Source organism: Paenibacillus sp. FSL H7-0918, from assembly GCF_038007025.1.
In the GTDB taxonomy this organism is placed as follows: domain Bacteria; phylum Bacillota; class Bacilli; order Paenibacillales; family Paenibacillaceae; genus Paenibacillus_AQ; species Paenibacillus_AQ odorifer.
Window position 1 is genome coordinate 2763314 of sequence record NZ_JBBOWJ010000001.1, and the last position, 57671, is coordinate 2820984.

General features: G+C 47.0%; 49 protein-coding genes (1 of these 49 cut by a window edge). 16 read left to right on the plus strand and 33 right to left on the minus strand.

Features of this window, described 5'->3' with window-relative positions:
• The first annotated feature begins 85 nt into the window (after window positions 1-85).
• Entirely contained in the window at window positions 86-1597 is a 1512-nt protein-coding gene (locus tag MHI15_RS12475) for an aminotransferase class V-fold PLP-dependent enzyme (protein ID WP_280753196.1), read from the plus strand.
• A gap of 12 nt (window positions 1598-1609) precedes the next feature.
• On the opposite strand, the gene MHI15_RS12480 is transcribed toward MHI15_RS12475, so the two are convergent.
• Window positions 1610-2521, minus strand: coding sequence for an aldo/keto reductase (locus MHI15_RS12480; protein WP_076179216.1), 912 nt, complete (start codon window positions 2519-2521; stop codon window positions 1610-1612).
• Window positions 2522-2580: 59 nt separating this feature from the next.
• The gene (locus MHI15_RS12485) at window positions 2581-3198 is read right to left on the minus strand and encodes a TVP38/TMEM64 family protein (protein WP_036682051.1); all 618 of its coding nucleotides are present in this window, start codon (window positions 3196-3198) and stop codon (window positions 2581-2583) included.
• Between the two features lie 181 nt (window positions 3199-3379).
• Between MHI15_RS12485 and MHI15_RS12490 the strand changes: the two genes are divergently transcribed.
• Window positions 3380-3898, plus strand: coding sequence for a GNAT family N-acetyltransferase (locus MHI15_RS12490; protein WP_341164461.1), 519 nt, complete (start codon window positions 3380-3382; stop codon window positions 3896-3898).
• Between the two features lie 268 nt (window positions 3899-4166).
• Here MHI15_RS12490 and MHI15_RS12495 read toward each other — a convergent pair whose 3' ends face one another.
• The 4 genes from MHI15_RS12495 to MHI15_RS12510 are packed head-to-tail and all read right to left on the minus strand — an operon-like array spanning window position 4167 to window position 8573.
• Window positions 4167-4418, minus strand: a complete 252-nt coding sequence (locus MHI15_RS12495) for a hypothetical protein (RefSeq protein WP_076179218.1) — start codon at window positions 4416-4418, stop codon at window positions 4167-4169.
• Window positions 4418-5845, minus strand: a complete 1428-nt coding sequence (gene hydA / locus MHI15_RS12500) for a dihydropyrimidinase (protein ID WP_076181985.1) — start codon at window positions 5843-5845, stop codon at window positions 4418-4420. The genes MHI15_RS12495 and hydA overlap by 1 nt, the downstream gene beginning before the upstream one ends.
• Before the next feature lie 2 nt (window positions 5846-5847).
• Window positions 5848-7137, minus strand: a complete 1290-nt coding sequence (preA, locus tag MHI15_RS12505; protein WP_076099706.1) for an NAD-dependent dihydropyrimidine dehydrogenase subunit PreA — start codon at window positions 7135-7137, stop codon at window positions 5848-5850.
• 44 nt (window positions 7138-7181) lie between these two features.
• On the minus strand, window positions 7182-8573 hold the full coding sequence (locus MHI15_RS12510; protein ID WP_341164462.1) for an NAD(P)-dependent oxidoreductase: 1392 nt from the start codon (window positions 8571-8573) through the stop codon (window positions 7182-7184).
• A 318-nt stretch (window positions 8574-8891) separates the two neighbouring features.
• Here MHI15_RS12510 and MHI15_RS12515 point away from each other — a divergent pair, with 318 nt between their 5' ends.
• A complete protein-coding gene (locus tag MHI15_RS12515; protein ID WP_076181983.1) occupies window positions 8892-10580 on the plus strand; it encodes a PucR family transcriptional regulator in 1689 nt (562 codons plus the stop codon).
• Here MHI15_RS12515 and MHI15_RS12520 read toward each other — a convergent pair.
• The 6 genes from MHI15_RS12520 to MHI15_RS12545 form a co-directional block, all read right to left on the minus strand.
• Complete coding sequence (locus tag MHI15_RS12520; protein ID WP_339188834.1) at window positions 10555-11913, minus strand: aspartate aminotransferase family protein; 1359 nt, start codon at window positions 11911-11913, stop codon at window positions 10555-10557. The two genes, MHI15_RS12515 and MHI15_RS12520, sit on opposite strands and share 26 nt — an antisense overlap.
• A gap of 31 nt (window positions 11914-11944) precedes the next feature.
• Window positions 11945-13408 carry a CoA-acylating methylmalonate-semialdehyde dehydrogenase gene (locus MHI15_RS12525; protein WP_341164463.1) on the minus strand — a complete coding sequence of 488 codons (1464 nt, stop codon included), beginning with the start codon at window positions 13406-13408 and terminating at the stop codon, window positions 11945-11947.
• 104 nt (window positions 13409-13512) lie between these two features.
• On the minus strand, window positions 13513-14613 hold the full coding sequence (locus MHI15_RS12530) for an ABC transporter substrate-binding protein (protein ID WP_076124036.1): 1101 nt from the start codon (window positions 14611-14613) through the stop codon (window positions 13513-13515).
• Window positions 14614-14749: 136 nt separating this feature from the next.
• Window positions 14750-15667 carry an ABC transporter permease gene (locus MHI15_RS12535; RefSeq protein ID WP_081391780.1) on the minus strand — a complete coding sequence of 306 codons (918 nt, stop codon included), beginning with the start codon at window positions 15665-15667 and terminating at the stop codon, window positions 14750-14752.
• Window positions 15667-16479, minus strand: a complete 813-nt coding sequence (locus MHI15_RS12540; RefSeq protein WP_051491222.1) for an ABC transporter permease — start codon at window positions 16477-16479, stop codon at window positions 15667-15669. Before MHI15_RS12540 ends, MHI15_RS12535 begins: the two co-directional genes overlap by 1 nt.
• Window positions 16480-16481: 2 nt before the next feature.
• Window positions 16482-17264, minus strand: coding sequence for an ABC transporter ATP-binding protein (locus MHI15_RS12545; RefSeq protein ID WP_036682061.1), 783 nt, complete (start codon window positions 17262-17264; stop codon window positions 16482-16484).
• Between the two features lie 281 nt (window positions 17265-17545).
• On the opposite strand from MHI15_RS12545, the gene MHI15_RS12550 reads away from it, so the two are divergent.
• Together MHI15_RS12550 and MHI15_RS12555 are read left to right on the plus strand one after the other, a co-directional pair.
• Window positions 17546-19138 (plus strand): histidine kinase N-terminal 7TM domain-containing diguanylate cyclase, encoded by a 1593-nt coding sequence (locus MHI15_RS12550; protein WP_076124039.1) that lies wholly within the window; start codon window positions 17546-17548, stop codon window positions 19136-19138.
• A gap of 141 nt (window positions 19139-19279) precedes the next feature.
• Entirely contained in the window at window positions 19280-20752 is a 1473-nt protein-coding gene (locus MHI15_RS12555) for an alpha-amylase (protein ID WP_076307550.1), read from the plus strand.
• 48 nt (window positions 20753-20800) lie between these two features.
• Here MHI15_RS12555 and mprF read toward each other — a convergent pair whose 3' ends face one another.
• From mprF to MHI15_RS12595, 8 genes are all read right to left on the minus strand, one after another.
• Window positions 20801-23467 (minus strand): bifunctional lysylphosphatidylglycerol flippase/synthetase MprF, encoded by a 2667-nt coding sequence (gene mprF / locus MHI15_RS12560; protein ID WP_340394721.1) that lies wholly within the window; start codon window positions 23465-23467, stop codon window positions 20801-20803.
• A 367-nt stretch (window positions 23468-23834) separates the two neighbouring features.
• A complete protein-coding gene (locus MHI15_RS12565) occupies window positions 23835-24185 on the minus strand; it encodes a FlxA-like family protein (RefSeq protein WP_076099710.1) in 351 nt (116 codons plus the stop codon).
• A gap of 115 nt (window positions 24186-24300) precedes the next feature.
• On the minus strand, window positions 24301-25533 hold the full coding sequence (locus MHI15_RS12570) for a multidrug effflux MFS transporter (protein WP_370511249.1): 1233 nt from the start codon (window positions 25531-25533) through the stop codon (window positions 24301-24303).
• 154 nt (window positions 25534-25687) lie between these two features.
• Window positions 25688-26308 carry an alpha/beta hydrolase gene (locus MHI15_RS12575; protein WP_076278282.1) on the minus strand — a complete coding sequence of 207 codons (621 nt, stop codon included), beginning with the start codon at window positions 26306-26308 and terminating at the stop codon, window positions 25688-25690.
• Window positions 26305-27255: a ring-cleaving dioxygenase gene (locus tag MHI15_RS12580; RefSeq protein ID WP_076305812.1), complete on the minus strand. Its 951-nt coding sequence runs from the start codon at window positions 27253-27255 to the stop codon at window positions 26305-26307. Before MHI15_RS12580 ends, MHI15_RS12575 begins: the two co-directional genes overlap by 4 nt.
• 17 nt (window positions 27256-27272) lie before the next feature.
• Complete coding sequence (locus MHI15_RS12585) at window positions 27273-27674, minus strand: DoxX family protein (RefSeq protein ID WP_036682076.1); 402 nt, start codon at window positions 27672-27674, stop codon at window positions 27273-27275.
• A gap of 115 nt (window positions 27675-27789) precedes the next feature.
• Entirely contained in the window at window positions 27790-28638 is an 849-nt protein-coding gene (ypfJ, locus tag MHI15_RS12590; RefSeq protein WP_076124048.1) for a KPN_02809 family neutral zinc metallopeptidase, read from the minus strand.
• 196 nt (window positions 28639-28834) lie between these two features.
• Window positions 28835-29305: a MarR family winged helix-turn-helix transcriptional regulator gene (locus MHI15_RS12595; RefSeq protein ID WP_076124049.1), complete on the minus strand. Its 471-nt coding sequence runs from the start codon at window positions 29303-29305 to the stop codon at window positions 28835-28837.
• A gap of 281 nt (window positions 29306-29586) precedes the next feature.
• Between MHI15_RS12595 and MHI15_RS12600 the strand changes: the two genes are divergently transcribed.
• The 3 genes from MHI15_RS12600 to MHI15_RS12610 all read left to right on the plus strand — a co-directional run bounded on the left by MHI15_RS12600 (window position 29587) and on the right by MHI15_RS12610 (window position 32112).
• Window positions 29587-30282, plus strand: a complete 696-nt coding sequence (locus tag MHI15_RS12600; protein WP_081383981.1) for a futalosine hydrolase — start codon at window positions 29587-29589, stop codon at window positions 30280-30282.
• On the plus strand, window positions 30282-31133 hold the full coding sequence (locus MHI15_RS12605; RefSeq protein ID WP_076124051.1) for a 1,4-dihydroxy-6-naphthoate synthase: 852 nt from the start codon (window positions 30282-30284) through the stop codon (window positions 31131-31133). The genes MHI15_RS12600 and MHI15_RS12605 overlap by 1 nt, the downstream gene beginning before the upstream one ends.
• Window positions 31134-31290: 157 nt before the next feature.
• On the plus strand, window positions 31291-32112 hold the full coding sequence (locus tag MHI15_RS12610; protein WP_076124053.1) for a class I SAM-dependent methyltransferase: 822 nt from the start codon (window positions 31291-31293) through the stop codon (window positions 32110-32112).
• A 66-nt stretch (window positions 32113-32178) separates the two neighbouring features.
• Here the strand turns inward: MHI15_RS12610 and MHI15_RS12615 are convergent, their stop codons facing one another.
• The 7 genes from MHI15_RS12615 to MHI15_RS12645 all read right to left on the minus strand — a co-directional run bounded on the left by MHI15_RS12615 (window position 32179) and on the right by MHI15_RS12645 (window position 39395).
• The gene (locus MHI15_RS12615) at window positions 32179-33159 is read right to left on the minus strand and encodes an alpha/beta hydrolase (RefSeq protein WP_076191702.1); all 981 of its coding nucleotides are present in this window, start codon (window positions 33157-33159) and stop codon (window positions 32179-32181) included.
• 225 nt (window positions 33160-33384) lie between these two features.
• Window positions 33385-34752, minus strand: a complete 1368-nt coding sequence (locus MHI15_RS12620; protein ID WP_076278281.1) for a sensor histidine kinase — start codon at window positions 34750-34752, stop codon at window positions 33385-33387.
• Window positions 34749-35423, minus strand: a complete 675-nt coding sequence (locus MHI15_RS12625) for a response regulator transcription factor (protein WP_341164464.1) — start codon at window positions 35421-35423, stop codon at window positions 34749-34751. The genes MHI15_RS12620 and MHI15_RS12625 overlap by 4 nt, the downstream gene beginning before the upstream one ends.
• 167 nt (window positions 35424-35590) lie before the next feature.
• Entirely contained in the window at window positions 35591-36664 is a 1074-nt protein-coding gene (locus MHI15_RS12630) for an ABC transporter substrate-binding protein (RefSeq protein ID WP_038573734.1), read from the minus strand.
• Complete coding sequence (locus MHI15_RS12635; protein WP_076099717.1) at window positions 36661-37494, minus strand: ABC transporter permease; 834 nt, start codon at window positions 37492-37494, stop codon at window positions 36661-36663. The genes MHI15_RS12630 and MHI15_RS12635 overlap by 4 nt, the downstream gene beginning before the upstream one ends.
• Window positions 37484-38296: an ABC transporter permease gene (locus MHI15_RS12640; protein ID WP_036682096.1), complete on the minus strand. Its 813-nt coding sequence runs from the start codon at window positions 38294-38296 to the stop codon at window positions 37484-37486. The genes MHI15_RS12635 and MHI15_RS12640 overlap by 11 nt, the downstream gene beginning before the upstream one ends.
• Window positions 38286-39395 carry an ABC transporter ATP-binding protein gene (locus MHI15_RS12645; RefSeq protein ID WP_036682445.1) on the minus strand — a complete coding sequence of 370 codons (1110 nt, stop codon included), beginning with the start codon at window positions 39393-39395 and terminating at the stop codon, window positions 38286-38288. Before MHI15_RS12645 ends, MHI15_RS12640 begins: the two co-directional genes overlap by 11 nt.
• 309 nt (window positions 39396-39704) lie before the next feature.
• On the opposite strand from MHI15_RS12645, the gene MHI15_RS12650 reads away from it, so the two are divergent.
• On the plus strand, window positions 39705-40805 hold the full coding sequence (locus MHI15_RS12650; RefSeq protein WP_052097383.1) for an FUSC family protein: 1101 nt from the start codon (window positions 39705-39707) through the stop codon (window positions 40803-40805).
• Between the two features lie 86 nt (window positions 40806-40891).
• Here the strand turns inward: MHI15_RS12650 and MHI15_RS12655 are convergent, their stop codons facing one another.
• Window positions 40892-41782, minus strand: coding sequence for a DMT family transporter (locus MHI15_RS12655; RefSeq protein ID WP_036682097.1), 891 nt, complete (start codon window positions 41780-41782; stop codon window positions 40892-40894).
• A gap of 61 nt (window positions 41783-41843) precedes the next feature.
• Here MHI15_RS12655 and MHI15_RS12660 point away from each other — a divergent pair, with 61 nt between their 5' ends.
• Genes MHI15_RS12660 through MHI15_RS12670 form a run of 3 tightly spaced genes read left to right on the plus strand, consistent with a single transcriptional unit; the run spans window position 41844 to window position 45195 of the window.
• The gene (locus tag MHI15_RS12660) at window positions 41844-42752 is read left to right on the plus strand and encodes a LysR family transcriptional regulator (protein WP_305953676.1); all 909 of its coding nucleotides are present in this window, start codon (window positions 41844-41846) and stop codon (window positions 42750-42752) included.
• Between the two features lie 36 nt (window positions 42753-42788).
• Window positions 42789-43763 (plus strand): aldo/keto reductase, encoded by a 975-nt coding sequence (locus tag MHI15_RS12665; RefSeq protein ID WP_076191692.1) that lies wholly within the window; start codon window positions 42789-42791, stop codon window positions 43761-43763.
• Between the two features lie 40 nt (window positions 43764-43803).
• Window positions 43804-45195 (plus strand): aldehyde dehydrogenase, encoded by a 1392-nt coding sequence (locus MHI15_RS12670; protein WP_076191690.1) that lies wholly within the window; start codon window positions 43804-43806, stop codon window positions 45193-45195.
• Window positions 45196-45246: 51 nt separating this feature from the next.
• Here the strand turns inward: MHI15_RS12670 and pgmB are convergent, their stop codons facing one another.
• From pgmB to MHI15_RS12695, 5 genes are all read right to left on the minus strand, one after another.
• Window positions 45247-48252: a beta-phosphoglucomutase gene (gene pgmB / locus MHI15_RS12675; RefSeq protein WP_081390533.1), complete on the minus strand. Its 3006-nt coding sequence runs from the start codon at window positions 48250-48252 to the stop codon at window positions 45247-45249.
• A gap of 46 nt (window positions 48253-48298) precedes the next feature.
• Complete coding sequence (locus tag MHI15_RS12680; RefSeq protein WP_076124061.1) at window positions 48299-49390, minus strand: carbohydrate ABC transporter permease; 1092 nt, start codon at window positions 49388-49390, stop codon at window positions 48299-48301.
• Window positions 49390-50508 carry a carbohydrate ABC transporter permease gene (locus tag MHI15_RS12685; protein ID WP_254847721.1) on the minus strand — a complete coding sequence of 373 codons (1119 nt, stop codon included), beginning with the start codon at window positions 50506-50508 and terminating at the stop codon, window positions 49390-49392. The genes MHI15_RS12680 and MHI15_RS12685 overlap by 1 nt, the downstream gene beginning before the upstream one ends.
• Before the next feature lie 143 nt (window positions 50509-50651).
• Window positions 50652-52073, minus strand: coding sequence for an ABC transporter substrate-binding protein (locus MHI15_RS12690; protein ID WP_038574978.1), 1422 nt, complete (start codon window positions 52071-52073; stop codon window positions 50652-50654).
• Between the two features lie 335 nt (window positions 52074-52408).
• The gene (locus MHI15_RS12695; RefSeq protein WP_036682112.1) at window positions 52409-53413 is read right to left on the minus strand and encodes a LacI family DNA-binding transcriptional regulator; all 1005 of its coding nucleotides are present in this window, start codon (window positions 53411-53413) and stop codon (window positions 52409-52411) included.
• A 258-nt stretch (window positions 53414-53671) separates the two neighbouring features.
• Between MHI15_RS12695 and MHI15_RS12700 the strand changes: the two genes are divergently transcribed.
• From MHI15_RS12700 to pepT, 4 genes are all read left to right on the plus strand, one after another.
• Entirely contained in the window at window positions 53672-54685 is a 1014-nt protein-coding gene (locus MHI15_RS12700) for an LLM class flavin-dependent oxidoreductase (RefSeq protein ID WP_081383185.1), read from the plus strand.
• Between the two features lie 477 nt (window positions 54686-55162).
• On the plus strand, window positions 55163-56173 hold the full coding sequence (locus tag MHI15_RS12705) for a hypothetical protein (RefSeq protein ID WP_076282159.1): 1011 nt from the start codon (window positions 55163-55165) through the stop codon (window positions 56171-56173).
• Window positions 56174-56209: 36 nt separating this feature from the next.
• Entirely contained in the window at window positions 56210-56863 is a 654-nt protein-coding gene (locus tag MHI15_RS12710; RefSeq protein WP_341164465.1) for a sortase, read from the plus strand.
• Window positions 56864-56958: 95 nt separating this feature from the next.
• Window positions 56959-57671: the 5' portion of a peptidase T gene (gene pepT / locus MHI15_RS12715; protein WP_076220750.1), read on the plus strand. It continues 520 nt past the right edge of the window; 713 of the gene's 1233 nt are visible here — the first part of the coding sequence; its start codon is at window positions 56959-56961; its stop codon lies off the right edge, out of view.

Genomic DNA, 57671 nt, shown 5'->3' on the forward strand with positions numbered 1-57671 from the left:
ATACTGTTGCCATAGAAACTACTGGCACGCCGAAAATACACCCATTAACTTAACACTGACGGCGTACGGGCTGGAGGGAATATCCGTGCTAAACATCATCCACGCCTCTTCTGCAGAGACGCCCGCTTCATTACAAGACCATTTTGATACTTTTCGTGGTCACACCATCGGCATTCGGCATCAAATCAACACCCCTTATGGCAGACAGCCGCTTCTGTATGCCGATTGGACCGCAAGCGGGCGCTTATATGAACCGATCGAACGCAAGTTGCAGGAAGCCTTCGGTCCCTACGTCAGCAATCCACATACAGATTCCAACACCACCGGACTAATCATGACGCAGGCTTATAATGAAGCTCGCCAAATCATTAAGAACCATGTAAATGCTGGCCCTCAGGATGTACTGCTCTTCTGCGGCAATGGAACAACAGGAGCCGTGAACAAGCTGCAGCGTATCATGGGATTAAGGCTCCCGGAATGGCTACAGGAACATAATAACCGTGCACTGGAAGACCGCCCCGTTATCTTCACCAGCCATATGGAGCATCATTCCAATATTCTTCCTTGGCAGGAGGGACTTGGTGACGTCGTTACCATTCCCGCCGGAAAGGACGGAAATATTGACCCTCAACAGCTTGAAGACCAGCTGCGACTGTACCCCAATCGCCGTTTCAAGATTGGTTCATTTACAGCTTGTTCTAATGTGACTGGAATTCAGACGCCTTACGCAAAGCTAGCGGCTACTATGCATCGTCATGGGGGCGTATGCTTTGTGGATTTTGCCGCCAGTGCTCCCTACGAGCCTATCAATATGCACCCACCTTCCCCACTGGAGAAGCTTGATGCGATCTTTTTTTCTCCGCATAAATTTCTGGGTGGGCCGGGCACAAATGGCGTTCTAATCTTTGATGAAGCGCTGAGCAATGGACGTATTCCTGACGAACCGGGTGGAGGTACAGTAGCCTGGGTCAACCCTTGGGGAGGACGCCGCTACACTAATGCGATTGAGATGCGGGAAGACGGGGGAACACCGGGGTTTTTACAGGCTTTTCGCACGGCACTTTGCGTGAAGCTGAAGGAGCAGATGAATGGAACCGGTCAATATATGGTGATTAGAGAACATGAGCTGTGTCAGGAATTAATGGCAGGACTCCGCAGCATCCCGGAATGCGCGCTGCTGGCCGGAGATCATACAGAACGTCATGGAATCGTCTCTTTTACACTTCGTGATATCCATTACAACCTCGCTGTTCAGCTGTTGAATGACCGTTTCGGCATACAAGCTCGAGGCGGCTGCTCTTGTGCAGGTCCATACGGACATTACCTGCTTGGATTAGGGTGGACGCAATCCGCTCAGATTGCCGGAGCGATCATGAGCGGCGACCAATCCTTCAGACCAGGGTGGATTCGCATCTCCCTACATCCCATTATGACTAATCAGGAAGTAGAGAGAATTGTATCCGCTGTAAGGAGTATTGCGACCCATGTCCAGCAATGGAAGCAGGACTACCTTTACGATACTTCCACGAACAGCTGGAATCATATCTACGCGCAGCATTCACCCGAGATGAAGCTCCAAGAACTCTTCACCATGTAACAATCTAACTTATCACACGTTGCCCTTCACCATGTCCAAATCGGCAGCACTGGCATTGGAGATGACTTGTTCTACATTTTTGCAGCCCGGAATTACACTGGTTACTGCGGAATGCTGGAGACACCAAGCCAAAGCCCACTGCGCCATATCCAGACCTGACGGCACTTCATTAGCAGCAATTTCTGCTACTGCGCGCAGCTGCTTTTGTCTTACATCCTCTTTATGGTTAGCTCGCACATCACCCTGAGCAAAAACCGCATCTGGCTTATACTTGCCGCTCAAATAACCACTGGCTAACGGAACGCGAGCTAACACACCTAATTGATGCTCGATGCACAGCGGAAGAATCTCTTCTTCAGGTTGACGATCCAGCCGATTATATACTACTTGTATGGCCTCTGCTTGCACATCCGCTGCCGCAGAGGTCTGGTGCACCCCCGAGCCCGATGCACTGATCGACACGCCCAAATGACGGATTTTGCCGGCTTGCTTCTGTCTGTCGAGCATACTCCACAGCTTATCATTATCGAATTGCTCATCCGTTCCGGAATGGAATTGATAGAGGTCAATATACTCTGTTTGGAGTGCGCGGAGGGAGTCGTCCAGCTGCTTAAGCACATCCTCAGCACGCCATAGCTGTTCCCGCTGCAAATGCCCCTGAAAATGATGGCCAAATTTCGTAGCTACAACCCAGTCCTCGCGTTTGCGGCGCGCCAGATAATCCCCGATGAACTTCTCCGACAAGTGATCTCCGTAACATTCTGCCGTATCAATCAGATTAATACCCAGCTCTCCAGCCTTATCCAGCATGGCATCGACTTCAACCTGAGTGAAATCCTTGCCCCACTCTCCGCCAAACTGCCAAGTCCCTAGGCCAATCACCGAGACATTCATTCCTGTACTGCCAAGCTTACGATATTTCATCATCATTTCCTCCTTTATTCTATTTAGATTTAGGGATTCAAGTTAATTCTGACTCTATGCTAAGCTATCTTGTTCCCATCCTGTGCTGTTCTAGCAAAACGCGCTTCGATGGCTTTGACTCCCCATAACGACAGCCCGATAAACAACAGAACATAGATAATCTCCCACGGCTGGCGAATGAAACGTTCCAGATCGTTGCCAATGTATGAAACTGCGAATACCATAATCGCTTTGCCTACCGTGAGCGCAAGAAGATACGAACGGAACCTCATCCCGGCAAGCCCCGCTGCCATATTAATCACAACAAAAGGTCCTACCGGAAATATACTAAGCAGAAAAACATAGCTAAATCCGCTTTGCCGCACCCACGTCATGCTTTTGGCTACTTTGGGCCGCGCTGCCCACTTTCGTAAATAACGATGGGAGGCTACTTTGCGGATAATCCAAAAGGTAGTCACACAGCCTGCAACCAGACCGATCCAAGAATACAAAAAACCTAACCATAAACCATATACGGCCCCATTTAACCCTACGATCGCAATAGTTGGCAGTGGTGGTATAAATGATTTCATAAACGTTAACGCAATGCCCGGAAAGGGCCCAAACGAACGATATTGTTCAAGCAGATGCCGCAGATTATCCTCTGTCAGCCAAGACATAATATCAAGAAAATACATAACCAGCTGATCTCCTCATCCGATTGGAATTCTTAACACTTGGTCTCAATTATACACGAAGTTACGTTCATTCCTACAGTGCCGCCAATATAGAGTGAGCAACAGGGACTAATTAAATGACAGGGAGAAAATTCTTCGTTACTATAGACAAAAATACATATTAGACGGGGGGTATAAGGTTATGATCATTCATTCAGAAACGTTGGATCTGCAAACTACCACTGAGCAGGATTTAGCGTTCGTTCTAGCCATTGAACAAAGTGAGCTTAATCGTGCCTATATCGGACAGTGGAGTAAAGAGGAGCACATTACGGCTATCCATGATCCAGACATCCTGCATCTTACAATTTGGGAGAGGTCCGGGAAAAGAGTCGGCTATATCATCGTAACAGGACTTCAAGATATTCATCTTACCGTTTGTATTAAACGAATCGTCATCCATTCCAAGGGCTTTGGGTATGGCAAACTGTCGCTTCGTCTCGTGAGCGACTGGATCTTCCAGCACACCGAGACGCATCGGCTATGGTTAGATGTTAGAGATCACAACCACAGGGCTCGCCATGTCTATGAAAGCTGTGGCTTTACACTGGAAGGGACTCTACGTGATTGTATGAAGGTTGAGGGACATTTTGAATCTCTGCATATCATGTCCATATTACGGTATGAGTATATAGCGCGTGAGCAGCAGCGACAGAAATAGATTAGGGAAATCCTCCCTGATCTTTGGTCTTTCAGGTGCCTATAACTGCAAATCAGGGAAAACTTCCCTAATATTCAGCGAATTTGAGCAAAATCGGCGTATTTCAGTAATTTTTAGGGAGGTTTTCCCCAAAAGTGTATGCCGCGATGATAATCGGCTATTTTCAGGGAATTTATTTCCTCGCCCCCTTTCAGGAGCACAATAAAAAGCCGAGCAGTAGGCCCCCTATCCTGCGCAGGCTCACTACTCAGCTTTCAATTCCATTACTTCAAACCTCTCCACTGTAACAACCCGCCTGCTCACCTTCCGCCCTCAGCCCCGCAACCACAAGGGTTGTCACGTACTTACGGGCATCCGCTGTCAGCAGTAACAGCTCTACCGAGCTTTTAGCCGGCTCCCCTCTGACAAACTTTATTCGGGCACCGTCCAAATCCTCTTGGATGCTGGCAATCGTATATCCTTTAAAAAGCAGCCCATCAATCTCCTGCTGTTCTTTGGCATATTCCGCAAAAGCAGACACTAGACAACACCTCCGCTGATTTCTGCCTTAGAAGGAAGAGGAGCCTCCGCTGCAAAACGTTTGCGTTTCAAGTATTTTCCCGAACCTGCTTTGCCGACAAATTGTTTGTCGCGAATAACAAATTCGCCTCGACTGAGAACAGAAATAGGCTCTCCCTTCACTTCAAAGCCCTCAAACGCATTATAATCTACGTTCATATGGTGCGTGTCCGCAGAAAGGGTTCTTTCTACAGAAGGATCAAAAATGACCAGGTCAGCGTCACTACCTACTGCGACCGTGCCTTTTTGCGGATACAAGCCAAACAGCTTGGCGCTAGAGGTAGCAATAATGTCTACGAATTTGTTCAATGAGATCCGGCCTTTCTGCACACCTTCCGAATATAGAATCGTAAACCGGTCCTCAATGGTCGGCCCACCGTTCGGGATTTTGGAGAAATCGCCCAGCCCCAGATCCTTTTGTCCTTTGAAATCAAACGAGCACTGGTCAGAGCCAATCGTCTGCAAACTGCCGTTCCATAACGCATCCCACAAAACATCCTGATTCCACTGCTCACGCAGGGGCGGAGACCACACGTATTTAGCACCTTCGAAATTAGGCTTTTCCAGCGCCGTCTGATCCAGTACTAAATACTGTGGACAAGTCTCGCCGTAAACGCGCAGTCCCTTTTTACGCGCTTCAGCAATCTTCCAAGCGGCTTCCGCACAGGTCACGTGTACAACATAAAGCTGAGAATCTGTCAGTTCGGTTAGATAAGCTGCGCGTCCCGTAGCTTCACCCTCCAGCTCCGGCGGGCGGGTCAGCGCATGAAAGATCGGATCAGTGTTGCCTGCGGCCAAGGCCTGCTCAACAAGATATTCAATGACATCTCCATTTTCCGCATGCACCATAACGAGTGCACCTTCTTTTTTCGCAGCTTGAAGAGTCTTAAAAAGTGTGCCGTCATCCGCCTGAAAAGTATTCTTATAAGCCATAAATACTTTGAGCGAGGTAATGCCTTCATTCTCAATTATCTCCGGAAGCTCACCCAGTACTTTATCGTTTAATTCTGAGACCATAAGGTGGAAGCTGTAATCAATCACCGCTTTATCCTGCGACTTATGATGCCATGTATCTACGGCTTGCTGTAGCGGTTGTCCTTTGGTGGTTAAGCAAAAATCAATGACTGTGGTCGTTCCGCCATATGCAGCCGCAATAGTTCCCGTCTCAAAATCATCAGCTGTAACCGTGCCGCCAAAAGGCATATCCAGATGGGTATGAGGATCAATGCCTCCAGGAAAAACATAACACCCCGAGGCATCTATAATTTCCGCACCAGGGACATCCAAATGAAGGCCAATCTCCGTAATAACCCCGTTTTCAATCGCCACATCGCCTGTATAAGTATCTGCTGCGGTAACGATGATGCCATTTTTAATAATCTTTTTCATCCTTACACCACCTCCACTTCCGAATAGGTGCCATTCAAACTTCCGATCACTTTCTGCCGCTGGTTCCAGGTCAGTGGAGCTGCCCCGGTATCCACTGGAACCATATCGATCGCGCCGTCTGCTGGACAGACAATTGAACAAAGATTACAACCTACACAATCTTCCTCGCGGACCTGTAGAATAGCTTTCCCATCTGCATTAGTTAACATATCAATACACTGATGTGAAGCATCTTCGCAGGCAATATGGCATTTATTACAGTTGATGCAGTTGTTCTCATTAATACGGGCAACAACCTTATAGTTGAGATCCAGATCACCCCAGTTGGAGTACCGGGATACCGATTTACCGATTAACTCTGTTACAGAAGCCAAGCCTTTGTCATCCAAATAGTTGTTCAGGCCATCGATCATTTCCTCCACAATCCGGAAGCCATGATGCATGACCGCTGTACATACTTGAATGCCCGTAGCACCCATCAGCATGAATTCAACAACATCCTGCCAGGTGGAAATCCCTCCAATACCGGAGATAGGAATGCCTACTCCCCGGTCACGGGCACACTCAGCCACCATACTAAGCGCAATTGGTTTCACGGCCGGCCCGCAGTAACCGCCATGCGCACCCTGACCCCCAACATTCGGAATTGTGTTCCAGCTATGAATATCTACACCAGCAAGACTGTTGATCGTGTTGATCATACTAATCGCGTCTGCTCCACCCTTAACCGCATGGCGGGCAACGACGGTGATATCCGTAATATTAGGCGTCAGCTTCACAATCACCGGGGTCGTTGCAACTTCTTTTACCCAGGTGGTCTGTGCCTGCACCAGATCAGGCTGCTGCCCCGAAGCAGCGCCCATTCCACGCTCAGCCATCCCGTGCGGACAACCAAAGTTAAGCTCCAGGCCGTCTACACCCACATCCTCTACCCGCTTAACAATCTCATGCCATTTATGCTGCGTTGGTTCTACCATCAGGGAGGCTATAATCGCATGATTCGGGAATCTTTTTTTCGTTTCATAGATTTCCTTCAGATTAACTTCAAGCGGACGGTCGGTGATCAGTTCAATATTGTTAAAGCCCGCAACCCGTTGCCCATTGAAATTTACTGCCGCAAAACGCGATGAGGTATTAATGATCGGATCGCCGAGCGTCTTCCACACCGCCCCGCCCCAACCTGCTTCAAAGGCCCGCTGCACTTGATAACCTGTATTCGTAGGCGGCGCGGAGGCCAGCCAGAACGGATTCGGTGATTTGATTCCTGCGAGATTAATACTTAAATCTGCCATGATGTTCCCTCCCTGTCATGTAAAATCCAATTTGATTTCTACGCTCAGCCCGCTGATCTAACAACGACCTCCTGCTGGCCTGAGAATTGTTTAACAATCGCATGGGCTGCATCTTTTCCCTGCTGTGCCGCTGACACAACCATGGCCTCACCCTTACCTGAACCAAAAATAATGTCCCCAGCGGCATAAATCTGTGGATCGGAGGTTTGGCAGGTGACCTCATCCACCTTAACAACCCCACGGTCATGCATAAGACCTAAGGAATCTATTAGATCCAGACGACGCTTTTGACCAATAGCTATTACAACCGCATCTACAGGAATCAAGAACTCAGAACCCTCGATCAGCATAGGTATTGGACGCCCATCTTTGCCCAGCTCCTCCGTCAGCTTCATCTGCACACATTCCAGTGCGGTTACATTCCCAAGCTCATCACCCACGATACGTTTCGGCAAGGTAAGCCAGCTGAACTCCACACCTTCCTGCTTCGCGAATTCATATTCAAAGTCATATGCCGTCATCTCTTCGCGGGTCCGGCGGTAGACCATTTTCACATTGGTGGCTCCCAGCCGCACTGAGCAAGTCGCTGCATCAATAGCCGTATTCCCTGCCCCAATGACAGCGACCCGCTGACCCATCAGCTCTAGCAGAGGAATGCCCGTCTTAGTAGATTCTACAAGCGCAATAGCGTCATAAACTCCAGCCATTTTTTCACCTTCAATCCCTATTGGAGGCACATATCCCATACCCGCTGCCAAAACGATAGCATCATAATTCGACTTCAGCTCATCTACAGAAACATCCACTCCGACTTTTACACCTGTACGTATTTCCACACCCAGCTTCTCTACCTGCTCTACTTCCCAAAGAGATACAGACTGCGGGAGCCGAAACGATACAATCCCATGTGTATCCAGCCCACCCGCTAACGCCTTTGCTTCGTAGATCACAACAGCAAAACCTTCACGGGCGAGCTCCCTAGCCGCAGACAATCCCGCAGGACCACCACCGATTACGGCTACCTTTTTCCCATTAGGGGTGCCAGCCTTAAATAATTGAACTCCGCTGTTCATCGCCCAATCTGTTGCATAACGCTGCAGCAGTCCGATTTGGATCGGCGCCGAGGCATCATTTAACACACAAGCTCCTTCACACAGCTCATCTGTAGGACAAACACGAGCACAGCTGGCACCCACAGGATTGGAATCCATAATCGTCTGTGCCGAGCCTTTCAAATTGTCAGTAGCGATCCGTTTGATAAAGGAGGGAATATTAATGCTGGTCGGACATGCTTTTATACAGGGGGCATCGTAGCAATATAGACAGCGATTGGACTCATCCAGGGCACCCTTATGGGTCAGAGCCGGCTCAGCCTCGGCGAAATTGCGCATGAACATATCAGGTGTAAATGCTGTTAACGGAGATGAATGCTCCATCACTAGTCCCTCCTTATGGGTAATTTTTCATATTTGTGTTATATAATATAACATTATTTCAAGTTTTGTCTGAATATTTTGCTTACATCTTTAATTTATTGTAGTAATATAAGCATTAACAGAAATTATCTCTCAACGCCCTTCCTAATTAGGTTATATATACTGACATCCGTTAATCAAACTATAGTCATTTCGAATTTTCGTTGCATTAGACACTTTGTCTAATTTCAAAACTGTATTTTTTACGTGTGAGAATAGGCTGAGAATAACAGGGCGTTAGCCGAAGGCCAGAGCGCAGAAGATCGAGGGGGAGTAACTATGGACTGGGAGCTTGTATTAACCATTCGTGACGCTTTAAAAAGACCACTATTCGCAGAAGCCGAGGTGATCGGCGGGAAAAGCGGCCTAAGCCGTGCCATTCGCTGGGTGCATGTACTGGAAAGTGCCAACTTCGAGACTCTGATTCATGGCGAAGAAATGATTTTGACTACGGGGATTGGTGCAAGTGTCGATCTCCCTTCCTCCTTGGAGTTTATGCAGAACCTGATCGACAAAAATGCAGCTTGCCTATGTATTGAGTTAGGTACGTATTTCAGCACCATCCCGCAAGAGATGATCGACTTAGCCGACAGGCATGACTTTCCGCTAATCATCTTCACCCGCACGGTTCGTTTCGTAGATATCACGTTGGATCTTCACTCGATTATCATTAACCGGCATCACCGGATGCTCCAAGAACTTGAAAAAATCTCACGTGAATTCCACCGCCTGACCTTAACTTCACAAGGAACGCTGAAAGTGCTGCAATTATTGTGCAAAAGTACCCGCACACAAATAGTCTATATGCAGCTGCAAGGCAAACCCTTATTTTTCCCGGCACTTCCGCCGGAAGAGCAGGCTCCATTGCTGAATTTTTTCACCGCCTTCGGCGACGAGCTGGAAGGAATTCAACCTGACGTTGCCCCCTATATCCGGGAATATGGACAGAAGACCATCGCGCTCAAGCCTGTAGGTGCGCTGGATCAGACCTGGGCTTACATTCTGATGGTATGCAATCACAAACCACAGGAGTTCGACTGTCTGCTGCTGGATTCCGCCTCTTTGTCCATTGCACAAGAGCTGCTGCGGACGCGGTATATGGAGGAGCGTAAGCTTTTTTCAGAAAATCTATGGGTCGACGAGCTGATCAATGGCCGCATCGAAGATGATAACCGCTTAAAGGGCCTGATCGGCTCCAATTTCAACGTGGTCAACGAGCTCCCTTACCGTGTATGCCTTATAGAGATCAAGAACCCCAGAGATGTAAAATGGAACAGCTCAGAGAACGAATGGGAGTCCATTACCTTCCACCTTTCGCTCATCCTGCGTTCCATCTTTGAGAAATATTCTTTACGTCCGCTGATCACCCTTAAGAACAATCGCCTCACCGTCATCGCCCTCGATATCCAATCGAAAATGCCTGGAAAAATGCGACTTCAACAAGCACTTGAAGCCCTGCAGAACATCCGCTCCGATGAGAAGCTCAAGGATTTGCAGCTCGTCATTGGAGTCAGCAAATCGCATAAGCGCCTAAAACGGGCCTATTCCGGTTATCAGGAAGCCCTACAGGCATTGTCGTTATACTCCTGTTACCAGAAGTCACTACTCTTCTATGAAGAGCTGGGTGTATTCCAGCTGCTGTTGAGCTTAAATGACGGAAAAACGTTGCAGAACTTCATTCGCAGTTATCTCGGCCCGCTAATCGACCACGACCAAACCAAAGGCAGCGAGCTGCTGCTTACCCTTCGTGTTTATCTGGATCATGATGGTTCCAAACAAATTGCCGCTCGAAACCTATTCATTGTCAGACAGTCCCTTTATTATCGCCTGGACAAAATAACAGAGCTACTGGGTGAAGACTTCATGCAGCCAGAGAATCGGATCTCCATTCAAGTCGCCCTGCGCGCTTACCAATTTCTATATCCAGACAAAATCACTTTACCTAGCCCCCGTTCAGCACAGATTTAAAGGTATCGATAATAAATTCTATATCTTCATCCGTGGAGGATAACGGCGGGGCGAAGGTAAGCACGTTGTTGAACCCAGCTACGGTATCGCCATTTTTACCGATGATAAGCCCCTTGGACTTACATTCGGCAATAATCCCCTTCACAATATTCAGATCAACCGGTTTCTTACTGACCTTGTCTTCAACCAGCTCAATCCCTGTCACCAAACCAAAGCTGCGGACATCACCTACAAGCTTGTGATCAAGCAGCTCAGTAAATTCTGTATTTATTCTTTTACCTAAAAGATCCGCACGTTCCACCAGCTTCTCCTGCTCGATAATCTCCAGATTACGCAGCGCCAGCGCACAGGAAGCAGGGTTACCACCAAAAGTATTCACATGGCGAAAATGCCCATAGTCATCGCTATTGTCCTTAAATACCTCATAGATATCCTTACGAACAGCAGTGGCAGATAGAGGAAGATAAGCGCTAGTCAGTCCTTTAGCCATCGTTACGATGTCAGGCTTCACATTAAAGTTGTGATGACCAAACTTACGTCCAGAACGTCCGAATCCACAAATCACCTCATCCATAATGAGCAACACACCGTGCTTACGGCAGATTTCCTGCACCCGATCCAAATAAACCTGATGCGGTACAATGACGCCACCACCCGTAATTACAGGCTCCATAATCACCGCAGCTACCGTCTCCACGCCTTCCCAGATGATCATATCCTCTATGGACTGTGCACACTGGAGATTGAATTCTTCCACAGTCATCCCAGCCGGGCGGCGATAGCTGTCCGGGGGAGCTACATGCAGAAAACCACCCGCCAACGGTTCATATTTATATTTGCGCTGGGCCTGGCCCGTTGCAGATAATGCCCCAAGTGAACTGCCATGGTACCCACGATAACGGGCAATGAATTTATGGCGATAATGCTGGCCGATTTGCTGCTGGTACTGGCGGGCCATTTTGAAAGCAGCCTCATTGGCTTCCGATCCACTATTGGAAAAAAAGATCACATAATCGTCTCCGAGCCACTCATTCAGCTTCTCCGCCAGCGCAATCGCCGGGAGATGACTTTGTGTCAGAGGAAAATATGGCAGGGTCAGCAATTGATTGTAAGCAGCTTCCGCCAGCTCCTTTCGCCCGTATCCCACATTTACACACCACAGGCCAGACATCCCGTCCAAAAATCGATTGCCCTGTATATCCGTAATCCACGACCCACTTGCCGAGGCGGCAATCATAGGCGGATTCTTTTCACTATAAGGCGTAATGTTGTGCCATAAATATTCCTGATCCTTCTTCACCGCAAGCTCACTATCGTTCCCCAGAATCTGCATAACATTTTCTCCTCTCAGCAGTTCATTTTCTCTAATAACGGGCAGTGATCATCTTTTTACGCGTATAGAACTCCACCCCATCACGGCCATTGGCATGCAGGTCTCCATAGAACGATTTCTTATAACCCGAGAAGGGGAAAAATGCCATGGGGGCAGGCACACCCAGATTCACACCCAACATCCCTGCATCAATTTCTTCCCGAAATTCACGGATCGCCTTTGCGCTATCTGTATAAATACACGCCCCATTCGCGAATGGGGATTGATTCGTTACCGCAATCGCTTCACTCAGACTTTTTACACGAATCACAGACAATACCGGCGCAAAAATTTCATCCTTCCAGAGGGTCATTCCCGGCTGCACATGATCAAATATCGTCGGCCCGATAAAATAACCCGCACCACCCGTAGCCGCATCCTTCCGCCCATCTCTCACAAGCTTGGCTGCCTCAGCTTCACCAGTCTCAATGTAATAAAGCGTCCGCTCCTTATTCGACTGGCGAATTACCGGACCCAAAAACACCCCGTCATCCGCGCCATTACCAATCTTAAGCTCATCCGCAGCCGCAGCCAGACGACCCACTAGCTCGTCAGCGATATCCTCATGAACCACCACAACCGAGCACGCCATACAACGCTCACCTGCCGAACCAAAGGAAGCCGCAATGATATTTTTGACCGCATTGTCCAGCTCCGCATCAGGCAGCACAATCGAGTGATTCTTGGCTCCAGCTAGCGCCTGCACCCGTTTTCCCTGCGCTGTCCCTGTCTTATATACATATTCCGCAACCGGCTGCGAACCCACGAACGAAATCGCCTTCACTTCATCATGCTCCAGCAGCCCATTCACAACCTCGTGCGCCCCATGTATCACATTCAGTACACCTGGAGGAAAGCCCGCTTCGGCAAATAACTCTGCCAGTCGATTAACCAGCAGCGGCGTCCGTTCAGAAGGCTTCAGCACAAAGGTATTTCCACAAGCGATGGCAAGCGGAAACATCCAACAAGGAACCATCATCGGAAAATTAAACGGGGCAATCCCCCCGATAACCCCCAATGGATAACGGTACATCCCGGATTCAATACCGGTAGCAATGTCCGGAAGCTGACTGCCCATCATCAACGTGGGGATGCCTGCGGCAAATTCCACACACTCAATTCCACGCTGCACCTCACCTTGCGCCTCTTCCAGACTTTTGCCATTCTCCAGCGTAATCAGCTCGGCCAGCTCATGCCAATGCTTTACCAGCAGCTGTTGATATTGAAAAAAGTAGCGGGCACGACGCGGCACAGCGACCCTTTTCCACGCTTGAAATGCCGCCGCAGCCGCTTCTACCGCTGCACCCAGCTCTTCCTTACTAGAAATGGGCACATAAGCAATCACTTCACCTGTCGCCGGATTATAAACCTCTTCATCTCGCCCGGACGACGATTCTACCCAAGCTCCATTCACATAATTCTTAACTCTTTCAGCCTGCGTTACTAGGAGAGACATAGCTCGCACCTCTTTCTCTGTTTCAGATGCACTGATGGACTGCTGATTATAATAGATGACCGCCAGATCAGGCGGCCATCCACTATAACATTAAGCTCAGTTAGTTATTTTGCCGCCATTTCTACGATTTCGTTCGTATAAGCCTCATCTACCTTAACCGGTTCTTTAATGACACCAAATTTAAGCGAAATATCAGCGGTTTGCTGGAACGCCGCCGCATCGGTATATCCCATCTTGGCACTGTCAAAGCCTTCAGGCAGAATCAGCTTGGCAACCTCAGTCATCATTGTCAGCTGATGTTCCTTCGTCGTACTGCCGTCTTCCGCTTGCTTCATCACACTGTCCACGGCAGTTGCAGGATCAGCAATTGCATCTTTCCAGCCCTTCAGGGAGGCACGTACAAACTTTGCTGCAGTCTCTTTATTCTCCGCAAGCCATTCCTTATTCGCGAACAAGTTATCCTCAAGCATCGCAACGCCTTCTGTATTCATGTCGATGACGTTCAGATCCTCAGCCTTAATACCTGACTCCAACACCACTTGGTACTCGTTATAAGTCATCGCTGAGGCCGCATCGATCTGATCGCCCAAGAACTGATCCATCGTGAACCCTTGCTTCGTAAAGCTTAGGTCCTTATTCGGATCGAACTTATATTTATCGAATAACGCTAATAGTTCAAATTCGTTGCCACCCATCCAGTTGCCGACTTTTTTACCCTTAAGATCAGCGGCTGAGTTAATGCCAGCAGTTTTTTTGGAGACCAGGACCAACCCGCTCTTTTGATAGATTTGCGCGATCTGCACCAGCGGCATTCCCTCTTCAAGACTCGGCAGCAAGCTGGCTACCCAACCCACACCGATATCTGCGGAGCCACCTGCCACTTGCTGTTCCGGAACGATATCAGGCCCACCCGGCAGAATTTCTACATCCAAGCCTTCTTCCTTGTAATATCCTTTATCCTGCGCCACAAAATACCCAGCGAATTGTGCCTGCGGCACCCATTTCAGCTGTAGCTTCACTGTAACTGGATCAGCAGCCGGTTCAGTAGCAGCACTTGCGTCAGGAGCTGCTGAAGCTTCAGGGGCAGTCGTAGCTTCAGCTGCCGAGTTATTATTGTTGCCACCGCAACCCGCCATTAAAGAAACACTCAACATCATCACGATTGCCAACAAACCACCACGAAATTTGCGTTTTTTCCCGTTCATCAATCGAACTCCCCCTATCGTAATTTAAGTTTGTAACAAGCACAGTATGGACAATCATCGTGGTGCGTTTATGCATACAGCCGTGGGCGGTTTCTCTTTTCCATTCCCACTATGGCCGGATGTAATGAGGGGAAGATTAAGTACGCTGCGAAGGATGCCACTTAATGAATACTTTCTCCAGCCGCTCAACCACTAAATAGAAGAGCACGCCTGCAATTGCAGCCAACACAATACAGGACCAACCCAGTGGCATTTTGGCAACTTTAATGGAATTGGAGAGCAGATATCCAAGCCCTTTTGAGGAGAAAAAGAATTCCCCAACAATGGCGCCAATCATACTGGCAGTAGCATTAATCTTGAGTGCTGTAAATACATAGGGCAGACTGCTCTGAATCCGCAGATAACGGAACACTGCCGGTTTACCTGCCGCATAGGAATGCATCAGATCCAGCGCCAATGGATCAATCGCCGCCATACCTTTATAGGCGTTGATCGCCATCGCTGCCATTGTAGTTGCTGTTACTATGGCAATTCGTGAGCCTATCCCATCTCCAAACCACAAATTCATGATGGGCGCGAGGGCGACGATAGGCACAGCATTTAGGGCGGCAACCAGCGTCAAGCTTCCACTCCCCCAGCGCGGCCAAGCTGTCGCGACTAAAGCGATCAGGAAGCCGATAGCAGAACCAGCCAACATTCCCAGCACAGCTTCAGCAAGAGTGTATCCGGTATAGGACAGCAACAAGCTGAAATTATCTCGCATGGTTTCGGCGATGGCTGTAGGCAGCGGGAGTTGATATTTTTTCAGATCAAAGATCTTATGAAAAAATTGAAATTCCCATAGTGCAAGAAATAACAGACCTGCCAGTACAGGCAGCAGCACCCCTGCGCTAAATATCCTCTTCAGCATCCGTGAGCCGCCGCGACTCGCCGTAGCTTCCGCAGGTTTCGGAACGGCTACAGCATTCTTTGGTGTAGCCGTTAGCGCCGGCTGAGCCATTTCTTTACCAGTAGAGCCTATAAACGTGGTCTCCCGAACGGAGTTAGTTTCCATTAGCGGCTGCCTCCTTTCGGACGATATTCAGGCTGCCAAGGCGTTACCAGGCGTTCTATCAGACTGATTAACCAGTAGCTTACGATTCCCAGCAAGGCACCCACAATCACCGTAGACCAGAACATATAGGTGTGAGAGCTTCCATAATAGAGATTGCGCAGCATAATTACACCAATGCCATGCTGGGCACCCATAAGCTCCACCAGAATAGCTCCAGTCACAGCAAGTGGGGCAGCTATCTTAAGCCCACCGAACAAACCCGGCAAAGCCGCCGGGAATCTGAGTTTCCAATAGACCGCCCAAGGTTTCGCCGCGTAAGAATGCATCAATTCGAGCGCTGATGGATCTACACTCCGCAAGCCGCGCAGCATGTTCAGAGCCACCGGGAAAAAGGTGATATATCCCGAAATAATAATCCGCGAGGTCTGCTCATCGCGCACAATCCCGTAGATGATGGGTGCCAACCCCAGAATCGGAATCATCTGCGAGGCAATAGCATAAGGAAAAGTTAATTGCTCTATTGTCTTCGACAAACTCATCAGCACCGCCAATGAGGCACCAGCTACCGCTCCAATCAGGAAGCCAACACCAGCATTACCGAAGGTCGCAGCCCCTTCCTTCAAGAGCGTGCCTCCATACTGCCATAAGGTAGCTAACACCTCATGAACATATGGCAGCTTGGACTGTGCTAACGGCGTCTCCACCACATGGAGCAGCATCCAGGAAGTCCCTTCCCAGACTAGCAGCAGGCCAAAAATCCAGACGAACAACGGCAGCAGACGGCCTCGCACAAAGATACTGCCCCCTTTCATCACTACACCCCTTCGAAGCTGTCGCGAATACGTGCGATCAGTTCGAAAAACTCTGGGCTATTTCTCATTTCCGCCGTTCGCGGACGTGGCAGAGGAATTTCGACCACAGCGGACAAGCGACCTGGATGCGGGGAAAGGACAAACACCCGGTCAGAGAGGAATATAGATTCAGGAATACTATGAGTTACAAAGACAATTGTGTTCTGCACTTTACTCCAGACAGACAATAACTCTTCATTCAATCGCTCACGCGTAAATTCATCCAGCGCAGAGAACGGCTCATCCATGAGCAGAATTTCCGGCTCCATCGATAGCGCTCTGGCAATCGCTACACGCTGCTGCATCCCGCCGCTGAGCTGCCACGGATATTTATCCGCAAAGCTCTGCAGCCCCACCAGATCAAGAAGCTCCATCGCCTTTTCCTCACGGATTGACTTCTTTACCCCCATCAGCTCCAGTGGCAATGTGATGTTATGCTTCACTTTTCGCCAGTCGTATAACACTGGACTTTGAAAAACAATGCCATATTTTTGCGCCAGCCTGGCTTCTCTGGCACTTTTCCCAGCTACCACAATGTTCCCGCCTGTTGGTGCTATGAGATCGGCCATCAGTCTAAGCAGCGTCGTTTTGCCACATCCGGAAGGTCCGAGCAGGGAGACGAACTCCCCTTTTGCAATATCAAGACTCACCTGATGCAGGGCAAGCACTTCCGCAGCTTCTGTCCGATAACGCATTTCAACATTCTCCAGCTGAATCTCAGGAATATTTGTCGCTAGTGATGACATCCTCAGCCCCCCTTTTCAAAATAAGCCATGTTTATAATGTTATATAAACTGACGCTATTTAGATAAAATAAAGAAAACTTCTGTTGCGTGTAGTATTAACTAACATGTTACACGCTGCTCACTGGACTCTCACTAGACAATTAGTAAAATAGCTCCTGTTAAATTGCGTCATTTTGTCTAGGAGACATTTTTTTGACCACAAACCCGAAGTATTTTTTTTATATCCGCAGATATGTGGTAATATTTATCCATATCTTTCCTCGGTAGGTGACAATAGACCCATGGGATCTATAATCTCGAATTATATTGTAATTGTTGCTATATCAGGTGTGCTGAGTGTCTTACTAGCCCTTTTCGCCTATTATAAAAAAACTGATTTCTTAGGAATCAGGGCTTTTGTTATAAGCTCCTTTACCTCTGCTATTTACACCTTCGGTTTCGCATTAGAATTATCGGGGAAAACTCTGGAGGAAATCAGCTTCTGGATTAAGTTAGAATATCTGGGGATGCCCTTTATTGCGCCGGCTAGTCTAATCATGGTGATCCATTTCGTTGGGCTGGAGACGCTGTTTAAAAAAGGCATACGGGCGGCGTTATTTATCATTCCATTCATTACAACGCTGCTGGTCTGGACCAATGATTACCATCATCTCTTCTATAAATCCATTTATTTACGGGAAAATACGCCCACCCCACTCGTTGATGTTGTGATGGGACCTTGGTATATCGTTCACGGCAGCTTTACTTTCGGCTGTCTGCTGGCAGCCATTTGCCTCATGATATGGCAGTGGAACCGGATGAAAAGGGTATACCGCAGGCAGATCATCACAATAATAATCGGGTTAAGCCTTCCAACCCTCGGCGCTTTTTTGTATCTGATAGGCTTGACTCCTTACGGAATGGATCCCGTCCCGATCATTATGAGCCTAACCTCCTCCCTATATATTTGGGCTATTTTATCCCGGGGCATGTTAACGGCTGCACCTATTGCTCGTGAGAATCTGTTCGAGAGCATGCGGGAGGGAGTACTTGTCACCGACCGCTCGGACATGCTCGTCGATTACAATCGTGCAGCCGCGGATATGATAGAGGGGCTCAACTCCTCATCGATTGGCAAACCGCTAGCACAATTGTTTCTTAACGCAGGCAAAGATGCCTTGTCCTATGTGATGGATGCCGAGCCACTGTTGCGCGAAGAACGGGAAGTGGCTTGGAACAAAGCAGAGGAGATCTGCTATTATCAAATCCGCTCCTCTCCGGTACAGAAACAAGAAGGGCACATAGCAGGACAGATGATCATGCTGATTGACGTGACTGAACGAATACTGCTTCAGGAGAAGCTGCGTCAATTGGCTACGATGGACAGCCTAACGGGTATCTATAACCGCTCCTATTTTTTGGAGCTGAGTCAAGCATTGCTTGCCCGGGCTGCCAGCCTGCGAAGCTCATTATCTATGATTTTGCTGGATGTGGACTTCTTCAAGAGCATTAATGACCGCTATGGGCATCAATATGGAGATCAAGCTCTACAGCATATTGTCCAGGTGTGCAGCAGACATCTGCGGGAGGGAGATCTCTTTGGCCGTTATGGTGGTGAGGAATTTGTGATCTGTCTGCCAGAGACGTCACTGAAGCAAGCAGCATTGCTCTGCGAAACTATCCGCGCGGATATTGAACAAAGCACCTTATATACCGTCATCGGGCCCATTAATGTGACCGCAAGCTTTGGAGTTGTGGAGGCCCTAAATCCAGAGGCCACTCTAGAAGAACTGCTATCTGAAGCCGACCATGCTCTCTATAGCTCCAAACGGAATGGACGCAACGCTGTGCATCTCTCCCAAAGGTCAGAAATCATTCTTTTCAAGCCTGTTTAATGACAATCATGTCCCTTCCTGCGCATTCAACAACTGGCCTTATTTTTCATAGTCTGTTTTTAAGTTTAATAAGAGTTATCTGAAAAACTAATCAGAGTGTTGAGAGTAAAATTTGCTTGATGGGATATGGAGGCGTAAGAAATAATGAGGAACCATACAATGATGCAGTTTTTTGAATGGCATGTTGCTGCGGACGGGAAACACTGGGATCGCTTAAAAGAAACTGCACCCGCGCTAAAAGCCGTAGGCATTGATTCTGTTTGGGTACCTCCTGTGACAAAGGCCGTCTCCGCTGAAGATACAGGCTATGGCGTGTATGATCTATACGATCTGGGCGAATATGACCAAAAAGGTACGGTACGCACCAAATATGGCACCAAACAAGCACTGATCAACGCAATTTCGGAATGTCAAAAGAATGGCATCGCCGTTTACGTTGATTTGGTGATGAATCATAAGGCTGGCGCGGATGAAAAGGAAGTATTCCAAGTCATCGAGGTCGACCCCAATGATCGGATGAAAGAAATTTCGAAACCTTTCGAGATTGAGGGCTGGACAAAATTCACCTTCCCTGGCCGCGGGAATGAACACTCTGCCTTTAAGTGGAATCACAATCATTTTAACGGCACTGACTTTGACGCCAAAGAAGAGCGAACCGGCGTATTCCGTATAGTAGGCGAGAATAAAGCGTGGAATCAGAATGTTGACGACGAGTTCGGAAACTATGATTATCTAATGTTCGCTAATATTGATTACAGCCATCCGGAAGTCAAAAAAGAAATGATCCAATGGGGAAAATGGCTGGTGGATACCCTCCACTGCAGCGGCTTCCGCTTGGACGCCATCAAACATATCAACCATGAGTTTGTTAAAGAATTCGCGGTAGAGATGTTTAATAAATGCGAGAAGGATTTCTATATCGTCGGTGAATTCTGGAATTCCGACTTAGAGTCCTGTCGACAATTTCTGAATACCGTCGATTATAAAATTGACCTCTTCGATGTATCCCTTCACTACAAGCTGCATTCAGCTTCTTTGGAGGGCAGAAACTATGATCTGACCAAAATTCTTGATGACACACTGGTGCAGACCCATCCCACCAATGCTGTAACCTTCGTTGACAATCATGATTCTCAGCCTCACGAAGCCCTGGAATCCTGGGTAGATGATTGGTTCAAGCAAAGTGCTTACGCGCTTATCCTGCTGCGACGGGATGGATATCCTGTGGTCTTTTACGGGGATTATTATGGGATCGAAGGACCAACACCTGTAGCAGGTAAAAAAGATGCGATTGACCCTCTGCTGTATACCCGCTATCACAAAGCTTATGGTGAACAGAAGGATTATTTCGATCATCCTAACACGATTGGCTGGACACGGCTCGGCGTGGAGGATATTGAACACTCCGGTTGTGCGGTTGTGATCAGTAATGGTGAGAATGGCCAGAAGAGAATGTTCGTAGGAGAACATCGCGCCGATGAAGCATGGGTGGATTTCACCCATAACCATAAAGCCACCATAACCATTGAAAAAGATGGTTGGGCGACCTTCCCGGTCAATGGCGGCAGCGTCTCCGTCTGGGCTTTGCCAGATGCAGAAGCTGACAAGAAGTAAACCTGATTAAAAAGGTGCCCAACGCCGTTTGGCGTTGGGCACCTTTTTTTAGTTATTCGTTTTATGCTCCGGATGGCGGGATACAAGCCTCACCAGATCCAGCGTTAAGACGGGTAATGTTAGGGACGCTGGATAAGCTAAGTAACGCGGCTCCCACTCTGGATTGAACTTTTCCTTGTAACGACGCAATCTGGCAAAACCGTAACCATGCCCATGCCCACCTCTATTAAACACTTGATGAGCCAGCTTCTCCTCCTTCAGAGCTCCGGGGTCCTGACCCCCACTGGATGATAGAGGAGTGTTGCCTAGATTAAATCGCCGATACCCCTTGGACTTCGCCCATTCCAGCATACAAACCAATAAATAATCTACCGTCCCGTTTGGCACATTCTTCCGCTGACGCAACAAATCTACGGACAGGGTCAATCCTTGATCATACCCTGGGGCAATAGAAGCAAATGCCAGTATTGTACCTTTGGTGTTCCGCAGCACCACAATGGGAGCCCGTTGCAGATACTCGACCTTAAACCACCCTAACGAATAACCCTTTTCCGCTCGGCCATTCAACCACTCGTCCGAAATCGTTCGCAGTTCTCTCAGCAAACTATCAGCATGCGGCGCTTCTGTAATTTCAACAATCATGCCTTCCCGTTCAAAACGATCGCTTACCCTTTGCAGATCACCATTCTTCAGATCACTGAGTGCAAAGTTATCAAGGCTTATCACTGCCTCTTCACCCAGCTTAAAAAAGCGATAGCCCTGCTCCTGATAGACCGATAAAAAAGCAGGTGAAGCTTGATAGAAAACTACAACCAGACCATACTGATCTGCAGCTTGTCTAAATTCACTGATGGCTTCACTTATTAAGCTGCTCTCTCCCAGCGGATCACCCAGCACAACGAGTTTATCCCTAACTCTGGCGAAAGCGAGCAGCACTTTATCGTTCTGAGCCCAGAAGAAGCCCTTATCACCCAAAAACAACGTATGAGTTAAGGTATTGCCTCGAACTCCATCTAGAAAATGTTTCAGCTTAGCTACATCCAAGGTCCCGAACAGCTCGTTCTCCTTATGATGGGGCCTGAGGTTTACCCACATTATGAGCAGTACCCAAGACAAGACCAATCCTCCCACTGCCGTAAATGCAACATGACTATATCGCTGCAACCATTCAGGCTGTACTCCCGGAGGCAGATGCTTCAGAAATCCACGATGTACATAACAGCCCATCAGATAGTAGCTTAGTGCAATTACTGAAGTGAGGGCAAACCACCGGATCGCGCTCTGTCTGCTGATTGGCGCACTAATCCGATAAAACCGCGATCTGGATATCCAAAGAATAAGCGCTACTATAAGTAGCAAAAGCGCCTCTTCATAATCAAAACCCTTAGTGACTGCAAACAATGATCCAATAAACAGAAGTATGCTAGTCCATACATATGCACTATGGACCCGCAATGTAATGCCCCGCGACAATAAAATCAGCATAAAACCAATAAGTACAGACAGATGATGAGAAAGCTGCATTACCGGAAACGGCAATATTTCCTCCGTAATCTTCAACCTATACAGCAATCCGGGTACTGCTGCAGATAGTAAGAGAATAAGCCCGCTAGCTAGTACCAGCTTACCAAGAGCCCACATCCCAAGATCGCTCAGAAAGGTATACTGACCCGGCCAGCCCCAGATCTTCTGCCATTTGTTAAGAGAGGGTTCGAACCCTGGAACTGAACGATCTTGATCCTTTTTTCCTTGCAGACCAATTTCCAGTGCAGCCAGCACCAATCCAATCAACCAAGGAATGACATAATAAAACAATCGAAAGATGACAAGCACCGCCATCGCCTTATCGGTCTGGTAGCCAAGCTGTGTCAGCCCGAGCAAGGCGATAAGGTCAAATGCACCGATACCGCCGGGTGCCATACTCAAGATTCCGGCAATAGCAGCAATCGTAAATATACCAAAGATAGCTATAAAATGGACCTCATCCAAGAGATGGCTGCTGATGGTCCAAAACGTCACGCCAGCAAAGCTCCATTCCAGAAAGGAAGCACCGACGGAGTTAACGACTGTAAGCCATGATGTTCTGCCTTTTCCCCGGTTAATCCATTTCGCATAAAGCGATGAGCGCTGCACAAACACAAAAACCGGCAAATAAAGCGCCATACCCCATACTGCAAATACCAGCCAGCGATGTTCTTCCAGCAAAGCCGTTGCCGGGAGTAAACCAAAGATATTTGCCCATGAAAGTAGTGATAACCCGGTAATCATAAGCGGCGAAAGAAATACAATGGCGGGCGTTAGCACGGAGGTCGGCACTCCGCTTTTTTTATACAGCAGCGTCCTTAAACCAACTCCAGCCAGACCTGCAAACCCAATCAAGTTATTAAATGTATTAGCAATCCATGCATACCGAAAGGTACTCCACAGCCCTACTTTTAAACGAAAATGTGCCCGAATCAAATAATCATAAGCACTCATCACAGCTACGGAAAGAAGTGAAAAACCAATCATTTGCAAAATAGCAGACGTAGGTACTCGCCTTAGTTCACGCATTATAAGTCCTAAATGAACCTGCTTCAGCTCATGTTGCCCCTCCCAGTATACGAACGCTATGATAGCCACTGGAAAAAGAGCTCTGACCGCCCGGATCCGATAGATAGATAAGATCAGTCTTACAATTTTGAATCTTTCTAATGTCTGTTGCTTTGAATGCATGAGCCCACCTGCCTTTACCGCTGACACACGTTGTGCTAGACAATTTTTACAACTAGTCCATTATAGCAATTCTTGGAATAGAAGACCCGTGATAATCAACACCTACTCTATTAGACTGCCAGCAAATCCCTAACCCCTGCAACAGTTAAAGATTTTTTGGGAAATGAGGATAAGCATAGTTAATATATTACGAAGCTGGACAGATCAATATGACGGAACTTTATTTTAGGGGTATCTTTCTAGTATTGGCCAACAATGTGATAAAAGAACATTTAAATTGTAGTCTAAACTTAAAAATACATAACAAAAAGGACATCCCTCACGGCAAAGGATGCCCTTTTTGTTATGTAACACGACTTAGTATGGTTTATACACGAATATCAAATCTGCCTTGGCTATTTGTTGTTGCGGTAGCGATTTCTTGCGGGCTTGCCGCAGCAAGCGCGTTGTTTGCAGGTTTGGCAGGTGCTTCTGCACTACTGCTTGCAGCGGAAGCACTGCTCTGCGACTTCTGGGAAATTTGTGCCTCGATTTGCTTGATCTGCTGCTCAATTTGTTTCGTTTTCGTTTCTTTGGTCTTCGCGTCATCCGAGCTGGCATCAATCTTGTCCAATTCGGCTTCCAGCTTCGCTTTTTGTTTCTCGAGCGCGCTGGTATCTGTAGTACTAGACGTCGAGGTAGTATACGATGTAGAACCTGAGACTGCGGATATACTCATAATCATCCCTCCCTTCCTTACCTCCAATATAATCCTTTTGCAGATAAGGAACGTTAAAACCCGCTGAAAGTTTGCTGAAAGTATTGCTCTCTTTCAAGGTTATAAGGATAACCTGTCAATAATTGGAATTCCACCGTTTGACCAACAGAAGATAAGACAGAATAGAGAGAACACCCGTACAGGCAATCACAATCGCCATTGGAAGGGCTGAATCTACGCCTCCAAGACCCACAAGCGGTGCTACACAGCTACCAAGCAGCAACGGGATCAGCCCTATCAAAGCCGAAGCGCTGCCTGCGGCTTCTCCTTGGTCCTGCATTGCAAGTGAGAAGCTGGTTGCGCCGACAATCCCCACACTGGAGACAACAGCGAACAGACAGATTAGAATAGGGATCAGCCCTCCCCCTATCAGGATCGTAAGCAGCAGCAAGACGCCCCCCATTGTACAGAGCAGCAACCCGCTAAGCAGTAGCTTCGTCTCACTCACCTTACCAGCAAGTCTGCCGGCAATTTGACCTGTAATAATAATCCCAATCCCGTTCACAGCAAAGATCAAGCTATATACCTGCGGAGTAACCGCAAAAATATTTTGCAAAACAAAAGATGACCCAGAGATATAAGCGAACATAGACGCTGTAACAAAACCTTGGGACAAGGCATAACCCATAAACTTGCGGTTGCCAAGTAACACCTTAAAGGTAAGCAAAGTACCCTTCAACCCACTCTTGGAGCGCCGCTCCTTCGGCAATGTCTCAGGCAAGCGCAGGAGAATCGTCAAGCAAAAAATAATTCCGGCAGCAAATAATACGAGGAATATCCCCTGCCATGTAGTCACTCTTAAGAGCTGGCCTCCAATGACTGGAGCCAAAATCGGACCCAGACCATTAACAATCATCAATAAAGAGAAAAATTTCGTTAGTTCAGAGCCACTGTACAGATCACGCACAGCCGCCCTAGAGACAACTACACCCACTGAACCAGCAAGACCTTGAATAAACCGCAAAACAATTAAAAGTCCAATCGAAGGACTAAAAGCACATAGCACTGAGGAAACGGCATAGATGAACATCCCTATAAGCAGTGGACGGCGACGTCCATATACATCACTCAGTGGTCCAGCTACTAACTGACCCGAGGCCAGTCCCAATAAAAAGAAGGTGAGACTTAGCTGCACCAAAGCAGCTGTCGTACCGAAATCGTCGACAAGTGTAGGCAGTGCTGGCAAATACATGTCAATCGACAACGGCCCAATGGTTGTAATGGAGCCCAGAATAACAGCAAGTTGCAATCTCTGCTTCCTTGAGGGTCCATCTACAGCAAGTTTATTAGCATTTTGCATTCCAATCATGATCCTTACGTCAACCTTTCTAAAGCAACCCGGGGGCCTTTTTTGTATTCTTCATACTAACGTAAAGGAACTCAAATGATCAATCCTTTTATAAGGCCTCATTCGGGGCTAATAACTTAAAAATAACCGCCAAAAGGCGGTTATCCTAATTGTTTTATGCATTTTGAGATGTGCTAAACCCCTGTAGCCAATCTTTGGCGGCTTCGGCTTCCGCCATACTCAAGCGGTGACCTTGATTGCCCCAATGGGTTGTAACCTCAGCGCCTGCTTTCTGCAGAATCCCCTCTAGCTCCTGAGTTTCCGTAGATGTTATTAGCGGATCATTCGTACCTGCCCCAATAAAGATAGACACCCCTTCTAGAGAAGGAAGCTCCACATTGCGTAATGGCACCATCGGATGCAACAGCACTGCCGCGCGGAAAATGTCCTTATAATGAAACAGAAGGCTACCAGCAATGTTTGCACCGTTAGAGTAACCAACCGCTACCAGATTGTTGGCATCAAACCCGTATTTCTCTGCCGCCTCATCCAGAAACTGCTTAATCTCATGGGTACGGAAAACTAAGTCCGCTTCATCGAACACTCCTTCTGCCAGCCGACGGAAGAATCGTGGCATGCCATTCTCCAGCACATTGCCCCGTATACCTAGCACCGATGAACCTGGCGATAACATCTCAGCCAGCGGCAGCAAATCCTGCTCATTACCACCTGTGCCATGAAACAACACTAATGTAGGTTTAGTTATATCTTTACCTTTACGGAATACATGAATCATCCCTGCTTCACCTCAATTTCTCTTACTTGAATAGGCGTTAAGTTTTCTTCGATGGCCGCGCGATGCGGCTCAAACCAGGACGGCAGCATCAACTTTTCACCCAACGCATCTGGGGCTTCATCACGGGCAAAGCCTGGAGGATCTGTAGCGATTTCGAACAGGATTCCTCCTCTTTCACGGAAATAGATCGCATTAAAATACTGACGGTCTTGAACGGGTGTAGGTCTATGCCCATGACTCTGTACATGGCGCGACCATTCCAGTTGCTCTGCATTATCCTTTGCCCGCCACGCGATGTGATGAACTGTCCCTGCACCTCCCGCTCCGAGCGGAACGGGTGATGTCTTCAAATCAATAATATTACCTAGCTCCCCATTGGTTCTATAGCGAGTATATCCATCTCCGTCAGCAATATGTTCCATACCCAGCGTATGAACAAGTGTCTCGGCTGTTTGCAACGGATTGCTGCTATACAGCACAGCCCCGCCAAAACCTTTGATCGCGTATTTAGTAGGAATCCCACCAAAGGACCACTTACTGAGCGGGCCTTCCTCACGTTCCACCAGTTCAATCCGCAGACCGTCGTAATCGGCAAAAGATAAATAGGGTTCCGAGATCCGACTTCCTTTTGTAACCGAAATTCCGTATTCAGCAAGGCGTTGTTCCCAGAATTGCAGAGCACCGACCGGCACTGCGTAGATCGTTACGCCAACTTGACCACTGCCTATTCTGCCTCTACGCCCTACAGGCGAAGGGAAAAATGTAATAATCGTTCCCGGCGAACCCTGCTCATTCCCAAAGTATAAATGATAGACCTCTGGAGCATCAAAATTAATCGTTTTTTTCACGAGCCGTAGGCCCAGAATCCCGGCGTAGAAATCAACATTGCGCTGAGCGTCTCCGACAAAAGCTGTAATATGATGTATTCCTGCAGTTTGAAGTGTCATTATTATAAACTCCCTTCTTAGTTAAAAAACAATGCATCTAGAGAAATCGAACCTGGTCCCGTAAGCGCCACACCTACCGCAAATACCAAAACCGTGAGTGGAAACTCAATTCCGTTCGAAGTGGACCAGAAACCATTTGGAGCATGAACCTTAACGATTGCCCCCAGCATCGTGGCAGCGATTAACACCGCTGCAACAGGCGTTAACAGTCCTGCCGCGAACATAAATCCGCCCACCAGTTCCATAATCCCTGCTAAAATCGCCATAGTCACACCCGGTTTGATTCCGATGGACTCCATCCAGCCTCCCGTACCCTTCGGACCGTATCCTCCGAACCATCCAAATAGCTTTTGTGCGCCATGTCCTATAAAAGCAAGCCCAATCACCAATCTCATTAATAACAGTCCTACACTTATCATTTTTACCTTCCCCTATTCCTTTGATTTAATTATCTTAATGTTAAGATATTGGGTAAAAAAGAGCGCCCGGCGAACCGGAATAACCTATGGGCTGCTCTCCTCTTCCCTCTTCTATCTACAACTCGGAGGCGTTAAACGTATCGCCGCCCTTAATCGTACCCGAGTTAAAACCTTTGTAGAACCAGCGCTTTCTCTGCTCTGAGGTACCGTGAGTGAAACTATCCGGCACTGCATAGCCCTGAGCTTGCTTCTGAATCGTATCATCGCCGACGGCGCTTGCAGCTGCCAGAGCTTCCTCTAAGTCGCCTTCCTCCAGCAGATTCATACCCTGAGCATGATTGGCCCAGACACCGGCGAAATAATCAGCCTGCAGCTCAAAACGAACCTGATATCTGTTGTACTCCTTCTCACTCAACGTCTGGCGAAGGGAATCGAGCTGTTTCGAGGTGCCTAGTAATGTCTGTACATGATGTCCAACCTCATGGGCAATAACATAAGCCATGGCGAAGTCGCCCGGCGCGTGGAAGCGTTGCTGCAACTCATCATAAAAGCTCAGATCAATATACAGTTTGGCGTCACCCGGACAGTAGAAGGGACCAACTGCCGAGGTGGCTGTTCCGCAAGCAGAGTCTACACTCCCACTGTATAGCACTAAGGTGGGGTCCGTATAGGTCATTCCCTGCTGCTGAAAAATCTCACCCCAAACCTCCTCTGTGTCGGCAAGAACTACCGATACAAACTCCGCAAGCTCTTGCTCCTCTGCGGTCTGTTCATAAGGGGCCGTTGAACTGGAGCCTGTGGAAGTCAAACTTCCCAGGATATCCCCGGCATTGCCTCCACTGAGTAACGTGATGACCAGGACAAGGATAATTCCTCCGATCCCGCCACCAATCATCTTGCCGCCGCCGCTCATGCCTCTGCGGTCCTCCACGTTCGAACTCCCTCTTCTTCCCTGCCATTTCATGGCCAAGCCCCCAGTCGAAATATCAGGTAATCTTAAGTAAATGGCTACCTGGCTTCGTTAAGTTAAATATCTTATTAGTGATATACCCAAAAAAGCAGGGTTTCACTTATACTTACTGGAGTTGGGAGAATGAGGATGGAGCCGAACTACTTCCAACCTTATAGAAGCGCCTAGTTATTCGTCATGTTCGCAGCGCCTATACACCTTTGCCAAGCTTTTTCATTAATTCGATAGCCTGGACTTTCTCTTCCTTATCTAATCCACCCATCAAATCATGAATTGAGGCTACATGACGAGGGAAAATCTCATCAAACAGTTCACGGCCTGCATCCGTAATCTCCGCATAAGTAACGCGGCGATCCTCGCTACAGGGTACACGTTTCAGCAGTCCCTTTTTCTCCAACTTGTCGATATTATAGGTAATGCTTCCGCTCGTAACGAGAATTTTCTCCCCAATCTGTTGCAGCGGAATCCGCGTTCTATGGTAAAGTACCTCAAGCACCATGAATTCAGCCGAAGCCAAGCCATAACTCTTCATATCCTTCACCGCATGATCCATTAGGCTTTTATAAGCCTTAGATAAGACTACGAACAATTTCAGTGAGGCGGCTTGTTCTTCGTCAGGTGCACTCTCTGTATTACGCAGATTTATTTGTTTATCACTCATCAATTCCACCTCCACTTCAATCAAACTTGTATTCAATCCATTTATTTGTCTTTACGTTAAGTATCTTTAATTTAAGATAACTATACGACTTCCCATCCTCCTTGTCAACCTCATCGCTAAAAAAGTCACTTCCGTCTAGAGACCGGTAAGTTTTCCTTTGACACTTTACAGGGAGTGATAAAAATCACCCCAAGTTTGACCTGACCTATAAAAGGGCGTATTCTTGTCTTTACGAATGACTCTTTAGTAAGCGATTTCAATACCCTAAAGGAGGCGACCTGATGAGTTCGTTCAATCCAACCCCTACCGAAGAAGCTATGGAGGGGCAGGCTGGAGCACGACGCGTGCTGATCGTGACAGCCGTAGACGCGGAGCGTGACGCGGTCCTGCGCGGCCTGCAAGGCAGCGACAGGTTCCATGTTATCGCTGCTGGCGCAGGGCCGGCGGCGGCGGCGGCGGGAACCGCCGCGGCACTCGCAGCCGGTTCTTACGGCTGCGTATTGAGCGTCGGGATCGGCGGCGGATTCCCGGGGCTGGCGCCTTTAGGCTCGCTGGTTGTAGCCAGCGAGATGATTGCCGCCGACCTCGGGGCCGAGACGCCGGAGGGCTTCCGCAGCGCTGCCGAGCTCGGCTTCGGCAGCGTGTCCGTGCCGGCTGACCGCGGCACGGTGCAAGCGGTTTCGGCCGCGCTGGCTGCGGCCGGGTTACCCGTAAGCACGGGCACCGTGCTTACGGTCTCGACGGCGACCGGCACCGCGGAGACGGCCGCCGCCCATCTCGCGCGGCATCCCCATGCCGTCGCGGAAGCGATGGAAGGCCACGGAGTTGCCGTGGCCGCTCAGGCGCTGGGGCTCCCGGTACTGGAGCTCCGCGCCATCTCGAACCCGGTCGGTCCCCGCGACCGGGCCGCTTGGAAGATCGGTGATGCAATGGAAGCATTAACGGCGGCAGCCGCTATATTACTGGAGGTGCTGTAATGACAACTGAGCTTAATATCGCTTTTTCCCCTTGCCCTAACGATACCTTTGTATTTCATGCCTGGGCGCACGGGCTTGTCCCGAATGCACCTAAGCTGAATGTAACCTATGCCGACATTGATATTACCAATACGCTGGCTGCTGACGGAGAAGGACCAGAAGTCCTCAAAATCTCCTACGCTGCTCTGCCTTGGGTTCTGGAGCGGTACAAACTGCTGCCATGCGGCGGTGCTTTAGGACGCGGCTGCGGCCCGCTGCTGCTTACAGCAAGTGGACCCCATGCGGTCAAACGCCCAGAAAAGCTAGCCGGACGCCGGATTGCTGTACCTAGCGAACGCTCTACGGCTTATTTGCTTTTCCGATTATGGGCAGCACAAAATGTAACTGGAGGCATCGGCGAAATAGTCGTAATGCCTTTCGATGAGATTATGCCTGCCGTGCGGGATGGCCATATCGATGCAGGGCTGGTAATTCACGAAGCCCGCTTCACTTACGCCTCTTATGGTCTTAATATGCTGACTGATCTAGGCAGCTGGTGGGAAAGCGATACCGGACTGCCCATTCCTCTCGGCGCTATCATTGCCCGCCGTGATTTAGATGCCGATGCTATCACCGGCTGGATTCGCAGCTCTCTTCAGTATGCGTGGGATCATCCAACGGATTCCAGAGACTATGTGCTTAGCCATGCTCAAGAGTTGGCTCCTGAAGTGGCTAAATCCCACATCGATCTCTACGTGAATGACTTCTCGATGAATCTGGGTGAGGACGGCTATGCCGCAATCTCTGCCCTGCTTAATCGTGCTGCGGCAGAAGGACTTGTGCCTGCAATCGATCCAGCACTGCTTCGTTAGCATTTACCAGATAGTTTAACAATCCCCGGCCACACCTATAAGGTGTTCTCCGGGGATTTTATTTATTCTACGTAGCCTTCCAGCCAGACATTATTTGGCTTATCGAACCAGTGATTATACAATAGACCTATAAACATGATCTATGAGGGAGGATCACATGATACCTGAAAAAAACAGCAAACAAAACATCGACCGCTTTTTGGGCTTTCAAAATGAATATGACCGCTACCGTCCCGAAGCCCCTGAGATGATTATCAAATTGCTAACAGATTACCTAGGTACCACCCCTTCACTCGTCGCAGATATAGGCTGCGGTACGGGTTTGTCTACTTTTCTCTGGAACGATGTCGCAGAACGCGTAATCGGTATCGAACCCAATCCAGATATGTTGGGAAAAGCAATCGATAAACTTAGCAGATTAGAAGCACCCCAATCAATTACTTTTGTGCAAGGCTACTCTAACCAGCTTCCGCTTGCATCAGATAGTGTAGACATAGTTACCTGCTCGCAATCATTCCACTGGATGGATCCTGAAAGTACACTGCAAGAAATCTCCCGGGTCTTAAAAAAAGGCGGAGTCTTTGCCGCCTACGATTGCGATTGGCCTTTATCTCTTCAGCAAAATGTAGAAGAACGATACAACCAGCTGATCTCCAAAACAGAAGAATTGCTGGCTTCGCTTTTACCTAATGAGGAGAGAGCACATAAATGGGACAAAGAAGGTCATTTGTCACGGATCAAAGCTAGTGGAGCCTTCTCTTTTGCCAGAGAAATCGTATTCCACAACCTAGAGTCCTGCGATGCCCAGCGATATATTGGTTTAACCCTAAGTCAAGGGGGAGTGCAAACCGTAATGAAACTAGACGCTACCTTGCTTGAGCAAGACATCGCCGATTACACCGCCGCAGTTGAACAGCATTTTAAAGGCAGAACATTAGAGGTTCTGATCAGCTACCGAATGAGAATCGGCATCAAATAATCTTCGATCACAACCAAAAAAACGCCCCGCCCCCTCATATGAGGAGTTCGGAGCGTTTTCTTCTTTTTATTTAACTTCCTCCATGAATACCCTTAGGTTCTCTACGATTTCTTTGGATTTTGAATGATGTAAGTAATGTCCGCCTTCAAATGTCATTACTTTTCCATGCACTGAATCCTTGACTTGCCCTTCATGTAGAGGAATCCAGTCTTTCACGGTAGTATTATTCGCTTGTATAAAGAAGATAATGGGAAGATTCTTGTCGAATGTTAAGCCTCTGGAGGCAACAAAGTTAGGATAAATATGTTCCATTTCATTTAAGGTAGTGGAATTGTTCATATTTTTAAGCGAAATCAATTTCATTTGTTTTTTGGTTTCATCATCAAATGGCAGTCCATCATAAGGGTCACCGCTTAATTGCAAGCCCAATCTTATAATCCCTGAATCTTTAAGCAGCTTTAATTTTTTAATTGGAAATTTAACATCCATACCGCCTTGTTCCGGAACACTACTATCAATACCCACAAAAGCACTCACTTCGTTTGGATATTTCTTCGCATATTCCAATCCGTAAATACCTCCAATCGAGTGGCCCATTAGAATGTATTGGTCAATGTTAAGATTCTGAACGGCTTCATGAATTTCACTAACGATATTCTCTGTAGTTCGTTCTTTTTTCGTTTCATCACTGAGTCCATACCCAAACGGTTCAACCGCCACCACTTTGTAGAATGGTGATAACTCATCAATCAACGGCTTGAAATCAAGCGCTGGCGCTCCTGTTCCAAAGCCTGGTATGAGCACGATCGTCTGTTTACCTTCTCCTTGAATCAAAACATTCATATTTTTCCCGTCAACAGGGACTAACTGACCATAGTGCTGTATTTTTTTCTGATCTGTTTTGTTGCTGATCACATTAACTGTATAGACAACGGCTAGAAAAAGTACGACCACGATCACTATTGCTCCTAATATTTTGAGCAACAGGTTACGCAGTTTATGTTTTTTCTGTCCATTCCCCGTTTTTTTGTCCTCTTGTTGTGTCACCCTCATCTTCTCCTGTCTTTAATCTGTTTATTAAGTTCCCTTAACGTTTCGCTAATGAGATCATAACTAACAAAGATGTACCCCTCATGACGACAATATGAACTGAAAATGAACAGGTAAAAAAAATGCTACGGCAGCACAAGACAAGAAAACTTGCCTGTACTGCTGTAGCATGAAAAATTCGGGATGCATTCAAGCCCTCGCAAGGCACCGCCTGGAAGCTAATTACTCTGTCGGCGCTATAATTGGGAGGGTGACAACGATGGTCGTTCCTTGGCCGGGTTCGCTTTCCACGCGGATATCCCCTTTATGAAGCGTTACGATCTGTTTAACAATGGCAAGTCCCATCCCGCTGCCACCATATTTACGGCTGTGGGACCGATCAGCCTTAAAGAACCGTTCAAATATACGTTGCTGATCCTCAAGTGAAATCCCGATGCCAGTGTCTGTTACCCGAACGGTCACGTTGTTGATATCTTGTTTGAGGCTGACGTTAATTACACTGTTATCCTTAGAAAACTTGATGCTGTTGCCAAGGAGATTGGTCCATACCTGACTTAACAGGTCATAATCAGCCAGTAGGATAATAGGCTTTAGATCAAGGTCGAAGCTGATGTTACGAGCTGACCATTGCGGCTGAATCGCTACGATTACTCTTCTTATCTGTTCGTCCAGATTGAATGTAGTTAGCCGTAGCTGTTGGGACTGCGATTCTAATAAACTCAGCTTCAGCAGGCTGTCACTCATTTTAGACATCCGTTCTGCTTCAGCGATAATAATATCCAGATAACGATTTCGCTCTTGTTCTGCAAGATCTACTCGCTTGAGCGCAATCGCATACCCAGATATTGAGGTGAGCGGAGACTGGACCTCATGCGACACATTGGATACAAACTCCTTACGCATCTGCTCAAGCTGCTGCAGATCGTGCATCATTTCTTCAAAGCTGCGAGCCAAGGTACCTAGCTCACCGGTTTGCTTAATATTCAGCTCGACGTTAAAATCACCAGCTGCTATTCTTCTGGTCGCTTTGGTTAGCTTCTTGATCGGTCTGACTAAGAACATTGCAGCTACCAGAATCAAGAGGCTTCCAGCTATCAATGAATAGAGCAAGAAATTTAATACCAAGTTCCTTCTGGCAGTGACGGAAGGGGGATTAAGCGTCTCCACAAACATCGCTTTGGTGCCGTCTTCCGTTCTCAGTTGTAAGCCTAGGAGAAGCGCAGAAATATTCCTGTTATGAGGTTGATATACTTCTCCTGCGAGAACTTTTTTTATTTCTTCCATAGTTACAGGGACCGGCTTGTGCCCATTAAGCGTTCCGTAAGATTGGAATTTACCCGCTTCGTCGAAAATTCGGATGTGGTAGGAATCAAGCTGCTTCATTCCACTTACGAAAGAGTTGGCTTCACGAAATGGGAAGGTCTCGTAAACCCTGACAATATCCTGCCCAAAATGCAATAAGGGAATTCGCGAGTTCTCGTTCAGTTTATCTTCGAATACCCAAGTTGCAACAAACAAAGCAATGATTGTGCCCCCGATTACGGAGGCTAAGAAGGTCAGTACAACGCGTGTATATATGGATCTAATCATTCGTACACCTCAAGCCTGTAGCCAAGTCCACGCACCGTCTCAATACGAAAATCAGGGGTAGTCGCAAACCGTTCACGCAGGCGTTTGATATGCACGTCAATCGTCCGATCATCTCCAGTATAATCAATTCCCCAAATTTGATCGATCAACTGCTCGCGCGTATAGACTTGTCCAGGGGTTCCAGCAAGCTTGTACAGCAACTCGAACTCCTTAAGGGGTAAGGCAAATGACTCCGTGCCTTTCATCACCTTATAGGTCTGTCGATCAAGGATGACATTGCCAATTTGGATCATCTGCGTGGAGCCAATCCGATATCGTTTCAGCAATGACCTAACACGAACCGTCAGCTCTAACGGATCGAAAGGTTTAGTTAAATAATCGTCCGTGCCTAATTCGAAGCCCTTCACTTTCTCCCAGGTTTCGCCTCTGGCAGTCAATATAAGTAATGGAAGATCAGGATTAGCTCTGCGGAGCTCCTTACAAAGCATCCAACCATCCATATTTGGCATCATAATATCCAGCACGACAAGATCGACATGTGTTCCAGCATATACGGCGAGCGCTTCCTTGCCATCCACAGCTTCAACTGTTTCGAATCCGTCGTTGCGGAGAAATAAACAGACAAGTTCGCGAATGTTCGCATCGTCGTCAGCAACCAGTATAGTAGGCATTCGTTTCCTCTTTTCCTGTTGTCCATTCTTACTATTATACTATATTATACTTTCGGCTAAACTGTCTGTTGTCTTGAGACTACACGATGATCAAACCGAAAAAGAGCGTCTAACACGGTTACCCGTATAGACGCTCTTAATGTCGTTTCGCTTTAGCTTTAGTCAGCTTACTTCTTATTCATCTTAAACATTAGGAACAGCTCATTATAATGAGCGAGCATCCGTTTGCCAAGGTTATCGTATACTTCAAGCCGGTCCGTAATTTCAGCAGGTGGATAGAACCGGGTATCCTCAGAAGTTTCCTCAGGAAGCAGCTCCAGCGCAGGAATGTTAGGCGTGGAATAACCTACATATTCTGCATTCTTAGCAGCAACGTCTGGGCGGAGCATGAAGTTGATGAACTGATGCGCTCCATCCACATTTTTCGCTGTCCGAGGGATGACCATGTTATCAAACCACTTGTTCGAGCCTTCTTCCGGCACTACATAATCCAGCTTATCATTCTCGTCCATGATCTCGGAAGCATCGCCGGACCAGACAATCCCAACCGCAGCTTCTTCATTTGCCAGCAGCATCTTGATCTCATCACCGACAATCGCCTTCACGTTAGGAGACAACTTGTTGAGCTTAGTCAGTGCTTCTTGCAGATGTGCCTCTTCCTTGTCATTAACGGAATAATGCAGGCTGTTCAAAGCCATGCCCATCACTTCACGGGCTCCGTCCACCAGGAAGATGTTATTATGCAGTCTGCTGTCCCAGAGAGAATCCCAGCTGGTGAAGTCCATGCCCTTGGTCATTTCCGGATTGAAAATAATCCCGACGGTCCCCCAGAAATAAGGCACAGAATATTTGTTACCCGGATCAAACGAGAGGTCCATAAAGCGTGAATCAATATTCTTTAGATTCGAAATCTTGCTATGATCCAGCGGAATGAGCAGATCTTCTTCTTTCATCTTAGCAATGGCATAATCCGAAGGGATTACAACATCAAAGGTAGTTCCGCCCTGCTCAACCTTGGTCAACATAGCTTCATTGGAATCGAAGGTTTGATAAATGACTGTTAAGCCGGTCTCTTTTTCAAATTCCTTCAATAGATCCGGATCGACATAGTCGCCCCAGTTATAGATAGTCAGTGTGTTTCCACCCGAATATCCCTCTCTCGAATTCATCCAAGATCCCAAGTACATGAGCGCAAATGCCGTGATAAGGATCGCCAGAAAAGCATTTATCAGCTGTTTCATCTAGGCACCCCCGCTTCTGCAACAGGCTCCGCCACAGCTTCTGCTGTGTTATGACGATTTTTCTTAAGGGTCAGGAAGTAATAACCAACCACAAGCAGAATGGTGAACAGGAAGATCATTGTCGACAGCGCATTAATCGATAGCGACACCCCTTGCCGGGCTCTAGAGTATATCTCAACCGATAACGTCGAATAACCGTTGCCTGTTACGAAGAACGTAACCGCAAAGTCATCCAGTGAATACGTAAGCGCCATAAAAAATCCGCTGAATATCCCTGGTTTAATAATCGGCAAAATTACTTTAGTCAGCACATCCTTACGGCTTGCCCCAAGATCACGGGCTGCATCCGTTAATGTAGGGCTCATTTCCTGTAGATGCGGCAAAATCATCAATACAGCAATCGGCACGCTGAATGCAACGTGTGAAAGCAGAACAGACGCAAAACCCAGCTTGATGCCAGCTATGGTGAACAGGATAAGGAACGAAGCACCAATAATGACATCTGGACTGACGATCAGCACGTTATTCAGAGACAGCAAGGTGTTCTTGGCGCGGCGATTCTGCACACTTTTAATGGCCAGCGCACCAATAATAGCGATAAGGGTCGCAATAGCCGAGGATAGCAGCGCGATCACAAGCGTATTGATTACGATGATGATCAGGCGCTTATCTTGGACCACCTCACGGTAGTAATCCAGCGTGAAGCCCTCGAACTTATGCATCGTCCCCCCACTGTTGAACGAATAGTACATTAAATAGAAGATAGGTGCATACAGAACAATGAACACCAGAACTAGGTAGAGGTTAGAGAATCCATTTTTATTTCTCATTCCGCGCCCCTTTCCGCGATCCGCCTGTGATAATCATAAACAGCGCCATAATGGCAATCAGAAACACTGCAACTGTAGAACCCATCCCCCAGTCCTGAGTGACCAGAAAATGCTGCTCGATTGCGGTGCCCAGCGTAATGACCCTGTTGCCTGCAATCAGACGGGTGATCATAAACAGGGACAGCGCAGGTATGAATACTGCCATACAGCCTGAGCGTACTCCCGAAATGGTCAGCGGAAAAATAACACGTCTAAACGTGGTCCAGCCCGAAGCCCCCAAATCACGTGCCGCATCCAGCAAGGATAAATTCAAATCCTCCAAAGCGCTGTATATCGGCAGGATCATAAACGGAATAAAAATATAGACAGATACAAATACAAAACTGAAGCCCGTAAACAGAATTTGCTGTTCTCCGATTCCAAGCAGATCAAAGAAATTATTGATCGGACCAAATGTACCGAATATCCCTATAAAAGCGTAGGTTTTTAGCAGCAAATTAATCCATGTCGGCAAAATAATCAGCAATAACCACAGTTGCTTATGTTTGGTTCTCGTCAACAGATAAGCCGCCGGATAGGCAACCAGCAAAGAGAATGCTGTAATCAGAAACGCGTACCAGAACGAGGTCAGCGTCATTTTTAAATATACAGGGGTGAAGAAACTGACGTAATTATCCAGAGTAATATGGCCATCCAAATCAAATAACGAATAATAGATGACAAGCACTACCGGTGCAATTACAAACAATGCGATCCAGAGGTAATAAGGGATGAGATAGTACGATTTGCCCTTATTCTTCATGACTCTCCACCTCGCCATAAGCTTCCAGACGTCTGTCGAATTCTTCCTCCGTTTCACCGAAACGCATAACATGAATCGCTTCCGGATCAAAATAAAGGCCAATTTCACTGCCTACAGTCGCCTTACGTGTAGAATGCACAAGCCATTCATGCCCGGATTCATCATAACAGCTGATTTCATAATGCACGCCCCGGAACAGCTGGGAATCAACCCGCACACGTAGTTTACCCTGTTCCAGCGTAGAAATTTCCAAATCCTCAGGACGAATAACAATCTCTACGGATTCATTCGGTTTAAGCCCGGCATCGAAACATTCGAAGCGGCGGCCGTTAAACTCCACCAGATAATCCTCGATCATAACTCCCGGCACAATGTTCGATTCGCCAATAAAATCCGCCACAAAACGGTTAATCGGCTCATCATAAATATCGTTAGGGGTGCCGCTTTGCTCGATTTTCCCCTTATTCATGACAAAAATCCAGTCGGACATCGCGAGTGCCTCTTCCTGGTCATGCGTTACAAAAATAAAGGTAATGCCTAACCGCTGCTGCATTTCCCGCAGTATGTACTGCATCTCCGTGCGCAGCTTGAGATCTAGCGCCGATAGAGGCTCGTCCAGCAGTAGAACCTGTGGCTCATTTACAATCGCCCGGGCAATGGCAACCCGCTGGCGCTGACCGCCGGACATTTCGTTAATCGCACGCTGCTCATAACCCACAAGGTTAACGAAGCTTAGCGCTTCCTGCACCTTCTTCGTGATAACATCCTTCTTAAGCTTCTTAATGCGCAGTCCGAAAGCCACATTCTCGAATACGTTCAGGTGTGGAAACAATGCGTAATCCTGAAATACCGTATTGACCTGCCGCTCATTGGCGGGAATGTGGTTAATTACTTTTCCATTTAAATAAATAGAACCGCTCGTTGGCTCAGCGAACCCGGCGATCAATCGAAGAATAGTCGTTTTACCACAGCCAGATGGACCAAGTAGTGTATAGAATTTGCCGCGCTCTATCTCAAAGCTGACTCCTTTTAACACCGGATCTTCGTCGTCATATTGCTTAGTAACTTCTTCAAATGAAATGATGGTACCTTCCTGAATAGCTATAGCTAACAACCTCCCTTACCTTAGTAATACAATACTATTTTACCCGCATCTTGCGGAGAACAATCGAAATGAGTATGCTCAGCGCTAATAAGCGACAATTTTCCCTCTCCTTCGACGCTCCAATAGATATAGCATATTAGATTGTACCATTATATGCGATAGCTTACATTGTTAAATGCTAAGCATAAACTTAACAAGTTTGTAAAAAGTCCAGTCTTCCCTGCCCTTTTTGAGGTGCTATAATGAAAACGAACTGAAAAGCCAGTGTGGTTTTCTTATTTTTGCGAAAGAAGATGAATGATAATGAACGAGGGGTTACTAGACCGCCTTGAAAAATATGGATTCTCGCTTTACATGATACGAATTACGCTTGCCGCATCACTATCCTGGGTAGCCGTACACAGTTTATATGGTGACCAATATTTATACTTTGCACCGCTTGCAGCCATTCTAATTACTCAAGCCAGTGTGAAGGCTTCACTTGAAAAAGGAATCTACCGCCTGATCGGCATTATTATCGGCGGAATTGTCAGCCTGATTGTAGGCCAATTCTTCGATGTAGGTGCATTTTCCATTCTGCTAATTCTGCTCATCGGGATTGGAATTGCCACAGCCTGTCGGATGAATATCCAAGCGGTTTCGCAGGTGGGGGTGACCTCGGTTCTGGCCCTTACCTTTTATCACAATGATTACGTGCTGTGGAGAGTCGCAGAAACCTTTATTGGTGTGCTCATTGCCTTGATCATCAATATGATTATCGTTCCACCGAACAGGTTCGTCAAGGTAAAAGCATTGGCACTCGATGGAAGCCTTCTACTTTCGGATGCTTTAAAAGGTCTCGTAGGCATAAGAAGAGATTCATCAAAGGATAATAATATGCTGGAGCAAGCAGGTAAACTGCTGTCTGCCAGCAATCAACAACAGAAGGAAATGTTCTATACCATTGCTCACTATCAGTGTCGTGGTGATCTAAAGGGACTTATACAAGCCACAGCACATCTAAAGACCATTCATTCCTATGTTAAAGAAATTGCCGACGATATTTGCTTGCTGCCAGCACATCATGCCAATTCTGACTGGATGCTGGAAGTGCTGGAGGCAACAGCCGATTGTATAGCTGTTTATGGTACCAAGACCTTATCCAAGGCTGAATGCCAACGTTCACTTACAGATTGTCTGCATCGTGCCCGCGACTTGCAGGCGGCCAGCTTCTCTGAACTGCAAGGACGGTGCTCACTGTCATCTGTTCGTGATCTAGGAGCGCTCTTCAGTCACTTAAACCGGGTACTCGAAGAAGTGGAACGTGCTAGTTCTGCTACTTACGTAGTTGCAGCTCGGCCTTCAACAGCTGAAATCACACGCGCTATACGCTTAATTAAAAAAGGACTCTCCCAGAAGCTCTAAGCTTGGGAGTGTCCTTTTTTTATGTTCTATCCCTATTAGACATAATGCCCTTTAGCACGATTGGTTACTACAACCATCCAACAAATTTAACTGACTGATTGTTTGGCAGCACGCCCTATCTTCACATTTACCAGTACAATACTGCTGACAATCAGCAATAATCCGATCACAAGGTTTATGGTAATCTGCTCTTTCAAAAAAACTACGCTGGTTGCTATCGAGATCAGGGGGATCAAGAAGGTGAATGAACCTACTTTTCCTGCTTCTCCTTCGTTAATCAGCTTGAAATAAATTAGCCAGCCCAGAGCAATAACAAAGATTGCGATAAACAAGGTATCCACAATAAAGGTTCCACTCCAGGTAATATCCGACCATTTCTCCGTAGCTGATCCCGAAAGTAGCAGAATGATGCCACCGATCGTGATTTGCATAGCCGTCATCCACAGCATATCCACACGTACAGCATTCCGTTTCATATATATTGTTCCTAATGCCCAGCTTAAGGCACTGGCTAAAGCCAACACAATTCCCCATATGGAGATACTCCCATTAATTCCGCCGATACTAAGAGAGGCTACCCCGAGAAAGCCAAGCAGCAAACCAGCCATTTTAAGCCCGTACATGCTCTCACCTAACCACAGCCAAGAAAAAATACCTAACAATACAGGCTGCAAAAATACAATCGATGAGAACAATCCCGCCGGAACATACTGCAAGCCAATTGTCTGAAATCCATAATAGAACACAATACTAAGTACCGCCGAGATCAGATAGATCGGCCAGAGCTGCTTGAAGCGAAGCTCCTTCACCTTGGGCAGTGCAATTAGAATCAGAATAATACCGCCTACGACGGTTCGAATACCTGCAAATAATAGAGGTGGAGCATAGTCTAAGGCGATTTTGGATATAGGCCAATTAATGCCCCATACAATCACCAAAAAAATAAGAAGGATCATACTTTTCTTCTGCTGATTCATTTGTTCACTTCCTTGGTGTAGATTCATCACAAATGATACAATAAACAAGAGCATAAATGAAATGAATAATAATCATAAGGGGCATATCATATTTGTTATGAACAATACTCAAATTCGTTTATTCGTCAAAATCGCCGAAAGCGGCAGCTTTACTAAAGCTGGTGTAGAACTGAATATGACACAGCCTGCGGTCAGCCGGGCGATCTCGTCCCTCGAAGCCGAATTAGACGTGAAGCTCTTGCTTCGAGACCGGCGTAATGGCCTGATGCTTACGGATATCGGCAAACGTATTCTTGTTATTTTCCGTGAAATTCTAATGGGCTTTGATAAGGTCAATCAGGAGATTTACGCGGAGAGAGGTCTTGAAAAAGGAAGTATCCGCATTGGAGCTTTCCCTGTGGCATCGGCTCATTTTCTACCGAAGATTATTAGCTCTATCACTAAAAGATATCCAAATATTACGATTAGCTTACAGGAGGGTTCTATCGCTGAAGTCAGAGAATGGCTGGATTCAAAAGAAATTGATGTTGGCTTATTGCTCGCTCCCAGTGCAGAATTCGAAACCATTCCATTATATAGAGAGAAATTGTTTGCCGTTTTTAGAGATGACCATCCCCTGCAAAAGCGATCCATTGTATGTGTGCAGGAATTAGCGAACGAGCCCATGTTGATTTGCAAAGCAGGATATGAACCGCCTGTTGTAGAGCTATTCCGCAGAAGTAATAGCCATCTGAATGTAAAATATGTGGTTAATAACTTTGCAACAGCTCTTAATATGGTTCAGGAGGGACTGGCGATCGGCGTGATGTCTGAACTGTCCTTGTTATCTCTGCCTCCAAATGTGGTTACCCGTGAGCTGCAGCCGGATGCTTATAGAGATATCCAAATTGCGGTCAGCTCGCTTGCCGACACTTCAATTGCTGTAAAGCTCTTCATTGAGACAGCGCTGGATCTTTTCACTCAAAAATAAAATGGATTAATTAATAGATGATAAGGAGTGCTGAGGATGAACTTTAAAAGACTAGGAAATAGCGGATTACAGGTATCCGCATTAGGACTGGGAACGAACGCTTTCGGCAAACGTGCGGATCAAGAGACCTCCATTCAGATTGTACATGCTGCGCTTGATCAGGGAATTAATTTCATAGACACTGCTAATATTTACGCTGGCTCAGAATCCGAGCGAATCATCGGTCTGGCCTTGGAAGGTAGGAGACATGAGGCTGTTCTAGCAACTAAAGCAGGTTTAGTCAAAAATGAGGGTCCTAACGGTAGCGGCTCCTCCCGTCGCCATTTGCTGCAGGAGCTTGAAGATAGCCTTCGCCGTCTTAAGACGGACTATATCGATCTATACCAGATTCATACCTTTGATCCCTATACGCCGCTTGAAGAAACCTTACGAACCTTGGACGATATGGTATCCTCGGGGAAAGTCCGTTATATCGGGGCCTCCAACTATACAGCATGGCAATTAATGAAGGCGATTGGGATTAGTGAAGCACGCAACTTCACCAAGTACACTTCAATTCAGTGCAGCTACTCCTTAGCAGACCGGACACCGGAGAATGAGCTCCTTTCGCTCTGCCTGGATCAAGGTGTAGGGATCATTCCATACTTTCCACTAGCTGGCGGGATTCTCACAGGCAAATATAATACAAGCGACTCAGCGCCATCGGGGTCCAGAGCAGATACCGATCCTAATTTCAAAAGATTCCTTGATGCTGACCGGATCAAGCTCGGAAGCCAAGTGAGTCAAATTGCTGAGGAAATGGAAACCTCATCTACCGCGCTCTCCTTAGCTTGGCTTATGAATCGGCCTGCCGTCTCGACGGTTATTGTCGGGGCTACGCGTGTGGAACAGCTGGAACAAAATTTGCTTAGTACCTCACTTGTACTTAATGAAGAAACTTCGGCCAAGCTGGATGAAGCCAGTGATTCCTTCCGTTATCGCGAGCCGTTCGCTTTTTACCGGCTCCCATAGTCGTATGCTCTAACTTCTTACAAGGATGGAGGAAAGATTAATGACAACCTATACAGCTGACAGCATTCAAGGAATGCTTGAAGAGCATAAGATTTTTTTTAATAGCGGCGTAACTAAGGAGGTTTCTTTTCGTCTCCAGCAGCTGCTCAAGCTTAAGAATATTATTAAACAATACGAAGGACGTATCATCACCGCACTACAACAGGATTTAGGAAAAGGTGAGTTCGAAGCCTATGCCACAGAAATCGGCTTTACGCTGGACAGTATCGGCTACATGATGAAACATCTTAAGCGTTGGGCGAAGCCTGTAAAGGTTCGATCGCCGCTGCACTTATTTCCTGCAAAAAGTTATATTTTAAGTGAGCCTTACGGCACAACGCTCATTATTGGCCCGTTTAATTATCCATTTCAGTTGCTGATTGAGCCCCTGATCGGCGCCATTGCCGCTGGTAACTGCGCTGTCCTCAAGCCATCTGAGAGCACACCTGCCATCTCGTCCGTGGTTGAACAGCTTATTCAAGAGACCTTCGAGCCGCAGTATATCCGCGTAATTCAAGGGGAAAAAGAGACCACTAATTTACTGATCCACGCCAAGTTTGATTATATATTTTTTACAGGCAGTGTGCCTGTCGGCAAAATCGTTATGGAAGCAGCAGCCAAAAATTTAGTGCCTGTAACCTTGGAGCTTGGCGGGAAAAGCCCGGTTATTGTTGATAAGACCGCTAATCTTGATGTTGCAGCGAAACGGATTGTCTGGGGCAAGCTGCTAAACGCGGGTCAAACCTGTATTGCACCGGATTATCTGTTAGTCCACAAGGATATTGCCAAAGAATTGATTACCAAACTCAAACATCACGTCACTGAGTTCTACGGTCAGGATGCACAGCCTAATACAGATTATGGCCGGATCGTGAATGATCGCCAGCTGCAAAGACTTGCTGACCTCATTGCGCGAGATCAGAGCAAGGTGATTATGGGCGGCACCATCGTGCCAGAAGAACGTTATATTGAGCCTACTTTAATCTATCCTGCCACTTGGACGGATGCTGCTATGGAAGATGAGATCTTCGGTCCGATTCTCCCAATATTGGAATATCATCAATTGGATGAGGCCATTCAGAGTATTAATGAACATCCAAAGCCACTGGCACTATACCTATTTACGGAGGATAAGAGTGTAGAACAAGAGGTGCTGTCCCGGGTCTCATTCGGGGGAGGGTGTATCAATGATACGATCTCACATGTGGCGAGCACTTATCTTCCGTTTGGTGGAGTAGGAAACTCTGGAATCGGGGGTTATCACGGGAAGTATAGCTTTGAGGTCTTCTCCCATCATAAAAGCATCGTCAAGCGAGGCACACGGATCGACCTCGGAATCGTGTATCCTCCTTATGGCAATAAAGTGAAGCTGGTTCGAAAAGTAATGAAATAAACAACGCAGCAAACCTCCCATGATCGGGAGGTTTGCTGCTTATCAGGGTAACTACGCAAACAGCTCTAACAATTTCTCAACACTTATCTCTGCGGTGGAAGCCAGACATAGATCCGCGGTCCCGGTTACGAGCGCCACTCCAGCTCCCACTGACCTCATACCAGCAGCATTAATTGCGGCTATTCCTTCCTCGGTATCCTCAATCGCCACACAGCAGTCTGGGGATATGCCCAGCATCTCCGCAACCTGCAAGTGAATCTCTGGATCTGGCTTGCTTCTACGCAAGTTGCCAGGGTCAGCCACCGCCTGAAACCAATGCCCGATCTGCAAGCGTTCGAGAATCAGCAGCGCATTCTCATTCACTGAAGCCAGTCCGATAGCAATCCCTCTTTGCTGCAAATCGGACAACACGCTGTGGATACCCGGATACAGCTCAGCAGGCGTCATTTGCTGAACCAGCTGTCTATACTTCTCGTTCTTTTTGTTGCAGAGCATTCCCTTTACCGGTTGCGGCAAATTCAGTCCACTACTCTCCAGAATGACTTCTAAAGATTCCATTCGACTTAGGCCCTTAAGACTCTTATGCTTCTCTCGATCAAAAGAAAGCGCAAGCTCATCCGCCAGATCCTTCCAAGCCTCATAATGATACTCTCCAGTGTCAGTAATTATCCCGTCCAGCTCGAAAATAACAGCTTCAAGCTGCTTCACATTCGAAAGCCTCAGCGGCTTCTGTGCAGACAACTGTATAAGGTTTCCCTTATGCATAATCTCAAGCTCTTCGCCCTCCAGCAGTGTATAGATCACTTCTGTATCACTCACAAAAATATCCAATAGCTGTCCAGCGCATGTTATTTTAAACCGATAGCTCTCCCACTGCGCTGGCACACTAGGATTAAATGATAACATCCCGCCGCATAAGCGCATGCCACCAAAACCATTCACAATCGACAGCCAGGAGCCTGCCATAGCAGCAGTGTGCAGTCCATCCTTTACGTTGCGGTTGATATCATCCAAGTCCATCCGTACCGTGCGGTCAAAATAGGAATAGGCTCCCGTCAAATCACCAATCTCAGCAGAGATTATACTGTGAATACACGGTGACAATGAAGAATCATGCGTCGTCAGCGGCTCATAATAATTATAATTCCGGATCTTATCCGCCAAGCTGAATTGGTCACCCAGTAGAAACATCGCCATTACCAAGTCCGCCTGTTTCAACACCTGATGACGGTAAATTACCAGCGGATGATAGTTGAGCAGCAGCGGATATTTGTCAGCTGGTGTATGCTCGAAATCCCATTTTTTCTTGGAGAGAAACGTGTCGTCTTGAGCATAAATACCAAGTCCCTCATCAAAGGGGATAAACATTTTGTCCGCCGCTTCCAGCCACACTAATGTCTCATGCTCAGTCAGACCGATTTTTTGCTTCAGGCGTTCAAAATGCTCAGGATACTGCTTAGATAATATCCCTGCCATCTCGTGTGCATAATAAAGCTGATCCTGTACCATAAAGTTGGTGTATGCATTATTGTTGACGATAGCTGTATATTCATCAGGACCGGTTACTGCATCAATACAAAAGACACCGCCCCTAGCCGGATTAAAGTACCCCAAGTCCAACCAAAAGCGGGAAGTTTCGAATAAAATTTCCGCTCCCTTCGTAACCAAAAAATCATAATCTCCGGTAGCCAGTACATACTGCTTGATGGCATACGCAATATCCGCATTAATATGCATTTGCGCCGTGCCTGCCGGGAAATACGCAGAGTTCTCTGCCCCGTCTATAGTCCGCCAAGGGAACAAGGCTCCCTTCTGCGACATTACCGCTGCACGCTCCCGTGCTTTGTCTAACGTGGCATAACGAAATTCGAGCAGCTTTCGGCTAATCTCCGGCTGTGTGAACGTAAAGAAGGGCAGCATATACATCTCGGTATCCCAGAAATAGTGCCCTTCGTATCCTTCACCCGTTAATCCCTTGGCTCCAATATTCGTAACCCCATCACGGCCTACGGATTGAAGCAGTTGAAAAGCATTAAAGCGAATGCCCTGCTGAAGCGCAAGATCACCATGAATCTCCACATCCGTATGTGCCCAGTATCGATCCAGATAAGCCTGCTGTTCCTGGGCAAGCGCTTCAAACCCGCTATGGTCTGCTAAGTGTAATATTTCAGTACTTCTACTAAGTAGTTCGTCTTCTGGATAATCTTTAGAGGTATGGTAAGAGATATATTTGGTTAGCGAGACGCTTTCCCCACGCTCCACCGGGACGACAAACTGCACGGATAATTTCTGCCCCTCATGCTGCACGGTCCTTTTACCCTCAGATCTTGAATCGAGCTTATGACTTACCCCTGTTAATAGGGCAAACCGGGTATGCCGCGTCCGCTGCTTCATCCATAAGAAGGAGTGTCCCGGTTCATGACCGGTATCCTCCAGGAGCAGACTGGGCTCCTTGCCTCCCGAGCCCAATCTGGGATCATCCGTTACCTTAGGTTTTTGGATCTTGCCGTCGATGGATGAAGTGAAGGTAAGCACTCCGCTGAAATTCAGCGCTTTAACCTCATAATCTATCGCCGCCAGATGTTTGTGCTGCAAAGTCACCATCCGCCGGATATGAAGCTGTACCCGGTGACCAGCTGGAGATTCCCAATCTACCTGCCGATGCAGAACCCCGCTTCGCATATCCAGCTTTCGTTCATAATGGTGCACTTGCCCACTGTTTAACTGAAAGGTCTGCCCTTCAATACTCAGTTCAATAATCTTGGCATCTGTTACGTTCAGCATCGCTTGATTGCGGGATGGATATCCGTAGGCTCCTTCTGGATATACAATGGGCTCCGAATCAAAAAAACCATTCAAATAATTGCCTGTTACAGACGAGCCTGAGCTGCCGTGGTAACCTTCTTCGAAATTACCGCGCATGCCAATATATCCATTGCCAAGCGCAAAAATACTCTCGCTTCTTTGATTGTTCTCTTCACTATAAGCTTCCTCATCAAGACTCCACTCCCGGTAAGGATATACCGCCGCCGGATGTACGTATGGTTTCATCTTCATCTCTCTAAGCTCCCCCTGATCACAGTTTCATTCGGGTTCTAAATCATTAACCTTTCACCGACCCACCCATAAGCCCTCTGACGAAATACTTTTGCAGCAGGAAAAAAATAGCGAGCGGCATCAGCATAGAGATAAATGCAGCCGAAGTAAGTAAATGCCAATCGTTGCCTCGTGAGCCTACTAAATCGGCAATTTTCATCGACATGACTTGCACAGACGGTTGATTGCCGATAAAAATCAATGAGACTAAATAGTCATTCCACACCCATAGGAATTGGAAGATCCCGATAGAAGCCAGTGCTGGCACTGATAGAGGCAGAATTAGCCTACTGAATATAGTGAAATGACTTGCCCCATCCATGAAAGCCGATTCGAACAAATCCTTCGGCAATTGACTGATAAAGTTGTACATAAAGTACGTAACCAGCGGTAATCCAAAAGCCGTATGCGCCAGCCAAATTCCCAGATAACTTCCGTTTAGCCCAAGTGCGGTATAATCCTTAAGCACTGGAATAAGCGCAACCTGTATCGGAATGACGAGCATTGCAATAATGATTACAAAAAGGATTCTGCGCCCAGGAAACCGCAGCCAGGCAAAAGCATATGCAGCAAAAGAAGCGATCAGCACCGGAATAACTGTTGCTGGAACAGCAATCGTTAGCGTATTCCAGAAGGCCTGTGACAATCCGGAGCCTTTTTGCACCGTTTCACTACCATCAGCCTGTTTCAGCTTGTATTCCTTACCGGAAAGCACATTATTATAGTTATCCAGCGTGAGATCCGGTGTCATCTTCCAACCTTGTATCTGTTCATTTACGGTACGTGCTCTACGATTCTCCCACATAAGCCGGCTGCCATCTGCCTTCACGCCAGCCTTCAGCTCATCATCTGTATAAGTTTTACCGTTCACCTCAATTGGCTCCCGAAGATCCACATCCTTGGATAGCTGAATCGTCTCTCCAGCCTTCCACTCCTGATGAGGAAAAGCTTTCCACCATCCAGTCTGCAGAATGTCAGCAGCCGGACGGAAGGAGGAAATAAATAGCCCAAGAGTCGGAAGCAGCCAAATAAAACAGATCACACCCAACACGATATTTACAACCGTTTTGCTGCCTTTTCTCTTCTTTTTACCAGCCATTAGAATCCCCCCTGCTTACGGAACTGACGTAGATTGATTATGATTACAGGCAGCACCGCGATCAGTAGAACAATAGCCAGCGTGGAGCCGTAGCCGAAATTACGGTACATAAAGAATTGCCGGTAGAACTGTGTAGCAACAACCTCTGTATCGTATTGACCTCCTGTCATCACCATGACGACGTCAAATATTTTCAACGTAAAGACGATAATGGTCGTTGTCACTGTCAGAATGGTTGATGAAATATATGGAATCATGATTCCAAAGAAAATCTTCACCTCATTTGCTCCATCCACTCGTGCAGCTTCCAAAATGTCGTCAGGAACCCCTTTGATTGCTGCCGAGAAAATCACCATTGCAAATCCCGTCTGCATCCAGATCAAAATAATAATGAGGAAAAAGTTATTCCACGGCTGAAGCATACTCGTCCAGGCTTGGGGTTCTCCCCCAAAATAAGTAACGATTGCGTTCAACAGCCCGATTTGTTCGTCACCCGGTTGATAGTAATATACGAATTTCCAAATGACTCCTGCCGCTACAAAGGAAATAGCCATCGGCATAAAGATGATCGATTTGGCGATTTTCTCATAGCTGCTGCGATCGGCAAGAATAGCAATTAAGAGCCCGAATGCTACACAAGCAAGCGTGCCAACGAATACCCAAAGTAAATTGTTACGCAATGCCGTTGCCATCAGATGATCGCTAAAGATCGCTGCATAATTGCTCAGACCCACAAATTTTTCTGAAGAAGCATTAAAAAAGCTCAAATATAATGTTCGCAGTGCAGGCAGGACCAGTAACCAGCCCAGAATAATCACTGCCGGACCAATAAAGATATAAGGCAGCACCTTTCGCCGGATATGATCAGGGTACTGCTCAACCGCCCACGTCAGCGTATAGTAAATCAGATAAACACCTAGAACTCCCCAGAGGACAGCCAGAACCGCTGTTAGCAGCGGATTTAATGTGGAATCCCGGAAGAATAAAAAGATTGCGCCGTTAACAACAATATTCGCTAACAACACAACTAGGGACAGCATTACCGCCTTCAGGCTGACGGTTGGCCTAGCTTGTGGTTGTGTTGGCATTTGTGGCTGTGGCTGTGATTGTGTACCCATATTAGCTCCAGCTCCTCCTATAAGTTTTGCGGAGCAAAACTCTTATCATAAGCATCGAACTCACTAGTTAGAAAACAAAAAGAGGGGCAGACAATCCTCTTTTCTCACTGCCCCTCTTTTTACTGTGCGCTTTAAATATTAGGTTAGTTGTTCCAGCCGGACTGGATTTGTTCCAAGGCTTGATCCAGTGTCGCTGTACCGCTCACATAGTCGGTCATCCCTTTCCAGAAGGTGCCTGCACCCACTTTACCTGGCATCAAATCAGAGCCATCAAAACGCAGTGTGGAAGCATCTTGAACCAACTTCGCCATCCGGCGATCAGATTCAGAGGTATACCAATCAAGGGAAGCATCATTCATAGGAGCAATTACGCCGCCAGATTGTACCCAGCTCTTAATCGACTCTCCAGTGGTGAAGAATTCCATGACTGCACGAACTTCTGGACGATCGTTGAACATAGCGTAAATATCACCTGCAACCAGCACTGGTTTACCATATTGCGCATCAATTGGCGGCAAGTAGAACCAATCATAATCCTGATCAACCTTTGCCGTTTCAGGGAAGAAGCTTGTAATAAAGTTACCGAGCATATTAAACCAGGCTTTAGGCGGATCAGTGAACATTGGCGCTGGGGCATCCCCGAAGGATGTCGTCACGATAGACTTAGCACCACCGTAAACATAATCCTTGTTAAGCCAAATTTTAGACATGATTTCAACAGCATTTTTTACTTCTGGTGAAGTAAATGGCAGTTCACCTTTTACCCACTTATCGTAGTTCTCAGGCGTAGTCGTACGAAGCATTATATTTTCGACCCAGTCTGTTGCTGGCCAACCCGTTGCAGCACCACTCTCAATGCCAATAGCCCAGGCAGGATCGCCATCCTTGGCAATTTGTTCAGTGAGTGCCATCAGCTCATCCCAAGTTTCAGGAACCTTGTAACCTGCATCATCAAATTGTTTCTTTGGATACCATACCAAGCTCTTTACATTACTGCGGTTCCAAATCCCCGCCATGATCTTCCCGTCTTTTCCGTCCATCGTAGACATATCGAGCCAGCTCTTGTTGTAATTAGCCGTCAATTTGTCTTGATCCAGCACACTGGTCAAATCGATAACCTTGCCCGTCTTAGCAATCGATGCCAGCAATCCCGGCTGCGGGAAGTCAGCGATATCAGGAGCATTTCCGCCGTCCACCCGAATATTTATTGTTGCTTCGAACTCCTTGGAGCCCTCGTATTGAATATCGATCCCTGTCTTCTCTTCAAATTCTTTAATGCTGCTCTCAAATTTCACTTGGTCAGCATCTACGAAGGGTCCAAACATGGTTACTTTAGTCCCTTTATATTCACCTTTCATCGCTAAATCTAACGGGGAACCCGAAGGTTCAGCACTTGGTGCATTTGTCGCTTTCTCGGTGTTATCTGCTGTTGGGCTGACTGTTGCCGCCGGTGGATCTGTAGGCGCCGCATTATTGTTGCCTCCGCCGCATGCGCTCAGCGTCATTGTGAAGGATAAACACAGTACTAAAGCCAACGACTTTTTACGTCCTGAGATCTTCTTCATCTTTTGTACATCCCCTTTAATGGTTATAGAGATAACATCTTATTCAATCATCCGGGCACCCTGGCATGTATTAGCAGCTTGTAGCAGATCACCTCCTTGCAAAGCTTTTCAGAAGACAGGTAAATATCCTAAAATCAAACTCCATCACAAATGTAATTTAATAATAGCGCTTACATTTTTTATATTATCATAATTAGTAACCGTTTCCAATCGGAAAATGAGATGTTTTTCATAAGAATTCATACTATTTTCTATCCTAACATTTAAATTTTAATTAAGAACGATACATGGCTCTGAAAAGCTTTTCAGAAGAAGGTCACAAAAATAAAGAGCCTTTATTTTTCCCGCGTGGATTCCCGCACAATCAGCTTATGCTCCATCTTTTCATTCAATACCTGGACACCACCTGTTGTGAGCAATTCATGCAGCATCTCCGCCGCACGATACCCTAACTCATAAATCGGCTGTGCAATCGTGGTCAGCTTTGGAATGAACATACTCGACATCCGCAAATTATCAAATCCAATCACAGATACCTGCCCCGGAACTAGAATATTACGATCCTTCAGATAAGAAATCGTCCCCATTGCAAATTCATCAGCAACACAGAAAACAGCGGTCAGCTCGGGATAATCAGTAAACAACTCATGCGCAGCTTGATAAGCGTGTTCGAACCTGTGATTGGCATATTTGCTCTTCACAATATTCTGCTGTAGTCCAAACTCTGTTAATGCTCTTACAAAACCCTCATAACGAGGCGGGCCAGATACGGAGTTATCATGGTTAAAACCAATCATGCCAATGTCCTTATGCCCTAAATCAATCAGAAACTTTACCGCATCGTAAGCCGCCTGTTCATCATCCACCTCCACAGATGGAATGTCGTACTCATCAGAATGCGAGGATACCAACACAAAAGGAATTCTACAACCGACTAATTTGTCATGTGTCTCAGGATAAAGGACATCACTGGCGAACACGATCCCATCCACCTGCTTCTCATGAAAGTTATCGATGTAAGACAACATCCGTTCTTTGTCGCGGTCCGTATTGCAGATCATTAAACTGTATCCGAGCTTGATGCATGCATCCTGCATTCCCCGAATAACCCCTGCGAAATACAGGTTCTCAATATCCGGAATCAGCAGGCCCAGTGTAAAAGACTTCTTGTAGATCAGGCCGCGTGCAAACGCATTTGGTTGATATTGCAAACGTTCTACAGCCTCCATCACTCGATTCCGTTTGCTCTCTACGACCGTATTCGGTGCATTCATAACCCGCGATACGGTGCTGATCGACACCTCCGCCATTCTGGCAACATCTCTTATGGTTGGCTTCATAACGATAACTTCCTTTTTTTCAGGTAACTTTTCGATGTGATTATAGCAAGCCCGTTAAGAAATAACAACAGATTTTTTAAAGCGCTTACATTTTATTTTAAAGACATACTTATTCCTTATCTAATCATTACAAAGCGCGTATAACTTACTTAAAGTGTGTATATAGTTTTATTACATGGTATACTAGGCGAGTAGCATTATTCGCAGCTACAAATACTGCTCTAGACTATCTGAGCGTTTATTATAGGAGGGATTACATTGAAGCAACAGCGCGATATTCGATTCTCCGTACTGGACTTAGCCTCTATTGTGGAGGGTGGCACAGCGGCAGACTCTTTTCATAACTCTTTAGCTTTAGCTCAACATGCTGAGGCATGGGGCTATCACCGGTATTGGTTTGCTGAGCATCACAACATGATTGGTGTTGCCAGTTCTGCTACCTCACTCTTAATTGGCCACATTGCTGGCGGCACAAAAAGCATACGCGTAGGCTCCGGAGGCATCATGTTGTCCAACCACGCACCACTTGTCATTGCGGAACAATTCGGGACCCTCGAATCCCTATATCCAGGACGGATTGATTTAGGACTGGGCAGAGCCCCAGGATCCGATCAACCGGCTTCCCGTGCGCTACGCCGTGGTCTCGGAAGCGACGGCAGTGACTTCCCCGAGCAGTTAAGTGAGCTCAGAGCCTACTTCGATCCTGCAGGTGCAGGATCACGACCGGCTGGGGTTCGTGCTGTTCCTGGTGAAGGCTTGAATATCCCCATCTGGCTGCTGGGCTCCAGCGGTTTTAGTGCTCAGCTGGCAGGGAAGCTAGGTTTACCTTTTGCTTTCGCCAGCCATTTCGCACCAGAATATTTACTACAAGCTTTACACATCTACCATAGTAATTTCCGTCCTTCAGCAGCACTCGACAAACCTTATGTGATGGTCGGAGTTGGCATTACAGCAGCCGATACCGTGAATGAGGCAAGACGACTGGCTACCTCGCAGCAGCAGCAATTCCTTAATATCATCCGCGGACGTACGGGGAAGTTACAACCACCGGTTGATAGTATGGAGGGGCTATGGACGATGCAAGAAAAAGCAGCCATGCTTGAGAAACAGCGTTACTCTTTCGCTGGTGATAAAGCAGCAATTAAAGAACGGCTTCAAGAAATCCTGCAAGAGACACAGGCCGATGAATTGATTGTTTCTGGTGGAATTTATGATCCTAACGCTCGTCTACGCTCTTATGAGATTGTAGCCGACGCTATGAAGGAAATCTAATTTATCATCATAATTAAGGCAAGACGATAGGTCTGGTATCGGGGTTTGAGCCCTATTCCAGATGTATGTCTTGCCTTTTTATTTTGCATTCATAATCGTTCTCAATAAAACACAATAAAAACAATGAATTACATAAAAATAAAGAGTTAAATAGAGAAAACTGGTGTAAACCCATTAATAGAATTGATATTTGATCAAATATGATGGATTTCCTTATAATATCCCATTTTTGTTTAGATATTATTTTGATTATACTTTAGTTATTCGCTATAACGAACGAATTGGCGGTATATCTCTACCCTCTCCTTCCACTTTCACGGAGATTCCTGTATACGCACAAAAAAGTGGTTCTGTGAGATACTACTTATTTCGACAATGTTTGATGAAAAATCCGATTAGAAGAGAAGAATTTGCCGGAAGCCCGCAAATGATGTCTACAAAATTTAATATGGGGTTCAGGAGAAAGGAGCGAGTAAAGTGAAGAAGAAATATCGCTCGGCTTTCATAGCTGCTTATATCCTGACTATTCTAGCAGGAGTCATCTGGCATGCTGGCGGAGTTAGTGCGCAAGATACCATTAAGCTTACGGTGAATTCGCATACGACAAGCACAGCCACCATGAACAATATGCAGCCTGGTGATGAAACGAACTCAGAATACACAATTATTAACGCAGGTAGTGAGGGCTTTAATTACTATGTGGACTTCAAATTCATCTCTGGAGACGCAGAATTATACGATATTCTCCAAATGACACTCGAAAAAGAGGGAGTAATCATCTATTCAGGGGTGATGAGTGAGGCTGCCGGAAGAGTTGCCATCGGTTCACTTGCCGGGGGAGAACAAAGTGTAATCCAAATGGATGTAATTTTCCCGTGGGAAGCAGGGAACGAATATCAAGGGAAAACCACCACTGTAGCCTTTGAGTTCTCCGCTTCTGGAGGACCGGAGCCATCCGCTCAACCTAGTCCTTCACCGACAGCGTCGGCCACAGCTCAGCCTACACCGGAGCCATCACCTACAGCGACTGCTACACCTACTGTAGCGCCAACTACGACACCTACTGCCACGGCTACAGCTACACCTGAAGCTTCACCGACCGCAACAGCTTCACCAACCACGACGGCTACTTCGCCAACGGCAACAGCAGCTGCCACACCAGGGCAATCAACGACGCCAACACCATCGCCAATACCTACAGCTTCACCAGTAGTAGATGAAATTAGTGTCACTGAAGCGCCGATCCCACTGGGTGGAGGCGATAATGAGCCGACAGCATCACCAAGTGCCGGCAGCCAAACTACCAGTGCAACACCGCAGCCAAGCAATGAAATCGCCCTGCCTGATGATGAGCTTCCACTGGGAGCACCAGAGGTTGGCAACAAGCTTCCAAATACCGCTGAGCCTTGGTATAACTTGATTCTTGCCAGCTTAGCCATTGCGGTACTCAGCGTGATTATCATGCGCAGATTGAAATCGAAGAAATAACCACATTTTGCAGCATAAGTCTGGAGGTGAGAGAGTATGAAGAAGCGTAATGGTGTCTTGCTAGCCGTGAAGCTAATCTTCATACTCTCTTTAGTTGTGTTGATTTACTCGGTTGTACAAGTGGTCAAAGCACCGCTCGAAGCTAAACAGGCTTTAAATGATTGGGCAAAAAAGAGGGAGGAAGCTGTCGCCCACCCCCTTTCTGCCGAAGAAATCCCTCTTCCCATGGGAATGATCAGTTCAGCCAAGGAACAGCCGCACCCCGCTCATTCCTATTCAGAAGGTGAAATCATAGGAGAGATTCGTTTCCCCAAATTAAACAAAAAGATCGCAGTGCTAGAAGGCACGGAAAGCCCCGAGCTAAAAAAGGGAGCCGGACATTATAAAGGCAGCGCAGCTATCGGTGCCACCGGCAACAGTGTGCTCGCAGGCCACCGCGATACAGTGTTCCGTAATCTGGGAGAACTCGTCGCTGGAGATCTTATCGAGCTGGAAAGTACCGATGGGACTTTTACCTATGAAGTAACAGGCAGCACAATTGTTGACGGGGACGAACGTGGTGCTATAAAGCCAAGTGATAAGGCCATCCTCACATTGATTACCTGTTATCCCTTTTCATATGTGGGATCTGCACCGGACCGTTATTTACTTTCAGCGAAGTTAGTGAAACAAGAAATATTGCCGCATTAAACTTAAATATTACCTCAATCTTCTTCCTCAGGGATGAGACCTTATATGGAAAGTGATACTATATATATACAATAGTAAAGAGGAGATGACCCAAGGTGAAGAAAGAGGTTGTAGAACGGTTTATTTCGTATGCACAAATGGATACCCAATCGAATGAAGATAATGAGACTTGCCCATCCACTCCGGGACAGATGGTTCTGGCCCACAAGCTGGTTGAAGAGCTTAAGGAAATCGGCATGGAGGAAGTCCAGGTGGACGAGCATGGCTATGTTATGGCGACACTCCCTGCGAATACGGACAAGGATGTTCCGACCATTGGTTTTTTAGCCCATTTGGATACGGCGACTGATTTTACCGGAACGAATGTGAAGCCACAGATTATCGAGAACTATGATGGTCAAGATATTCTTTTGAATAAAGAGCTGAATGTTGTATTATCCACAGCGAGCTTTCCGGAGCTGGCGGAATACAAAGGCCACACCTTAATTACAACCGACGGCACGACCCTGCTTGGCGCAGATAATAAAGCCGGTATTGCTGAGATTATGACCGCCATGCATTACCTCATTCAACATCCAGAAATCAAACACGGCAAGATTAGAGTTGCCTTCACACCAGACGAAGAAATCGGCCGCGGGCCTCATAAGTTTGACGTAGCCGCTTTTAATGCTTCCTATGCTTACACTGTAGACGGAGGTCCACTCGGAGAATTAGAGTATGAAAGCTTTAATGCTGCGTCTGCCAAAATCTCAGTCTACGGCGTTAATGTTCACCCTGGGACTGCAAAAGGAAAGATGATTCATTCCGC

Excerpts from the sequence above, each read along its gene's own strand:
- MHI15_RS12695 (WP_036682112.1), bottom strand. The coding sequence starts at position 53,413 with ATGAAGCCAACCATAAGAGATGTTGCCAGAATGGCGGAGGTGTCGATC.
- ypfJ (WP_076124048.1), bottom strand. The coding sequence starts at position 28,638 with ATGAAATGGCAGGGAAGAAGAGGGAGTTCGAACGTGGAGGACCGCAGA.
- MHI15_RS12650 (WP_052097383.1), top strand. The coding sequence starts at position 39,705 with ATGAACGAGGGGTTACTAGACCGCCTTGAAAAATATGGATTCTCGCTT.
- MHI15_RS12490 (WP_341164461.1), top strand. The coding sequence starts at position 3,380 with ATGATCATTCATTCAGAAACGTTGGATCTGCAAACTACCACTGAGCAG.
- MHI15_RS12525 (WP_341164463.1), bottom strand. The coding sequence starts at position 13,408 with ATGTCTCTCCTAGTAACGCAGGCTGAAAGAGTTAAGAATTATGTGAAT.
- MHI15_RS12655 (WP_036682097.1), bottom strand. The coding sequence starts at position 41,782 with ATGAATCAGCAGAAGAAAAGTATGATCCTTCTTATTTTTTTGGTGATT.
- MHI15_RS12710 (WP_341164465.1), top strand. The coding sequence starts at position 56,210 with ATGAAGAAGCGTAATGGTGTCTTGCTAGCCGTGAAGCTAATCTTCATA.
- MHI15_RS12680 (WP_076124061.1), bottom strand. The coding sequence starts at position 49,390 with ATGGCTGGTAAAAAGAAGAGAAAAGGCAGCAAAACGGTTGTAAATATC.
- MHI15_RS12595 (WP_076124049.1), bottom strand. The coding sequence starts at position 29,305 with ATGAGTGATAAACAAATAAATCTGCGTAATACAGAGAGTGCACCTGAC.
- MHI15_RS12570 (WP_370511249.1), bottom strand. The coding sequence starts at position 25,533 with ATGATTGGAATGCAAAATGCTAATAAACTTGCTGTAGATGGACCCTCA.
- pgmB (WP_081390533.1), bottom strand. The coding sequence starts at position 48,252 with ATGAAGATGAAACCATACGTACATCCGGCGGCGGTATATCCTTACCGG.
- MHI15_RS12565 (WP_076099710.1), bottom strand. The coding sequence starts at position 24,185 with ATGAGTATATCCGCAGTCTCAGGTTCTACATCGTATACTACCTCGACG.
- MHI15_RS12530 (WP_076124036.1), bottom strand. The coding sequence starts at position 14,613 with ATGAACGGGAAAAAACGCAAATTTCGTGGTGGTTTGTTGGCAATCGTG.
- MHI15_RS12605 (WP_076124051.1), top strand. The coding sequence starts at position 30,282 with ATGACAACTGAGCTTAATATCGCTTTTTCCCCTTGCCCTAACGATACC.
- MHI15_RS12685 (WP_254847721.1), bottom strand. The coding sequence starts at position 50,508 with ATGGGTACACAATCACAGCCACAGCCACAAATGCCAACACAACCACAA.
- MHI15_RS12585 (WP_036682076.1), bottom strand. The coding sequence starts at position 27,674 with ATGATAAGTGTAGGACTGTTATTAATGAGATTGGTGATTGGGCTTGCT.
- MHI15_RS12520 (WP_339188834.1), bottom strand. The coding sequence starts at position 11,913 with ATGCAGATTCTGGGGAACGATAGTGAGCTTGCGGTGAAGAAGGATCAG.
- MHI15_RS12665 (WP_076191692.1), top strand. The coding sequence starts at position 42,789 with ATGAACTTTAAAAGACTAGGAAATAGCGGATTACAGGTATCCGCATTA.
- MHI15_RS12545 (WP_036682061.1), bottom strand. The coding sequence starts at position 17,264 with ATGTCATCACTAGCGACAAATATTCCTGAGATTCAGCTGGAGAATGTT.
- MHI15_RS12485 (WP_036682051.1), bottom strand. The coding sequence starts at position 3,198 with ATGTATTTTCTTGATATTATGTCTTGGCTGACAGAGGATAATCTGCGG.
- MHI15_RS12510 (WP_341164462.1), bottom strand. The coding sequence starts at position 8,573 with ATGGAGCATTCATCTCCGTTAACAGCATTTACACCTGATATGTTCATG.
- MHI15_RS12660 (WP_305953676.1), top strand. The coding sequence starts at position 41,844 with ATGAATAATAATCATAAGGGGCATATCATATTTGTTATGAACAATACT.
- MHI15_RS12640 (WP_036682096.1), bottom strand. The coding sequence starts at position 38,296 with ATGAAGAATAAGGGCAAATCGTACTATCTCATCCCTTATTACCTCTGG.
- MHI15_RS12535 (WP_081391780.1), bottom strand. The coding sequence starts at position 15,667 with ATGGAAACTAACTCCGTTCGGGAGACCACGTTTATAGGCTCTACTGGT.
- MHI15_RS12635 (WP_076099717.1), bottom strand. The coding sequence starts at position 37,494 with ATGAGAAATAAAAATGGATTCTCTAACCTCTACCTAGTTCTGGTGTTC.
- MHI15_RS12600 (WP_081383981.1), top strand. The coding sequence starts at position 29,587 with ATGAGTTCGTTCAATCCAACCCCTACCGAAGAAGCTATGGAGGGGCAG.
- hydA (WP_076181985.1), bottom strand. The coding sequence starts at position 5,845 with ATGAAAAAGATTATTAAAAATGGCATCATCGTTACCGCAGCAGATACT.
- MHI15_RS12610 (WP_076124053.1), top strand. The coding sequence starts at position 31,291 with ATGATACCTGAAAAAAACAGCAAACAAAACATCGACCGCTTTTTGGGC.
- MHI15_RS12670 (WP_076191690.1), top strand. The coding sequence starts at position 43,804 with ATGACAACCTATACAGCTGACAGCATTCAAGGAATGCTTGAAGAGCAT.
- MHI15_RS12625 (WP_341164464.1), bottom strand. The coding sequence starts at position 35,423 with ATGCCTACTATACTGGTTGCTGACGACGATGCGAACATTCGCGAACTT.
- MHI15_RS12630 (WP_038573734.1), bottom strand. The coding sequence starts at position 36,664 with ATGAAACAGCTGATAAATGCTTTTCTGGCGATCCTTATCACGGCATTT.
- mprF (WP_340394721.1), bottom strand. The coding sequence starts at position 23,467 with ATGCATTCAAAGCAACAGACATTAGAAAGATTCAAAATTGTAAGACTG.
- MHI15_RS12550 (WP_076124039.1), top strand. The coding sequence starts at position 17,546 with ATGGGATCTATAATCTCGAATTATATTGTAATTGTTGCTATATCAGGT.
- MHI15_RS12540 (WP_051491222.1), bottom strand. The coding sequence starts at position 16,479 with ATGAAAGGGGGCAGTATCTTTGTGCGAGGCCGTCTGCTGCCGTTGTTC.
- MHI15_RS12690 (WP_038574978.1), bottom strand. The coding sequence starts at position 52,073 with ATGAAGAAGATCTCAGGACGTAAAAAGTCGTTGGCTTTAGTACTGTGT.
- MHI15_RS12515 (WP_076181983.1), top strand. The coding sequence starts at position 8,892 with ATGGACTGGGAGCTTGTATTAACCATTCGTGACGCTTTAAAAAGACCA.
- MHI15_RS12580 (WP_076305812.1), bottom strand. The coding sequence starts at position 27,255 with ATGACACTTCAAACTGCAGGAATACATCATATTACAGCTTTTGTCGGA.
- MHI15_RS12480 (WP_076179216.1), bottom strand. The coding sequence starts at position 2,521 with ATGAAATATCGTAAGCTTGGCAGTACAGGAATGAATGTCTCGGTGATT.
- MHI15_RS12620 (WP_076278281.1), bottom strand. The coding sequence starts at position 34,752 with ATGATTAGATCCATATATACACGCGTTGTACTGACCTTCTTAGCCTCC.
- MHI15_RS12575 (WP_076278282.1), bottom strand. The coding sequence starts at position 26,308 with ATGATTCATGTATTCCGTAAAGGTAAAGATATAACTAAACCTACATTA.
- preA (WP_076099706.1), bottom strand. The coding sequence starts at position 7,137 with ATGGCAGATTTAAGTATTAATCTCGCAGGAATCAAATCACCGAATCCG.